The 52,852-nt window shown below is 62.7% G+C and carries 66 protein-coding genes (2 of these 66 running past the window's edge); 34 read left to right on the top strand and 32 right to left on the bottom strand.

Going from position 1 to position 52,852, the window contains the following annotated elements; translation table 11 throughout:
* The 3 genes from rpsD to ACWTU9_RS09530 form a co-directional block, all read left to right on the top strand.
* Positions 1-428, top strand: the 3' portion of a protein-coding gene (rpsD, locus tag ACWTU9_RS09540) for a 30S ribosomal protein S4 (RefSeq protein WP_013895883.1). It extends 190 nt beyond the left edge of the window; 428 of the gene's 618 nt are visible here — the last part of the coding sequence; the start codon falls outside the window, past its left edge; its stop codon occupies positions 426-428.
* Positions 429-552: 124 nt separating this feature from the next.
* A complete protein-coding gene (ttcA, locus tag ACWTU9_RS09535; protein WP_455858070.1) occupies positions 553-1,446 on the top strand; it encodes a tRNA 2-thiocytidine(32) synthetase TtcA in 894 nt (297 codons plus the stop codon).
* On the top strand, positions 1,436-2,263 hold the full coding sequence (locus ACWTU9_RS09530) for an inositol monophosphatase family protein (RefSeq protein WP_455858069.1): 828 nt from the start codon (positions 1,436-1,438) through the stop codon (positions 2,261-2,263). The genes ttcA and ACWTU9_RS09530 overlap by 11 nt, the downstream gene beginning before the upstream one ends.
* A 46-nt stretch (positions 2,264-2,309) precedes the next feature.
* Here ACWTU9_RS09530 and ACWTU9_RS09525 read toward each other — a convergent pair whose 3' ends face one another.
* Both ACWTU9_RS09525 and grxD read right to left on the bottom strand, forming a co-directional pair.
* Positions 2,310-3,578, bottom strand: a complete 1,269-nt coding sequence (locus ACWTU9_RS09525; protein WP_455858068.1) for a multidrug effflux MFS transporter — start codon at positions 3,576-3,578, stop codon at positions 2,310-2,312.
* A 116-nt stretch (positions 3,579-3,694) separates the two neighbouring features.
* Positions 3,695-4,030: a Grx4 family monothiol glutaredoxin gene (gene grxD, locus ACWTU9_RS09520; RefSeq protein ID WP_112561431.1), complete on the bottom strand. Its 336-nt coding sequence runs from the start codon at positions 4,028-4,030 to the stop codon at positions 3,695-3,697.
* 163 nt (positions 4,031-4,193) lie between these two features.
* Between grxD and ACWTU9_RS09515 the strand changes: the two genes are divergently transcribed.
* Positions 4,194-5,024 (top strand): phosphodiester glycosidase family protein, encoded by an 831-nt coding sequence (locus ACWTU9_RS09515; RefSeq protein WP_455858067.1) that lies wholly within the window; start codon positions 4,194-4,196, stop codon positions 5,022-5,024.
* Positions 5,025-5,036: 12 nt separating this feature from the next.
* Here ACWTU9_RS09515 and ACWTU9_RS09510 read toward each other — a convergent pair whose 3' ends face one another.
* The 3 genes from ACWTU9_RS09510 to purL form a co-directional block, all read right to left on the bottom strand.
* Positions 5,037-5,270 (bottom strand): BolA/IbaG family iron-sulfur metabolism protein, encoded by a 234-nt coding sequence (locus tag ACWTU9_RS09510; protein WP_010909092.1) that lies wholly within the window; start codon positions 5,268-5,270, stop codon positions 5,037-5,039.
* A gap of 109 nt (positions 5,271-5,379) precedes the next feature.
* Positions 5,380-5,904 carry a hypothetical protein gene (locus ACWTU9_RS09505; protein WP_455858066.1) on the bottom strand — a complete coding sequence of 175 codons (525 nt, stop codon included), beginning with the start codon at positions 5,902-5,904 and terminating at the stop codon, positions 5,380-5,382.
* Positions 5,901-8,132 carry a phosphoribosylformylglycinamidine synthase subunit PurL gene (purL, locus tag ACWTU9_RS09500; RefSeq protein ID WP_455858065.1) on the bottom strand — a complete coding sequence of 744 codons (2,232 nt, stop codon included), beginning with the start codon at positions 8,130-8,132 and terminating at the stop codon, positions 5,901-5,903. The genes ACWTU9_RS09505 and purL overlap by 4 nt, the downstream gene beginning before the upstream one ends.
* Positions 8,133-8,325: 193 nt before the next feature.
* Here purL and ACWTU9_RS09495 point away from each other — a divergent pair, with 193 nt between their 5' ends.
* A complete protein-coding gene (locus tag ACWTU9_RS09495) occupies positions 8,326-8,490 on the top strand; it encodes a hypothetical protein (RefSeq protein WP_454576162.1) in 165 nt (54 codons plus the stop codon).
* 39 nt (positions 8,491-8,529) lie between these two features.
* Here ACWTU9_RS09495 and ACWTU9_RS09490 read toward each other — a convergent pair whose 3' ends face one another.
* Positions 8,530-9,942, bottom strand: coding sequence for an aminotransferase-like domain-containing protein (locus tag ACWTU9_RS09490; RefSeq protein WP_455858064.1), 1,413 nt, complete (start codon positions 9,940-9,942; stop codon positions 8,530-8,532).
* Between the two features lie 93 nt (positions 9,943-10,035).
* Here ACWTU9_RS09490 and ACWTU9_RS09485 point away from each other — a divergent pair, with 93 nt between their 5' ends.
* The gene (locus tag ACWTU9_RS09485; RefSeq protein WP_455858063.1) at positions 10,036-10,281 is read left to right on the top strand and encodes a DUF1127 domain-containing protein; all 246 of its coding nucleotides are present in this window, start codon (positions 10,036-10,038) and stop codon (positions 10,279-10,281) included.
* Between the two features lie 16 nt (positions 10,282-10,297).
* Here the strand turns inward: ACWTU9_RS09485 and ACWTU9_RS09480 are convergent, their stop codons facing one another.
* From ACWTU9_RS09480 to purC, 6 genes are all read right to left on the bottom strand, one after another.
* Entirely contained in the window at positions 10,298-10,942 is a 645-nt protein-coding gene (locus ACWTU9_RS09480) for a Pr6Pr family membrane protein (protein WP_455858062.1), read from the bottom strand.
* 3 nt (positions 10,943-10,945) lie between these two features.
* Entirely contained in the window at positions 10,946-11,356 is a 411-nt protein-coding gene (locus ACWTU9_RS09475; protein ID WP_455858061.1) for a hypothetical protein, read from the bottom strand.
* 36 nt (positions 11,357-11,392) lie between these two features.
* On the bottom strand, positions 11,393-12,061 hold the full coding sequence (purQ, locus tag ACWTU9_RS09470) for a phosphoribosylformylglycinamidine synthase subunit PurQ (protein WP_455858060.1): 669 nt from the start codon (positions 12,059-12,061) through the stop codon (positions 11,393-11,395).
* Positions 12,058-12,609 (bottom strand): RNA 2'-phosphotransferase, encoded by a 552-nt coding sequence (locus ACWTU9_RS09465; RefSeq protein WP_455858059.1) that lies wholly within the window; start codon positions 12,607-12,609, stop codon positions 12,058-12,060. Before ACWTU9_RS09465 ends, purQ begins: the two co-directional genes overlap by 4 nt.
* Before the next feature lie 40 nt (positions 12,610-12,649).
* Positions 12,650-12,892 carry a phosphoribosylformylglycinamidine synthase subunit PurS gene (gene purS, locus ACWTU9_RS09460; protein ID WP_181057212.1) on the bottom strand — a complete coding sequence of 81 codons (243 nt, stop codon included), beginning with the start codon at positions 12,890-12,892 and terminating at the stop codon, positions 12,650-12,652.
* An 87-nt stretch (positions 12,893-12,979) separates the two neighbouring features.
* The gene (purC, locus tag ACWTU9_RS09455) at positions 12,980-13,774 is read right to left on the bottom strand and encodes a phosphoribosylaminoimidazolesuccinocarboxamide synthase (RefSeq protein WP_455858058.1); all 795 of its coding nucleotides are present in this window, start codon (positions 13,772-13,774) and stop codon (positions 12,980-12,982) included.
* A 275-nt stretch (positions 13,775-14,049) separates the two neighbouring features.
* Between purC and ACWTU9_RS09450 the strand changes: the two genes are divergently transcribed.
* Positions 14,050-14,370, top strand: coding sequence for a DUF1476 domain-containing protein (locus ACWTU9_RS09450; protein ID WP_454576171.1), 321 nt, complete (start codon positions 14,050-14,052; stop codon positions 14,368-14,370).
* Between the two features lie 132 nt (positions 14,371-14,502).
* Entirely contained in the window at positions 14,503-15,276 is a 774-nt protein-coding gene (locus ACWTU9_RS09445) for an HpcH/HpaI aldolase family protein (protein ID WP_455858057.1), read from the top strand.
* Positions 15,277-15,301: 25 nt separating this feature from the next.
* Here ACWTU9_RS09445 and ACWTU9_RS09440 read toward each other — a convergent pair whose 3' ends face one another.
* Positions 15,302-15,856 carry an RBBP9/YdeN family alpha/beta hydrolase gene (locus ACWTU9_RS09440; protein WP_455858276.1) on the bottom strand — a complete coding sequence of 185 codons (555 nt, stop codon included), beginning with the start codon at positions 15,854-15,856 and terminating at the stop codon, positions 15,302-15,304.
* Between the two features lie 182 nt (positions 15,857-16,038).
* On the opposite strand from ACWTU9_RS09440, the gene ACWTU9_RS09435 reads away from it, so the two are divergent.
* Positions 16,039-16,851, top strand: coding sequence for a VOC family protein (locus ACWTU9_RS09435; RefSeq protein ID WP_454587155.1), 813 nt, complete (start codon positions 16,039-16,041; stop codon positions 16,849-16,851).
* 187 nt (positions 16,852-17,038) lie between these two features.
* On the opposite strand, the gene purB is transcribed toward ACWTU9_RS09435, so the two are convergent.
* The 3 genes from purB to ACWTU9_RS09420 are packed head-to-tail and all read right to left on the bottom strand — an operon-like array spanning position 17,039 to position 19,646.
* Positions 17,039-18,340, bottom strand: coding sequence for an adenylosuccinate lyase (purB, locus tag ACWTU9_RS09430; RefSeq protein WP_455858056.1), 1,302 nt, complete (start codon positions 18,338-18,340; stop codon positions 17,039-17,041).
* A 59-nt stretch (positions 18,341-18,399) separates the two neighbouring features.
* Positions 18,400-18,924 carry a hypothetical protein gene (locus tag ACWTU9_RS09425; RefSeq protein WP_455858055.1) on the bottom strand — a complete coding sequence of 175 codons (525 nt, stop codon included), beginning with the start codon at positions 18,922-18,924 and terminating at the stop codon, positions 18,400-18,402.
* Positions 18,921-19,646, bottom strand: coding sequence for a DUF2259 domain-containing protein (locus ACWTU9_RS09420; RefSeq protein WP_455858054.1), 726 nt, complete (start codon positions 19,644-19,646; stop codon positions 18,921-18,923). The genes ACWTU9_RS09425 and ACWTU9_RS09420 overlap by 4 nt, the downstream gene beginning before the upstream one ends.
* A gap of 138 nt (positions 19,647-19,784) precedes the next feature.
* On the opposite strand from ACWTU9_RS09420, the gene ACWTU9_RS09415 reads away from it, so the two are divergent.
* On the top strand, positions 19,785-20,039 hold the full coding sequence (locus ACWTU9_RS09415; protein ID WP_455858053.1) for a DUF2171 domain-containing protein: 255 nt from the start codon (positions 19,785-19,787) through the stop codon (positions 20,037-20,039).
* A 125-nt stretch (positions 20,040-20,164) separates the two neighbouring features.
* Here the strand turns inward: ACWTU9_RS09415 and ACWTU9_RS09410 are convergent, their stop codons facing one another.
* A complete protein-coding gene (locus ACWTU9_RS09410; RefSeq protein ID WP_455858052.1) occupies positions 20,165-21,178 on the bottom strand; it encodes a P1 family peptidase in 1,014 nt (337 codons plus the stop codon).
* Complete coding sequence (locus ACWTU9_RS09405) at positions 21,178-22,248, bottom strand: branched-chain amino acid ABC transporter substrate-binding protein (protein WP_455858051.1); 1,071 nt, start codon at positions 22,246-22,248, stop codon at positions 21,178-21,180. The genes ACWTU9_RS09410 and ACWTU9_RS09405 overlap by 1 nt, the downstream gene beginning before the upstream one ends.
* A gap of 179 nt (positions 22,249-22,427) precedes the next feature.
* Here ACWTU9_RS09405 and ACWTU9_RS09400 point away from each other — a divergent pair, with 179 nt between their 5' ends.
* The 8 genes from ACWTU9_RS09400 to ACWTU9_RS09365 all read left to right on the top strand — a co-directional run bounded on the left by ACWTU9_RS09400 (position 22,428) and on the right by ACWTU9_RS09365 (position 29,642).
* On the top strand, positions 22,428-22,955 hold the full coding sequence (locus ACWTU9_RS09400; protein ID WP_455858050.1) for a flavin reductase: 528 nt from the start codon (positions 22,428-22,430) through the stop codon (positions 22,953-22,955).
* A complete protein-coding gene (locus tag ACWTU9_RS09395) occupies positions 22,952-23,881 on the top strand; it encodes an AAA family ATPase (RefSeq protein ID WP_455858049.1) in 930 nt (309 codons plus the stop codon). Before ACWTU9_RS09400 ends, ACWTU9_RS09395 begins: the two co-directional genes overlap by 4 nt.
* Before the next feature lie 4 nt (positions 23,882-23,885).
* The gene (locus tag ACWTU9_RS09390; protein ID WP_455858048.1) at positions 23,886-25,151 is read left to right on the top strand and encodes a vWA domain-containing protein; all 1,266 of its coding nucleotides are present in this window, start codon (positions 23,886-23,888) and stop codon (positions 25,149-25,151) included.
* A 106-nt stretch (positions 25,152-25,257) separates the two neighbouring features.
* Positions 25,258-25,914 (top strand): imm11 family protein, encoded by a 657-nt coding sequence (locus ACWTU9_RS09385; protein ID WP_455858047.1) that lies wholly within the window; start codon positions 25,258-25,260, stop codon positions 25,912-25,914.
* Positions 25,915-26,061: 147 nt separating this feature from the next.
* Complete coding sequence (locus ACWTU9_RS09380; protein ID WP_454576183.1) at positions 26,062-26,400, top strand: XdhC family protein; 339 nt, start codon at positions 26,062-26,064, stop codon at positions 26,398-26,400.
* Between the two features lies 1 nt (position 26,401).
* On the top strand, positions 26,402-27,106 hold the full coding sequence (locus ACWTU9_RS09375) for an XdhC family protein (protein ID WP_455858046.1): 705 nt from the start codon (positions 26,402-26,404) through the stop codon (positions 27,104-27,106).
* Positions 27,103-28,713, top strand: a complete 1,611-nt coding sequence (locus tag ACWTU9_RS09370) for an NTP transferase domain-containing protein (protein ID WP_455858045.1) — start codon at positions 27,103-27,105, stop codon at positions 28,711-28,713. Before ACWTU9_RS09375 ends, ACWTU9_RS09370 begins: the two co-directional genes overlap by 4 nt.
* A 32-nt stretch (positions 28,714-28,745) precedes the next feature.
* Positions 28,746-29,642 carry an alpha/beta hydrolase gene (locus tag ACWTU9_RS09365; RefSeq protein WP_455858044.1) on the top strand — a complete coding sequence of 299 codons (897 nt, stop codon included), beginning with the start codon at positions 28,746-28,748 and terminating at the stop codon, positions 29,640-29,642.
* A 7-nt stretch (positions 29,643-29,649) separates the two neighbouring features.
* On the opposite strand, the gene ACWTU9_RS09360 is transcribed toward ACWTU9_RS09365, so the two are convergent.
* Positions 29,650-30,696 (bottom strand): DUF1176 domain-containing protein, encoded by a 1,047-nt coding sequence (locus tag ACWTU9_RS09360; RefSeq protein ID WP_455858043.1) that lies wholly within the window; start codon positions 30,694-30,696, stop codon positions 29,650-29,652.
* 138 nt (positions 30,697-30,834) lie between these two features.
* Between ACWTU9_RS09360 and ACWTU9_RS09355 the strand changes: the two genes are divergently transcribed.
* On the top strand, positions 30,835-31,341 hold the full coding sequence (locus ACWTU9_RS09355; RefSeq protein WP_455858042.1) for a DUF1993 domain-containing protein: 507 nt from the start codon (positions 30,835-30,837) through the stop codon (positions 31,339-31,341).
* Between the two features lie 58 nt (positions 31,342-31,399).
* On the opposite strand, the gene ACWTU9_RS09350 is transcribed toward ACWTU9_RS09355, so the two are convergent.
* Positions 31,400-31,564 carry a hypothetical protein gene (locus tag ACWTU9_RS09350; RefSeq protein ID WP_454587138.1) on the bottom strand — a complete coding sequence of 55 codons (165 nt, stop codon included), beginning with the start codon at positions 31,562-31,564 and terminating at the stop codon, positions 31,400-31,402.
* A 74-nt stretch (positions 31,565-31,638) separates the two neighbouring features.
* On the opposite strand from ACWTU9_RS09350, the gene ACWTU9_RS09345 reads away from it, so the two are divergent.
* From ACWTU9_RS09345 to ACWTU9_RS09330, 4 genes are all read left to right on the top strand, one after another.
* Positions 31,639-31,887, top strand: a complete 249-nt coding sequence (locus ACWTU9_RS09345) for a hypothetical protein (RefSeq protein WP_455858041.1) — start codon at positions 31,639-31,641, stop codon at positions 31,885-31,887.
* A gap of 90 nt (positions 31,888-31,977) precedes the next feature.
* Positions 31,978-32,445, top strand: a complete 468-nt coding sequence (locus ACWTU9_RS09340) for a hypothetical protein (protein WP_455858040.1) — start codon at positions 31,978-31,980, stop codon at positions 32,443-32,445.
* Between the two features lie 120 nt (positions 32,446-32,565).
* The gene (locus ACWTU9_RS09335) at positions 32,566-33,633 is read left to right on the top strand and encodes an aldo/keto reductase (protein WP_455858039.1); all 1,068 of its coding nucleotides are present in this window, start codon (positions 32,566-32,568) and stop codon (positions 33,631-33,633) included.
* 49 nt (positions 33,634-33,682) lie between these two features.
* The gene (locus ACWTU9_RS09330; protein WP_455858275.1) at positions 33,683-34,948 is read left to right on the top strand and encodes a cysteine desulfurase-like protein; all 1,266 of its coding nucleotides are present in this window, start codon (positions 33,683-33,685) and stop codon (positions 34,946-34,948) included.
* Positions 34,949-35,055: 107 nt separating this feature from the next.
* On the opposite strand, the gene ACWTU9_RS09325 is transcribed toward ACWTU9_RS09330, so the two are convergent.
* From ACWTU9_RS09325 to ACWTU9_RS09300, 6 genes are read right to left on the bottom strand one after another with little or no spacing between them, the layout of a single operon-like run.
* Positions 35,056-36,084: a histone deacetylase family protein gene (locus ACWTU9_RS09325; RefSeq protein WP_455858038.1), complete on the bottom strand. Its 1,029-nt coding sequence runs from the start codon at positions 36,082-36,084 to the stop codon at positions 35,056-35,058.
* Positions 36,081-36,602: an N-acetyltransferase family protein gene (locus ACWTU9_RS09320; protein ID WP_455858037.1), complete on the bottom strand. Its 522-nt coding sequence runs from the start codon at positions 36,600-36,602 to the stop codon at positions 36,081-36,083. The genes ACWTU9_RS09325 and ACWTU9_RS09320 overlap by 4 nt, the downstream gene beginning before the upstream one ends.
* A gap of 3 nt (positions 36,603-36,605) precedes the next feature.
* Positions 36,606-37,103 (bottom strand): DUF523 domain-containing protein, encoded by a 498-nt coding sequence (locus ACWTU9_RS09315; protein WP_455858036.1) that lies wholly within the window; start codon positions 37,101-37,103, stop codon positions 36,606-36,608.
* 36 nt (positions 37,104-37,139) lie between these two features.
* Complete coding sequence (locus ACWTU9_RS09310) at positions 37,140-38,069, bottom strand: 3-keto-5-aminohexanoate cleavage protein (RefSeq protein WP_455858035.1); 930 nt, start codon at positions 38,067-38,069, stop codon at positions 37,140-37,142.
* 4 nt (positions 38,070-38,073) lie between these two features.
* Positions 38,074-39,447, bottom strand: coding sequence for an aminotransferase family protein (locus tag ACWTU9_RS09305; RefSeq protein WP_455858034.1), 1,374 nt, complete (start codon positions 39,445-39,447; stop codon positions 38,074-38,076).
* 1 nt (position 39,448) lies between these two features.
* Positions 39,449-41,086, bottom strand: a complete 1,638-nt coding sequence (locus ACWTU9_RS09300; RefSeq protein ID WP_455858033.1) for a N,N-dimethylformamidase beta subunit family domain-containing protein — start codon at positions 41,084-41,086, stop codon at positions 39,449-39,451.
* Between the two features lie 154 nt (positions 41,087-41,240).
* On the opposite strand from ACWTU9_RS09300, the gene ACWTU9_RS09295 reads away from it, so the two are divergent.
* From ACWTU9_RS09295 to ACWTU9_RS09285, 3 genes are all read left to right on the top strand, one after another.
* Complete coding sequence (locus ACWTU9_RS09295; RefSeq protein WP_455858032.1) at positions 41,241-41,489, top strand: ParB N-terminal domain-containing protein; 249 nt, start codon at positions 41,241-41,243, stop codon at positions 41,487-41,489.
* Between the two features lie 139 nt (positions 41,490-41,628).
* Positions 41,629-42,114: an SRPBCC family protein gene (locus ACWTU9_RS09290; protein WP_455858031.1), complete on the top strand. Its 486-nt coding sequence runs from the start codon at positions 41,629-41,631 to the stop codon at positions 42,112-42,114.
* 42 nt (positions 42,115-42,156) lie between these two features.
* Positions 42,157-43,113 (top strand): alpha/beta fold hydrolase, encoded by a 957-nt coding sequence (locus ACWTU9_RS09285; RefSeq protein ID WP_455858030.1) that lies wholly within the window; start codon positions 42,157-42,159, stop codon positions 43,111-43,113.
* A gap of 55 nt (positions 43,114-43,168) precedes the next feature.
* Here ACWTU9_RS09285 and ACWTU9_RS09280 read toward each other — a convergent pair whose 3' ends face one another.
* Entirely contained in the window at positions 43,169-44,203 is a 1,035-nt protein-coding gene (locus tag ACWTU9_RS09280; RefSeq protein WP_455858029.1) for an isopenicillin N synthase family dioxygenase, read from the bottom strand.
* 198 nt (positions 44,204-44,401) lie between these two features.
* Between ACWTU9_RS09280 and ACWTU9_RS09275 the strand changes: the two genes are divergently transcribed.
* Both ACWTU9_RS09275 and ACWTU9_RS09270 read left to right on the top strand, forming a co-directional pair.
* The gene (locus ACWTU9_RS09275) at positions 44,402-44,800 is read left to right on the top strand and encodes a GFA family protein (protein WP_455858274.1); all 399 of its coding nucleotides are present in this window, start codon (positions 44,402-44,404) and stop codon (positions 44,798-44,800) included.
* A gap of 118 nt (positions 44,801-44,918) precedes the next feature.
* The gene (locus tag ACWTU9_RS09270; protein ID WP_454576203.1) at positions 44,919-45,116 is read left to right on the top strand and encodes a hypothetical protein; all 198 of its coding nucleotides are present in this window, start codon (positions 44,919-44,921) and stop codon (positions 45,114-45,116) included.
* A gap of 1 nt (position 45,117) precedes the next feature.
* Here the strand turns inward: ACWTU9_RS09270 and ACWTU9_RS09265 are convergent, their stop codons facing one another.
* Positions 45,118-46,032, bottom strand: a complete 915-nt coding sequence (locus ACWTU9_RS09265; RefSeq protein WP_455858028.1) for a hypothetical protein — start codon at positions 46,030-46,032, stop codon at positions 45,118-45,120.
* Between the two features lie 242 nt (positions 46,033-46,274).
* The gene (locus ACWTU9_RS09260) at positions 46,275-46,484 is read right to left on the bottom strand and encodes a hypothetical protein (RefSeq protein ID WP_455858284.1); all 210 of its coding nucleotides are present in this window, start codon (positions 46,482-46,484) and stop codon (positions 46,275-46,277) included.
* On the opposite strand from ACWTU9_RS09260, the gene ACWTU9_RS09255 reads away from it, so the two are divergent.
* Positions 46,387-47,409 (top strand): glycoside hydrolase family 25 protein, encoded by a 1,023-nt coding sequence (locus ACWTU9_RS09255; protein WP_455858273.1) that lies wholly within the window; start codon positions 46,387-46,389, stop codon positions 47,407-47,409. The two genes, ACWTU9_RS09260 and ACWTU9_RS09255, sit on opposite strands and share 98 nt — an antisense overlap.
* A gap of 153 nt (positions 47,410-47,562) precedes the next feature.
* Positions 47,563-48,069, top strand: a complete 507-nt coding sequence (locus ACWTU9_RS09250) for a DUF2314 domain-containing protein (protein WP_455858027.1) — start codon at positions 47,563-47,565, stop codon at positions 48,067-48,069.
* Between the two features lie 4 nt (positions 48,070-48,073).
* Here ACWTU9_RS09250 and ACWTU9_RS09245 read toward each other — a convergent pair whose 3' ends face one another.
* Positions 48,074-49,018, bottom strand: coding sequence for a LysR family transcriptional regulator (locus ACWTU9_RS09245; RefSeq protein WP_455858026.1), 945 nt, complete (start codon positions 49,016-49,018; stop codon positions 48,074-48,076).
* Positions 49,019-49,122: 104 nt separating this feature from the next.
* Here ACWTU9_RS09245 and ACWTU9_RS09240 point away from each other — a divergent pair, with 104 nt between their 5' ends.
* Together ACWTU9_RS09240 and ACWTU9_RS09235 are read left to right on the top strand one after the other, a co-directional pair.
* Positions 49,123-49,296 (top strand): hypothetical protein, encoded by a 174-nt coding sequence (locus ACWTU9_RS09240; RefSeq protein ID WP_455858025.1) that lies wholly within the window; start codon positions 49,123-49,125, stop codon positions 49,294-49,296.
* A 23-nt stretch (positions 49,297-49,319) separates the two neighbouring features.
* Complete coding sequence (locus ACWTU9_RS09235; protein WP_455858024.1) at positions 49,320-49,928, top strand: class I SAM-dependent DNA methyltransferase; 609 nt, start codon at positions 49,320-49,322, stop codon at positions 49,926-49,928.
* Between the two features lie 27 nt (positions 49,929-49,955).
* Here the strand turns inward: ACWTU9_RS09235 and ACWTU9_RS09230 are convergent, their stop codons facing one another.
* On the bottom strand, positions 49,956-50,897 hold the full coding sequence (locus tag ACWTU9_RS09230) for a phosphoribosylaminoimidazolesuccinocarboxamide synthase (RefSeq protein WP_455858272.1): 942 nt from the start codon (positions 50,895-50,897) through the stop codon (positions 49,956-49,958).
* Between the two features lie 161 nt (positions 50,898-51,058).
* On the opposite strand from ACWTU9_RS09230, the gene ACWTU9_RS09225 reads away from it, so the two are divergent.
* Together ACWTU9_RS09225 and ACWTU9_RS09220 are read left to right on the top strand one after the other, a co-directional pair.
* Positions 51,059-51,508 carry a lysozyme inhibitor LprI family protein gene (locus tag ACWTU9_RS09225; RefSeq protein WP_455858023.1) on the top strand — a complete coding sequence of 150 codons (450 nt, stop codon included), beginning with the start codon at positions 51,059-51,061 and terminating at the stop codon, positions 51,506-51,508.
* Positions 51,509-51,529: 21 nt separating this feature from the next.
* The gene (locus ACWTU9_RS09220) at positions 51,530-52,495 is read left to right on the top strand and encodes a DUF3592 domain-containing protein (RefSeq protein ID WP_455858022.1); all 966 of its coding nucleotides are present in this window, start codon (positions 51,530-51,532) and stop codon (positions 52,493-52,495) included.
* Between the two features lie 210 nt (positions 52,496-52,705).
* Here ACWTU9_RS09220 and ACWTU9_RS09215 read toward each other — a convergent pair whose 3' ends face one another.
* Positions 52,706-52,852: the 3' end of a hypothetical protein gene (locus tag ACWTU9_RS09215; RefSeq protein ID WP_455858021.1), read on the bottom strand. 642 nt of this gene lie beyond the right edge of the window; the window shows 147 of its 789 coding nt (coding positions 643-789); its start codon lies off the right edge, out of view; its stop codon occupies positions 52,706-52,708.

The raw sequence follows: 52,852 nt of genomic DNA, 5'->3' as shown, positions 1-52,852 counted from the left end.
ACGTTTCGGAAAAGCAGTTCCGCAAGGTCTACGAAGAGGCCGACCGCCGCAAGGGCGACACCTCGGAGAACCTGATCGGCCTGCTCGAGTCGCGTCTGGATGCGGTCGTCTACCGCGCCAAGTTCGTGCCGACCATTTTCGCCGCCCGCCAGTTCGTCAACCACGGCCACGTCAACGTCAACGGCAAGCGCGTCAACATTGGCTCGTACCGCTGCAAGCCGGGCGATGTCGTCGAAGTGCGCGAAAAGTCGAAGCAGCTGGTCATCGTTCTGGAATCGGTCGGCCTCGCCGAACGCGACGTGCCGGACTACATCGAAGCCGATCACAACAAGATGGTCGCGACCTTCTCGCGCATCCCCGGCCTGGCGGACGTTCCGTTCGCCGTGCAGATGGAACCGAACCTGGTCGTCGAATTCTATTCGCGCTGATCGGCTTCTCTGCCGCAGACATCAAAGGCCGCCCCTCGAGGCGGCCTTTTTCTTGGGCGGCGCGCTTTGCGATTTGCGGCCGATGCGCTAATCCCTGCCTAACAGACATTTGGGCCGACGCGCCATGAACATGCTGCCACACGCCGATCTGCTTGAACCGGTTGCCGATGCCGAAGGCGGCTTTCATTCGCTGTTTGCCGATGTGCCGTCTTCGGTCGAGTTCAACAAGCTGCGCAAGCGGCTGTTGCGGCTGACCCGCCAGGCGATCGAGGATTTCGCCATGATCAGGCCCGGCGACCGCTGGCTGGTTGCGCTGTCCGGCGGCAAGGATTCCTACGGCCTGCTCGCCGTCCTGCTCGACCTCAAATGGCGCGGGCTGCTGCCGGTCGAACTTCTGGCCTGCAATCTCGATCAGGGTCAGCCGAATTTCCCGAAACACATCTTGCCGGATTATCTCGACGCGCACGGCATTGCCCATCGCATCGAGTACCAGGACACCTATTCGGTGGTCACCGACAAGTTGCCCCAGGGCAGCACCTATTGTTCGCTGTGCTCGCGGCTGCGGCGCGGCCATCTCTACCGCATCGCGCGCGAAGAGGGCTGTTCGGCGCTGGTGCTCGGCCACCACCGAGAAGACATCCTCGAAACCTTCTTCATGAACCTGTTCCACGGCGGCCGCCTTGCCGCCATGCCGCCAAAGCTGCTCAACGATGACGGCGACGTCATGGTGCTGAGGCCGTTGAGCTATTGCGCCGAGGCGGATCTGGAAAAATTCGCCGGTGCGATGAAATTCCCGATCATTCCCTGCGATCTTTGCGGCAGCCAGGAAGGCCTGCAGCGCAACGCCACGAAGGCGATGCTGGACGATATGGAAAAGCGTATGCCGGGCCGAAAGGACTCGATGCTGCGCGCGCTGTCCAACACCAGGCCTTCGCATCTGCTGGACAGAAAACTGTTCGACTTTGCCGCGCTCAATGGCAGCCTCATCGCAGGACAAGACATTTCCGATGACATTTGATGATCGTGCGATCGACTGGCTGGCCGAGCTTCTTGCCGATGCTGCCAGAGTTGAAATCATGCCGCGCTTTCGCCGACTGGGCGAGGGCGACGTTCGCCAGAAGACCTCGGCGGCCGATCTGGTCACCGAGGCCGACGTCAACGCCGAGCGGCTGATCACGGCAAGGCTGCGGGAGCGCTATCCCACGGCGGTGATCGTCGGTGAGGAGGCCTGTTCCGACAATCCGGCGTTGCTCAAGGGGCTCGGCGATGCCGACCTCGCCTTCGTCGTCGACCCGGTCGACGGCACCTTCAACTTCGCCTCCGGTGTGCCGCTGTTCGGCGTCATGCTCAGCGTCGTGGTCAAGGGCGAGACCGTGGCCGGCATCATCCATGATCCCGTGGGCAAGGACTGGCTGATCGGCGCCAGGGGCGCGGGCAGCCATATCCGCCACGCGCATGGCACGCTGGAGAAGGTGCATGTCGCTGACGCCGTGCCGATCTCACAGATGACCGGCTCCGTCTCCTGGCAATATCTGGCTGAGCCGCAACGCTCGCTTCTCGCCCGCAACCAGACCAAGACGCTGTCGCAGTTCGGCTATCGCTGTGCGGCGCATGAATACCGGCTGCTGGCCAACGGCCATGCGCATTTCGTCGTCTACAACAAGCTGATGCCGTGGGATCATCTGGTCGGCGTGTTGATCCATGGCGAGGCCGGTGGCTACACGGCGCGGATCGACGGCAGCGCCTATCTGCCCTCGCATATCGATGGCGGCATCCTGGTCGCGCCTGACCGCGAAAGCTGGAAAGAATTGCGCCGGGAACTCTGGGCTGAGTAGTGTCAATTCCTGCCCTGGCGTTAAGCCGCCAGGCTCCAGACCAAAATTAATGCAGGTCGGTGACGTGCCCTGAAACGGGTGGGTTGTGCGGCTGGAACATCTTGCCGCGCTCTGCGATGAGGATCATCAACAGCGCCGCGACCGAGACACTGCAAAAGCCCGCGGCCAGCGGAGTCACCGTGCCGTTGAAGGCCTGGCCGATCAGCGTGCCGAGAATGCCGCCGAGAAACGTCTGCATGAAGCCCAGGATCGACGACGCCGTGCCGGCCAGTTGACCGAGCGGCTCCATTGCGAGTGCGTTGAAATTGGCGCCGAGCGCACCGAATGGCAGCATCGCGCTGGCGAAGAAGGCGATGAACAGCCAGAGCGGCATCTTCATTTCAAGCGAAACGGTGAGCCAGGCAAGGCTGATCACCAGGAACAAAAGCAGTGCGCTCTGTGACAGGCGGCGCATGCCGATGCGGCCGACCAGGCGGGAGTTGAGGTAATTCGAAAAAGCGAGAACGCCTGCGACACCCGCGAAGATGAGCGGAAACAACTCGCCGACATGAAAAATGTCGACATAGATCTGCTGTGCCGAGGCAATGAAGCCGAACATGGCGGCGAAAATGAAGGTACTGGCAAAGGCGTAGCAAAGCGCGATGCGGTTGGTGAGCACGATGCGGAAACCGCCGAGGACCGATGATACCGTCAACGGCCGGCGATATTCCGGATGCAGCGTTTCCGGCAGCCGCAGCAGCGACCAGGCCGACACGATCAGCGCCCCGACCGCCATGGTGACGAAGATCCAGTGCCAGCTTGCGAACAGCATGATGAACTGGCCGATGCCCGGAGCAATCACCGGGATCGCCATGAACACCATGAAGATCAGCGACATCACCTCGGCCATGCGCCGGCCGTCGAACGTGTCGCGCACGATCGAGACGGCGATGACGCGCGTGGCCGCCGCACCGATGCCTTGCACAAGCCGGCACAGGAGCAGGATGGCGAATGACGGGGCGATGGCGGCAGCCGCAGCCGCCACGACGTAGATCGCCAGCCCGACGACCAGCGGCGCGCGGCGCCCGAACCGGTCCGAGATCGGGCCGAAGAAAAGCTGTCCGCCGCCGAAGCCTAAGATGTAGGCGGTAATCACATACTGGCGGTGGTTTTCATTTTCGACGCCGAGCGTGGCGCCAATCTGCTGCAGCGCCGGCAGCATGATGTCGATGGCGAGCGAGTTCAGCGCCATCAGCGCCGCGCACAGCGCAATGAATTCCCAGCGCGGAATAGGCAATTTGCTTGCCTGTTGCGGCGCTTGTGACGGCTGGTCCACGGTGGGTCCAATCTCAAAACGAATATGCGCCGGCATGCCGGCGCATCGGTTCGTCCTCCCCCGGGTGAGGCGGAGGTCATATTGCGGGGATGGGGCCGCCCCGGTCTAAACCAGAATCAGGCGGTGGCTTTGACGCTGACGCCTTTTTCGACGAGGAACGTCTGCAGTTCGCCCGCCTGGAACATTTCGCGGATGATGTCGCAGCCGCCAACGAATTCGCCCTTGACGTAGAGCTGCGGAATCGTCGGCCAGTTCGAATATTCCTTGATGCCCTGGCGCAGTTCGGCCGAGGTCAACACGTCGACGCCCTTATAGTCGGCGCCGATGTAATCGAGGATCTGCACCACCTGGCCGGAAAACCCGCACTGCGGAAAGCCGGGCGTGCCCTTCATGAAAAGGACGACGTCGTTGCCCTTCACTTCGCTGTCGATGTAGTCGTTGATGCCGCTCATGGAATATCCTTTCACGCCTGTGGGAGTCAGGCTCGAAGCATAGCCATCAGATAAACCCATAGATGGGCCGAAACAAGATGTTTGCGCCGCCGCCGCGGAAATGGCGCAAAGGATCGCCTGATTTGGGCCAAGCCTCCGTACCGATTGCAGCCTCCGGGACATGATGAAAAAACGATATGGCGCCGCCTTTCTGATCGCCATCCTGGTGGTGGCGAATGCCTTCATCTGGTGGCCAAAACGCCCGGAGCCGCCGCCTTTGGTCATTGGCGGTGACCTGCCGGCACCTTGCCGGAATGTCGCCTTCGAGGCGGTGACCTATGTCGTGTGCGAGATCGATCTTCGGGCCGACAGCATCGGTGTTTTCCATGCCGCTGCCGACGGCAAGCCCTACGGCTCGCTTGAAACTTTCGACAAAGCGGTTGCCGCCGAGGGTAGGCCGGTGCTGCTGTCCATGAATGGCGGCATGTATCATGAAGATCTGTCGCCGGTCGGCCTGCTGGTCGAGGACGGCAGCGAAAAGTCGCCGCTCAACCTTGCCGATGCCGAAGGCAACTTCTTCCTGAAGCCGAACGGCGTTTTCTTGCTGGGCAAGGACGGCAAGGCCGCGGTCATGGAGAGCAGCGCCTATGCCGCCGCCAGGCCTGACGTCGCTTTCGCCACGCAGTCCGGTCCGATGCTGGTGATCGGTGGCGCGCTTCATCCGCGCTTTGAGACCAATGGCAGCTCTCGCTACATCCGCAATGGCGTCGGCGTGCGTGACGAAAACACGGTCGTGCTGGCGATCTCGCGTTCGGAAGTGAGTTTTGGCAGCTTCGCGCGGCTGTTTCGCGACGCACTTGGCTGCCGCAACGCGTTGTTCCTCGACGGCGCGGTCTCGGCATTGTCGAATGGAACGAGAATGATTGTCGGCGGCAAGTATCCGGCAGGGCCGATCATTTCAGTGTCGGTGAAGCCGATCACGTCCGTTTCGGCCAGGCAGCCGCTGACACAGTAGGTCAGCCTGGTTTCAGTCCGGCACGCTGGTCTGCAGGGCCAGTGCGTGCAGTACGCCGCCCATATTGCCCTTCAGCGCGTCATAGACCATCTGGTGCTGCTGAACTCGGCTCTTTCCCCGGAAGCTCTCGGCCACCACTTCGGCCGCATAGTGGTCGCCGTCGCCGGCAAGGTCGCGGATCGTCACCTTGGCGTCGGGAATGCCGTCCTTGATGAGTTTTTCGATGTCGTGGGCATCCATTGCCATGGCAAAATCCTGTTCTGGGCGGCTAGGCAGCTTTTACGAGGGTGACTCAGGGGGTAAGCCTAAAGCCTTTCTGGTTCGGGTTGAAGCCGTTCTGTCCGTGACGCAGTGTCTAAGGGCAATCCTGCCGCGGGTGCACCACACCATCCTCGGTGATGTCGTCGCGGGTCGAGAACCCCCGGCCAAGACTGAAGGTCAGGACATAGAGCGGAATGTTGATCACCAGGCCGACGATGGGGAGATAGCTGGTCATCTGCCATAGTGCCGAAAAGAATGGCTGGCCATAGCCGTCGCAGGCCAGCGACGAGCCGTATTCCCACAGCGCCCCTATGACGGCCGCGACAATAAAAAGCTTGATGCAGGTGACGACATGCCTTGCTCGTGCCGGTTCCGGCGAAAGCCGGATCCAAAGCACCAGGCAGATGATCGGAACCGCATAGATGAGGGTCTGCAGGACCAGCATCGGAAGCGTGCCGTTGGCCGCCTCAAGGAACTGCTCACGCCTTTCCAGCAGCGGACAGACCTCGCTCGAGGTCGTCGACAGCAGGAAGAAGACGAATGGGCCGAGGACCCAGAAGAAGAACAGCGACGGCCAGAAGACGACTGCGATCAGCGTCCGGGCAGCCAGTCGGGTCAACTGGCCTTATCCATGAAGCGCGGGAACCAGCCTTCGTGGGCGCTCACGAGGTCGCTCACCGGTATTGCCCTGGCGTCGCCCAGTTTCAGCTCGCTTCCGCCGGTCGAGCCGATCCATGGCGCGAAGATGCCGAGCTTGCTCTGCTCCTCGCGGATGGCGTCCCATTCCTTGCTCTGCGGATCGACCGACAGCGTCAGGAGGTAGCGGCCCTGGTCCTCGCCGAACCATACGGGGATCGGGTCGGTGCCGGCAAGACCGGGAAGGGTGGCGCCGATGCCGGATGCCATCGCCATTTCGGCCAGCGCTATCGCTAGGCCGCCATCGGAAAGGTCATGCGCGGCCGTCACCACGCCCGATGCGATCAGCCCGCGCACATGGTCGCCGACGCGCTTTTCATGCGCGAGGTCCACCGGGGGCGGCGGCCCGTCGGTACGGCCATGGATGTCCCTGAAATAGGCGGACTGGCCGAGATGGCTGCCCCAGGTCGCGGGTGCGCCGACCAGCAGGATCATCTGGCCCTCGGCGGCAAAGCCGATGCGCGTCATCTTCGACCAGTCGGCGATCAGCCCGACGCCGCCAATGGTCGGCGTCGGCAGGATGCCCTGGCCGTTGGTCTCGTTGTAGAGCGAGACATTGCCCGACACGATCGGGAAGCCGAGCGCCCGGCAGGCATCGCCAATGCCTTTCACCGCGCCAACCAGCTGGCCCATGATTTCCGGCCGCTCCGGATTGCCGAAATTGAGGTTGTCGGTCGCCGCCAGCGGCAGCGCGCCGGTGGCGGTCAGGTTGCGCCAGCATTCCGCTACCGCCTGCTTGCCGCCCTCATAGGGGTCGGCCTCGCAATAGCGCGGTGTGACGTCGGAGGAGAAGGCGAGCGCCTTGGTCGGATGGCCCTCGACGCGCACCACGCCTGCGTCGCCGCCCGGCAGCTGCAGCGAATTGCCCTGGATCAGCGTGTCATACTGCTCCCACACCCAGCGGCGCGAAGACAAATCCGGCCCGCCGAGCAGCTTCAGCAGCGCGTCGGCGACATCGGCCTTTGGTGCATCGCCAGCCGCCAGTGCCGCCGGCTTCGTCGGCTCGACCCAGGGGCGGTCATATTCCGGCGCCTTGTCGCCAAGGTCCTTGATCGGCAGATTGGCGACCTCGTCGCCCTGGTGGATGACGCGGAAACGCAGATCGTCGGTGGTCTTGCCGACGATGGCGAAGTCGAGGCCCCATTTGTGGAAGATCGCCTCGGCTTCCTTTTCCTTCTCGGGGCGCAGCACCATCAGCATGCGCTCCTGGCTTTCCGACAGCATCATCTCATAGGCGCTCATGCGCTCTTCGCGCACCGGCACCTGATCGAGGTGAAGCTCGATGCCGAGGTCGCCCTTGGCGCCCATCTCGACCGCCGAGCAGGTGAGGCCGGCCGCCCCCATGTCCTGGATGGCGATGACCGCGCCCGAGGCCATCAGTTCAAGGCAGGCCTCCAACAGGCATTTTTCGGTGAAGGGATCGCCGACCTGCACGGTCGGCCGCTTCTCGTCGATCTTGTCGTCGAACTCGGCTGACGCCATGGTGGCGCCGCCGACACCGTCGCGGCCGGTCTTGGCGCCGAGATAGACGACCGGCAGGCCGACGCCCTTGGCTTCCGACAGGAAGATCGCATCGGTCTTGGCAAGACCGGCGGCAAAGGCGTTGACCAGGATGTTGCCATTGTAGCGGGCGTCGAAATTGACCTCGCCGCCGACCGTCGGCACACCGAAGGCGTTGCCATAGCCGCCGACGCCGGACACGACGCCGGAGACGAGGTGCCTGGTCTTGGGATGGTCCGGCGCGCCGAAGCGCAGCGCGTTCATCGCCGCGATCGGCCGCGCGCCCATGGTGAAGACGTCGCGCAATATGCCGCCGACGCCGGTTGCCGCACCCTGATAGGGCTCGATGTAGGAAGGGTGGTTGTGGCTCTCCATTTTGAAGACGACGCAGTCGCCATCGCCGATATCGACCACGCCGGCATTTTCGCCCGGGCCCTGAATGACCTGCGGCCCGGTGGTGGGTAGCGTGCGCAACCATTTCTTCGAGGATTTGTAGGAGCAGTGCTCGTTCCACATTGCCGAGAAGATGCCGAGCTCGGTGAAGCTCGGCTCGCGCCCGACCAGATCGAGGATGCGCTGGTATTCGTCGGGCTTCAGCCCGTGCGCGGCAATGAGTTCGGGAGTGATCGGCACGGAATTGGAAATGGTCATGGGCAGCGATTGGTATCCGTGGGAGAGGGGGATTTTCTGAGTCCCCTCTTATCGCAAGCTTTGGCGCGATACACCCCATCCGCCGACGAAAAAACGCCGGAAAGCCACAAGGTGGCGATAGTACCGAGGGAGCGGTCGCGGAACGCTATCGCGCCCCGGCCGTTAGGTCTGCAACCAATCAGGAGATTTCGACATGGCCACCAAGCAAGGCAAGAAAGACAATCGCCTCTCGGACAAGGAAGCTATGCATCTTGCGGAGATCACCGACGTTTCGCCGCAGCAGGCCAAGGACCTTGCCGAGGAGCACGGCAAGGACAAGGGCGCGAAGGAAGCCAAAAACTTCAAGGCGGAGGGCTGACCGAGATCGGGGCCGCCAGAACCCGTAAGCGTCAATGGGTCAGGACGACCTGTCGTAGCCGGCGCGGCCTTCCTCCAGCAGCCGACGGATCACCGCGATGCCGCTGGCGATCTCCTCGCGCCGCATAGGCTGCGAGACTCCGAAACGAACGCCGTGAAAAACCTGCTCGGAGCGCCCGGCTTTGAATTCGTCCTCATCGTCGAGCAGCACGCCGTTTTCGAGGCATGCACTGCGGAAGGTGCCGGACAGCCAGGGATCGGGCAGGGTCAGCCAGACGAAGGGCACGCTGTCGTTTGACTTGAATGCGAAGCCGGCCAATGTCTCGCGCACGATGGCAATGCGGGCGGCGATTTCGGCGATGCTGCGCCGGCGGATATCGCCAGCCTGTCCGGACAGCACCAGACGCGCATTCACTTCCGCCAGCAGGAACGGCATGCCGCCGGTCATCATCTTGTGAGCGACGCGGATGCGGTGGCGATAAGCGGGCGGGCAGGAGAGCCAGCCGCCGCGAACGCCGGCGGCGACCGACTTCGACAGGCCGCCGGCAACGATGGTGCGCTCGGGCGCATATTCGGCGATGAGCGGTGTCGGGTCCGAGGTCAGGCCGCCATAGAGATCGTCCTCGATGAGGATGACATTGTACTCCCGCGCGACCCGCGCGATCGCCTCGCGGCGCGAAACCGACAGGATCGCCAGCGTCGGGTTCTGCACCGTCGGCATCAGGAAAATCATTTTCGGGTGCTTTTGCGCGCAGACGCGCTCGAAATCCCCGGGGTCGAGGCCGTCCTCATCCGATGCGACCAGTGCAATGCGCCGCCCGACAAGCCCGGCGCTGCGGGCGATCTGCGAATAGGTGAGGTGTTCGAAGGCGACGTAATCTCCCGGCGTGGTCAGCGCCGCGATCGCCGCCATCACAGCGGCATGGGTGCCGAGCGTGGGAACGATGGTCTCTGCGGCAGGGCGGAACGAATTGCGCGACAGCCAGCGGGCGCCGGCTTCGAACCAGCGGTCCGGGAAGTCCCTGGTGTAGCTGGAAATCTCATGCGGATGGTCCTGCACCGTGCGCGACAGCATGTCGGCGACAATGGCGCCCTGGCCGATATCGGGCGCGGCCGTGCTGTCGAAGCGCAGTTTGCCGGGCGGCGCATCGACATAGCGCGTGCCTTGCACGGCAGGCTCGGCGAATTCCGGTGACGCCGCTTTCGATTGCTGGGCCAGCACATAGGTCCCGCGCCCGACCTCGCCGCTCACTAGCCCGCGCTCGCGCAGCAACTGGTAGGCCCGGCCGATCGTGCCGACGGTAGTGCCGATGTCATAGGCGAGATCGCGCTGCGGCGGCAGTTTTGCCCCAGCGTCGATGACGCCCTTGTCGATGTCGGACTCGATGCTGTCGGCAAGGCGCTGGTAAAGCGGGCCGGAGCCGGTGGTGAGATCGGGAAGCCAATTTGTCATGGTGACAATTTTGTATATTGCACCGGATTGAGAGTCAATACATATCAAGCTCGTACCGAAAAGGGTACAATTTGCAACCTTGGCAGAAAGACAATGAGCACAATCGAGACAATCCGCTATACCGGAACTGAACTGGTCGGGCCACGCTCGTCGGGCCGGCGCGGCTTTGTCAGCCGCATCGTGCATGTGGTCAGGTCACTCACTCATCAGATCGGCGCGTTGCTCGAGCGCCGCCGCGGCCGCCTGGCCTTGCTGGAAATGACCGACGAGCAGCTCAGGGACATCGGTGTGTCGCGTGGCGACGCTCACCGTGAAGGTATCCGGCGCTTCTGGGACTGACCTGGAGCCGTTCCGGTCAGCGACGGCCGCCCGGTGCCCTGAGGCGTGCGATGCCCTTGTCGACAAGCACGGCGAGGATGCACAGCACCAGAAAAACACCGGTGACGGCCAGCGCCGAAAGCGCGACGCTGGCCGCGCCGTTCTTGGCGGCGTCGAGGAAGGGGTAGGGCACTTCGCCTGCGATCGGCGCCCGTGCCAGCGCATAAGCGAGATAGGCGATCGGATAGGCCATCCACCACGAGATGTCGCTCCACCGCGTCCTGCCGTCGGCGCCCGCCACCAGCCACCACAGAACGAACAGCACCGGCGTCACGTAGTGCAGCAGCACGTCGCAGAGCAAGAACAGGCCCTGCGGCTGCCAGAGCTGCGCCAGAACCGTGGCATAGACGATGAAGACCAGCGCGATCGAAACAGCGACGCCTGCGCGCATTCGCGATCCGGCGAAGGCAGGCAGCCAGGCATAGCCTGAAGGCGACAGCAGCGACACGTGGACCAGAACCGCGCCGATGTTGGTCAGGATGGTGAAGAAGCTGAACAGAAAGACGATGGAGCCGACAAAACTGCGGCCGGCTTCCATCGACGCCGGGATGGTGATGCAAAATTGCAGGACAAGCCCGGACAGACCGACGATCAATCCCGCAATCTGCAGGAAGCGGCTCATGCGTCAGGCGGCCGCGTTACAGGAGGGATTGCCCGTCTGCCAGCGCGCAATATCGGAGCCGACGCGCGCGCCGAGCGGATCGTCCATCAGCGGGCCGAACACGTCGATGCGGCTGGAATTGCCTTGCGCCTGGACGACCAGCAACGGCTTGCCGCCATAATGCTTGGCCGGCACCAGCAGGAAGCGCGGCGTGCCGCTGAACGAATTCAGCTCATTGGCCATCTGATACGACTTGAAGGCGGGATCCTTGCTGGCGATCCAGCATTTGTGGGCTGATATCGCCACCTGTTCCATGGCAAGCAGCGAAGCGCTTTTGCCTGCGGGCACCGGCGCGCTCTTCGGGCTGGACTGGCAGGACGCCAGCGCAAAGCCGGCGGCAGTCAGGAAAGCCATCCGGGCAATCGTCAGTTTCATGGTCAGCCGCCCCCGCGTTGAAGATTTCGAGAAATATCAGGCGGCAATGCCGAGTGCGCCTTCGAACAGCGCGCGGCCGTCGCTGCCGCCATGCGCTGCCTCGATCAGGTTTTCCGGATGCGGCATCAGGCCGAGCACATTGCCCTTCTCGCTGATGATACCGGCAATGTCGTTGATCGAGCCGTTGGGATTGGTGCCCTCGGCATAGCGGAACACCACCTGACCTTCGCCTTCGAGGCGGGCAAGCGTGTCGGCATCGGCAAAATAATTGCCGTCATGATGCGCCACCGGGGTGCGGATGATCTGGCCCGGCTGGTAGCGGCGGGTGAACATGGTGTTGGCGTTGGCGATTTCGAGCTTCACCTGCCGGCAGACGAATTTCAGCGAGGAATTGCGCATCAGCGCGCCGGGCAACAGGCCGGCCTCAACCAGGATCTGGAACCCGTTACAGACGCCGATGACCATGACGCCCTTGGCTGCCTTCTCGGCGACGGCCCGCATCACCGGCATTCGCGCCGCAATTGCGCCGCAGCGCAGGTAATCGCCAAAGGAGAAGCCGCCGGGAATGGCGATCAAGTCGACATCGGGAATTTCGGTATCGGTCTGCCAGACGGTGACCGGCGCCTTGCCGGAAATCTTGGTCAGCGCCGCGATCATGTCGCGGTCGCGGTTGAGGCCAGGGAGAAGAACGACGGCTGATTTCATGGCAATTCCTGTTCGCGGATCTCAAGCAGATACCGGGGCGCAACGTGATTGGTCAACCAGACGCCGTTGTCGGAGAGAAAGAATATCGCTCCGTCTCCGGCCATGGCCGCCGAGTCGACGCGCAAGATAACATCTTTTCCCTTGCGGCGCCGGGCCACGATCAGCGCCGTTTCCGTGTCTTTCGACAAATGAACATGCTGGCGCGACTGGCTTGTCAGCCCTTCGCGCAGGATGCTGGGGAGGAATTCTTCCTTGGTGCCGTGGTAGAGGAGAGCGGGCGGGACGGATGGCGGCAGGCCGAGATCGACATCGACGCTGTGGCCCTGCACGGCACGGATACGATTGCCATCGATGGCAAAGCGCTTTTTCGGATTTTCCGCGACAATGCGCGAAACGTCGCCAGCCGAAGCCCCGAACTTCGCCTGGATCACCGCGCAGAGTTTATCGAAATTAGCCCAGCCGTTTTCCTCGAGCGACAATCCCGCCTCTTGAGGGGCGTGTCGCAGGACCAGGCTCATGAATTTGGAGATTTGCGTGTCGTTCGGCATGGTAAAGGTGGCTCTGTTACGCATGCCAAGCGGTACAACCTCAGGTAAGCGTCACACTGTAATTCTCAATCACCGTGTTGGCCAGCAGCTTGTCGCACATGGCTTTCAGGTCGGCCTCGGCCTTGGCTTTGTCGGTTTCCGAAAGCTCCAGGTCGAACACCTTGCCTTGCCGCACCTGACCGACGCCCCCGAAACCCAGTCCCGACAGAGCGTGCTCTATGGCTTTTCCCTGGGGGTCGAGCACGCCGTTCTTGAGGGTGACGGTGATGCGGGCCTTGATCATGCTGGACATATTCCTGTTCGAAGACTTAGCAATTCCCGGAAAAGTGTGAAGCGGTTTTCCGTCCGGAATTGCGTCAAAAAAGAAGATTTAGTGCGGCTTGCCTTTGAGGCCTTCGGTCGAGGCGACAAGCACCGGTCCGGTCGGGCGCGGCGGCTCGTTCTCGTTCATGATGCCGAGGCGTCGGGCGACTTCCTGATAGGCTTCGACGAGGCCGCCCATGTCGCGGCGGAAACGGTCCTTGTCGAGCTTGTCCTGCGTGGCCACGTCCCACAGCCGGCATGAATCCGGCGAGATCTCGTCGGCAACGACGATGCGCATCATGTCGCCTTCGAACAGCCGTCCGCATTCGATCTTGAAGTCGACGAGCTGGATGCCGACACCCAGGAACAGGCCGGAAAGGAAGTCGTTGACGCGGATGGCCAGCGCCATGACGTCGTCGATCTCCTGCGGGGAAGCCCAGCCGAACGCGGTGATGTGCTCTTCCGACACCATCGGATCGTCGAGCGCGTCGGCCTTGTAATAGAATTCGATGATCGAGCGCGGCAGAACGGTGCCTTCCTCGATGCCGAGGCGCTTGGACAGCGAACCGGCGGCGACATTGCGCACAACCACTTCGAGCGGAATGATCTCGACTTCCTTGATCAGCTGCTCGCGCATGTTGAGCCGGCGGATAAAGTGGGTCGGAATGCCCATGCGGTTCAGATGATTGAAGATGTACTCGGAAATGCGGTTGTTGAGCACACCCTTCCCGTCAATGACCTCATGCTTCTTCTTGTTGAACGCGGTCGCATCATCCTTGAAGAACTGGATCAGCGTGCCCGGTTCTGGTCCTTCATAGAGGATCTTGGCCTTGCCTTCATAAATGCGGCGGCGATTTTTCATCTTATTTTTTCTCTGGATTGGGGGCAGGCGGCAAGCGACCAGTTCCTGTCCGTCTGCCTGAATTAGTGCGGCGACGGGTGGGGTTCAATGCCGGGTCTATCCCAATCACAGCGTTTGCTCAATCGGCAAATCCTTTCGATCGACCGGTTTCAGGAATGAAATGCCGCAGCGCAGCAAGTGATGTAGCATATTGACCGACCCGCGCCCTTTTGGTTTGTGCTGCGGCAACACACATATCCACCGCCAACGCGAATCGATTTCACCGGAGGGAAGCCATGAGCAGCATGAAAGACCGCGAAGAGGGTTTTGAGCGCAAATTCGCCTTCGACGAAGAACTTCGCTTCAAGGCTTCGGCGCGCCGCAACAAGGCGCTTGGCCTGTGGGCCGCCGAAAAGTTGGGCAAGTCCGGCGCTGATGCCGACGCCTATGCCAAGGAAGTGGTTGTCTCCGACATCGAGGAAGCCGGCGATCACGACGTGTTCCGCAAGATCCGTGGAGATTTCGACGCTGCTGGCGTCGACCAGTCGGACCATCAGATCCGCCGCACCATGGACGAGCTGATGGCGCAGGCGATCGAGCAGATCAAGAATACCTGATCCCAGCCATTTCTGGACCAATCGACCGCCCGGCCCAGCCGGGCGGTTTTTCTTTGCCTTTTCAGTCTTTTCCGGCTGAAACTGTGCGTAGGCCTGTTAGAAAAGGTCCTGGCCAACAAGGAAAAGCCCCCGATGTCCCTGAAATCACGCCTGGCGGCGGATGAAACGCTGTTCACCGCCTGGTCCGGCGTTCCGGACGCTTTGACGGTCGAAATCATCGCCAAGCAGGGTTTCGACGCCGTCACGCTCGATATGCAGCACGGCGGGCACCATGAAGACTCGGTCCTGCGCGGCCTGGCTCCGGTACTCGCAGCCAACAAGCCGGCGCTTGTGCGCATTCCGGTCGGCCGCTTCGACATGGCCAGTCGCGCTCTCGATTTCGGGGCCGAAGCGGTGATCGCGCCGATGGTGAATTCGGTGGCCGATGCAAAACTGTTTGCCGCCGCGATGAAATACCCGCCGCTTGGCGAGCGCTCCTGGGGCCCGACCTATGCCTTTCCGCGCCATGGCAAGGGCGACCATGCCGAATGGCTGCGCGACACCAATGCGCGCACAATGGCGTTTGCGATGGTCGAAACGCGCGCCGCGCTCGATGCGCTGGACGGCATTCTCGACACGCCCGGCATCGATGGCATCTTCCTCGGTCCATCGGATTTCTCGATCGCCTGGTCGAACGGCGCCACCATCAATTCGACGCTGGAAAGCATGATGGAGACCGTCGCGTCGATCGCCGAACGCACGCGCAAGGCCGGCAAGCATGCCGCGATCTATGTCATCGAGCCGGCGATTGCCGGCCGCGTGGTGGCGATGGGCTATCGGCTGCTGGCAATGGGTTCAGACCATGCGCTGATTTCGCTCGGCGCAAAGACGCTGATCAAGAGCATGAACGATTCGATCAAGGGCTGAGGCACGGGGCTTTGCCCGGGAGCGGTCAGGCCTTGAGATCGGTCAGGAACTTGGCGAAGGTCATCGATCCCTCCGGCCACGGGCCGAAGCCAGCGTCCTCGTTGAGGTGGCCGGTTTCGCCGGCATCGATGAACAGCGAGCCCCAGGCAGCGGCAATGTCCTCGGCGACGTCGAAAGCGCAGAAAGGATCATTGCGGCTGGCGATCACGATGGACGGAAAGGGCAGCGGCCTGCGCGAATAGGGGCCGAAGGTCATCAGGTGCCTCGGCCTGATCTCCGGATTGGCAACATCGGGTGGCGCTACGAAAAAGGCGCCAGCGACCGGCTTCTGAAACTGCGGAATGGCTTGCACCGCCGCCGCAACGCCAAGCGAATGCGCGACGATGACCACAGGCCTCTCGGACTCGTTGACCGCTTTGGCCACGCTCGCTGTCCAATCCTCGCGCACCGGCTTCGACCATTCGGCCTGCTCGACCCGGCGCGCCGTCGACAGTTTCGACTGCCAGCGTGTCTGCCAGTGTTCGGGACCGGAATTGGTGTAGCCCGGCACAATCAGAATATCTGCGTCTTTGACTTTCATGGCGCTGAGATAGCGAGCGGCTCCGTCTCGTGCAACCATGCCGTTGGATGCGACCTATCACAATTGTTGAACAACCTGTTCGATTCTTTCCATCTTGTGTGAACGATCGCGATGAATGATTTGAGATGTCAGATCCGGACAGACGCCGGCGCAGCCTTGCATCGCGCCGAATGGAGAGTTTTATGAGCGAACTGCCTTTTGCCGCGACCACCCCTGTCAGTGTCTCACGCGTTGGCCTGAAGGCGCGCGACGCCGAGAGCCTCGCGGCCTATTACCGTGCCGTTGTCGGCCTGCAGGAATTGAGCCGCGCCGACGGCGCGATCACGTTGGGCGCCGCCGGGCGCCCGCTGCTGGTCATCGAGGCGGATAAGGCCGCAAAGCCCGACGATCCGCGCAGCGCCGGTCTGTTCCACACTGCTTTTCTGCTGCCCAGCCGCGCCGATCTCGGCCGCTGGATCAACCACGCTGCCGCCAACCAGATCCGCATCGAGGGTGCTTCCGACCATCTGGTCAGCGAGGCCCTCTATCTGACCGACCCAGAAGGCAATGGCATTGAAATCTATCGAGATCGCCTGCCGCAGGAGTGGAAGTGGAACGGCGACAAGATTGCCATGGCGACCGAACGCCTGAACCTGCCCGGCGTTGTGGCGAGCATACCTGCCGGCGACGCCGGCTGGCAGGGCGCGCCGGAGAATAGCATTGTCGGCCACGTCCATCTGCGCGTCGGGAGGCCTGAAGACGCCGAGGCCTGGTGGCACCAGGAGTTCGGCTTCGATACGGTGGCAAAATATGGCGGCCAGGCGGTGTTCCTGTCGTCTGGCGGCTACCACCACCATATCGGCGCCAATGCCTGGCACAGTTCCGGCGCCGGGCGCCGCGATCCGTCTCGCTCGGGCCTGGCGTGGGTTGAGATGCGGTCGGACAATGTGAAGGCTGAGACCACGCGGGAAGATCCGTGGGGCACGGTGATCAGGACCGTTCCGGGCAAGGCTTGAGCGGACGTTGGCGAAGGCATCTTTCTCCCCGTCCCTATACGGGGAGAAATGCCCGGCAGGGCAATGAGGGGCAGGGCCGACGTTGGCAAATTTTGTTTCTGGGATGAGGCTTTGGCTATCGCCGAGGTCAGCGCCGCCCCTCATCCGCCTGCTGGCACCTTCTCCCCGTAAACGGGGAGAAGGCAGCTCATCCAAACACTCGCTTGAAGATCGTGTCGACATGCTTGGTGTGATAGCCGAGGTCGAATTTCTCGCGGATCTCGGCTTCGGGGAGCGCCGCGGTGACCTCCTTGTCGGCCAACAATTCCTCAAGGAAATCAGCGCCGTGTTCCCATACCTTCATGGCGTTGCGCTGCACCAGGCGATAGGCGTCCTCGCGGCTGACGCCGGCCTGCGTCAGCGCCAGAAGCACGCGCTGCGAATGCACAAGGCCGCGAAACTTGTTCATGTTCTTCAGCATGTTGTCGGGATAGACCAACAATTTGTCGACGACGCCGGTCAGCCGCGACAGCGCGAAATCCAGCGTCACCGTGGCGTCAGGACCGATCATGCGCTCGACCGAGGAGTGCGAGATATCGCGCTCGTGCCAGAGCGCCACATTCTCCATTGCCGGCAGCGCCATGGACCGCACCATGCGGGCAAGGCCGGTGAGGTTTTCGGTCAGCACCGGGTTGCGCTTGTGTGGCATGGCTGAGGAGCCTTTTTGCCCCGGCGAAAAATACTCTTCCGCTTCCAGTACCTCGGTGCGCTGCAGATGGCGGATTTCGGTCGCCAGCCGCTCGACCGACGAGGCGATGACACCGAGCGTGGCAAAGAACATGGCGTGGCGGTCGCGCGGAATGACTTGCGTCGACACCGGCTCCGGCTTCAGCCCGAGCTTTTTCGCCACATGCTCCTCGACATAGGGGTCGATGTTGGCGAAGGTGCCGATCGCACCGGAGATCGCGCAAGTAGCAATATCCTCCCGCGCATGCACCAGCCGCTCGCGGCAGCGCGAGAATTCGGCATAGGCCTGCGCCAGCTTGACGCCGAAGGTGGTTGGCTCGGCGTGGATGCCATGGCTGCGCCCGATGGTGACGGTGTCCTTGTGCTCGAAGGCACGGCGCTTGAGTGCGGCGAGCAAGCCGTCGAGGTCGGCGAGCAAGATGTCGCTGGCGCGGCTGAGCTGCACCGCAAGACAAGTGTCGAGCACATCGGACGATGTCATGCCCTGGTGAATGAAACGGGCATCCGGTCCGACGAATTCGGCGAGGTGGGTGAGGAAGGCGATGACGTCATGCTTGGTGACGGCCTCGATCTCGTCGATCTTGCCAACATCGAACCGGGCCGCATTGCCCTTTTCCCAGATGGTGTTGGCAGCTTCCTTGGGGATGACGCCGAGCTCGGCCAGCGCATCGCAGGCATGGGCTTCGATTTCGAACCAGATGCGGAAGCGGGTTTCCGGCGACCAGATGGCGACCATTTCCGGCCGGGAATAGCGAGGGATCATCCGTCAGTCCTGATGTGTCGGTGGTTAAGTCCGCGTCCTAACAGAGGCGGACCGAATGCTCAACGCTGATGGCGCGCAAACCACACGCTGGCAATGGCAAGTGCGATGAATCCGAGCGGGAAATAGAGCCGCACGCCCAGCACCACGAATTGGTAGAGCGCTGTCAGCGAGGTGAACACCAGTTCGAACGCCCAACGGAGGGTGAAAGCCTCGGCGTGCCATTCAGCGTAGTAAGAGCGGTATTGCAGGGCGAACAGGCCGCCGGTGAAGGCAAGTGTCGCGGCAAGCAGACAGACGAAGGCGGCGGCGAACGCCACTTCCCAATGCCGGTCGAGCGAGACCAGCCGCGCCGCGAACAAGCCGACCGGAAAGGCAAGTGCTGCACCCATGGCAAAGAGCAGGACGACGAAGCGGATCTTTTCAGGCGATTCCCAATTGTCGAGCCAGAGACAGAGCAGCGCACTGGCGCCCATGGCAACGGACCACAGCAAGGCGCCGACAAGCGCCGTGCGCGTCGATGGTACAGCGCGGCTGACGCGGTTGCCGGCGCGCTTGCGCCAACCGGATTGATCGAGCGATGTCACAGGCGGCCGGTCACGGCGATCCAGCGGAAATCCGGCCCCTCAAAGCCGTATTGGCGCACCGCGATCAGGACCGCATAGGCGCTGATGCTGTCCATCGAAAATGTCTGCACCGCGCCGATCCGGTAGCCATTCGGGCAGCCGCGGCTTTTCGGGATCGATTTGTCCTCATGCAAAAGGTGCGTCTGGCCGCCATCCCTGGCTTCGATGCGCAGCAGCCGAAAGCCGTTGATCTCGCCCTGGCTCTGGCAGTCCTCTGTGTCGTTCATGCCGATCTCGTCGAGCCGGAATTCCAGTGGCGGGTCGACCGGTGTAAAGATCGGCCGCGGGTTGACCACCATGCGGAACGGGTCGGCCGACAGTTCGGTCACAGGATTGAGGCCGGCGGTGATGCCACGGTTTGCGGTAAGCTCGGCCTGGGCAACGATCGCTTCGCCCTTTTGCCTTGCCTGGAGGCGGGCCGTATCGAGCGAGGCGGTCTCGTCCTCCAGCCGGACCCGGATCGGCGTGCCCTTCAGGAAGGTGTCGTCTGATGTGTCGATGTAATAGCGGTTGGCATAGGGAAAGCCTGATCCGTCCGCGACGCCGTATTCCTCGAAGGCGAACACGCCACCATCTCTGGTGAAACCGAGGATCTCGAGCTCGGCGACATCGCCCGCCCGGGCCGCGATGCCGGAGGCCAGTTGGACCAGCAGGCAAACGCCAATCAGGACGAGATTTCGCATCGGCGTCTCCGCTCCGGCTGCCATGGTTCGATCGTTCCCTATCATGAGACAGTCAAAACATCGTGCTGTCCAAAAGCCGATGCATCCAATTGCGCGCCTGTTTGTTATCGTCGATCGTCTTCAAAAGGAGAACACCCCATGACCGAGGCCAGCAAGATTCGCGAACATATGGAAGTGGTCGGCGCCGATGGCGTTCACATCGGTACTGTCGACAAAGTCGATGGCGACCGGATCAAGCTGACCAAGGCAGACAGCGGCATGGGTGGGCACAAAGGCCATCACCACTACATTCCCCTGAGCCTGCTTGCGGAGGTCGATGGCCAGAAGGTCTGGCTGTCGGCAAATTCCGATGTCGCGGTCAGCTTCGAGGAAGAAAAGTGCTCCCCGACCTGATCGGGTTGCAGAGCAATTCCAGGTGTGAAGCGGTTTTCCCGGAAAAGCGCGGAGCGCTTTCCCTTGGGAATTGCGTCAAAGAAGGATTTAGAACGGGTCACCGTTTCATGAAACGGTGAATTGTTCTAGCGCGACGACCACACCGGAAATAGGTCGCCATCGGCCGGCGTCGCTGCATGGATGCCGCGGCTGATGGCGCGCGCCATGGTGGCGCCGGCGGCGGCAAATAAATCGACGGCATCGTCGGCGCTGAGTTCGATGCCGCTCTTGCCGGTCGCCAGCGCAAACACCAGATCGCCGTCGGCCGGCGTGTGCACCGGCCAGATGGCGCGCACAAAGCCATCATGCGCTGAAATGGCCAGGCGCTTGGCCGCCGCCTTGGTCAGCACGGCGTCGGTGGCGATGAGGGCGATGGTGGTGTTGCCGCCGCCCGTCCCACCCACACGCTTGTCGCGGTATTTCAGAAGGATCCGCCTTGCATCGTCCGGCATCGGTGAGGGATAGCCAAGCCCGCCAAACTCATCGCCGATCTCGAAGGGCGCTGCCCAGAAATACCGGGTCCGGGCAATCGTTACCGAGCCGGTCGGGTTGGCGGCGGCGAGCGCGCCGATGGTGACGCCGCTGTCGAGCACCGTCGAGGCCGAGCCGAGGCCGCCTTTCAGCCCGGAGGTGAGCGCGCCGGTACCGGCGCCGATTGTGCCGAGCGGAAAGTCGACTGTTGCAGCCTGTGCCGCTTCGTAGCCGAGGTCGCGGTAAGGGGGATAACGGCCCCAATCCTTGTCGCCGCCATTGCGCAGGTCGAACAGGATCGCCGCCGGCACGATCGGCACACGAAAGCCGCCGACATCGATGCCAATGCCCTTTTCGCGCAACGCCGCCTGCACGCCGGAGGCGGCGTCGAGGCCGAAGGCCGAGCCGCCCGATAGCACCACGGCATGGACCGCTTCGATGGAATTGTGCGGTTCAAGCACGTCAGTCTCGCGTGTGCCCGGCGCGCCGCCCAGGATCTGCACGCCACCGATCGCCGGTTCGTCGCACAGCACGGCCGTTACCCCGGATTTCAGCCTTGCGTCCGATGCGTTGCCGACGCGCAAGCCCGCGACATCGGTGATCAAATTGCGCGGCCCGGTGCGGAACATCAATTCGCCTCCGCCGGTACGAAACGCGTTCCATCGAAGCGGAAGGCGCGGTAGAGGCTCTGGCTCAAATCGCCTTTGTCGTCAAAACGAAGTTGGCCGATTGCAGTTGCGAAATCATTCCCGGTGAGCGCGTCAGCCAGCGGCTTGCCGGAGGTCTCGGCTGCCGCCAAGGCCGCTTTGGCGATCTCCACCGCCGCGTAGGCTGGTAGCGTATAGCCGTCGGGCGCAAGGTTTTTGGCGGCAAAGGCGGCCAGCACCTTGGGATCGGCAACATCGGCCCATTCGGGCGGCGCGATCATCAGCGTGCCCACGGCGTAGGGCACATCGCCGGGCGGTGTGCGCAAATTCTCGCCCCCGGCAAAAATAATGCCGGCCTCGAGCTGGCCGGCGTCGCGGCCCATGATGGCGATGTCGTCGCCGTCGCCGCCGGCAAAGACATGGCTGGCGCCCGCCTTCTTCAGCCGGCCGATCAGTCCGATCTGGTTGTCGAGTTGCGGCCGGAACGTGTCGGTGAAGACCGGCTTCAGCGCCGCCTGTTCGGCTGCGGCGCGCAGCGTCTCGGCGATTTCGCGCCCATAGATGGTGCCGTCATCGACGATGGCGAACAGTTCGCTCTGCCACAGCCGGGTAAGGATGGCAGCCACCGCATTGCGCTCGTCGTCGCCGCGTGGACCCAGTCGATAGACCGGCCAGCCGGTTTTGGCGCGGCGATCGGTCAGGCTTTCGGTGCGAACACCGACCGTGATGACGGGTATGTCGGCATCCTTGAGGATCGGCATCGCCGCCTGGATCGCCTCGGTGCAGAGGAAGCCAATGACGACATTGACCTTCGCAGCGGCGAATTCCCTGGCGGCGGCAGCCCCGCCATCGGCGGTGCAGGCATCGTCGAACGTCTTGATCTCCACGCCGTTGGCTTCAGCCGCGAGGGCAGCGCCGGCCTCGATCTGCTTGCCGAGGATCGCCGATGGACCGGACAGGGGCGCGGCGACGCCGACAAGCAGCGTCTGAGCGCCGGCGCTTGCCGGCAACAGCCAGAGCAGTGCCGCTATTACAGCCGTTAGGGGTCGCATTCTGACGAGAATTCCTCCGTGCCGGTCGCATGCTTCCGGCGTCTCTTGCGTCAAGACCTAAAGGCTGCCTGCGCCCTGCGCAACACGCGAATTTGCGGATTGGCGTCAAGCACTTCGCTTGTGGCCTATTGTGTGCCGCCATATATAACGCTTGGGTTCCTGCTTATGGAAAATCATCAGTGTTGAAGTTGAACGACATAGGGCCGCAGGCCTACCGCGACGCGATGGCGCATTTTGCCGGCCACGTCCATGTGGTGACCACCGACGGTTCCGCCGGCAAGCGCGGCACGACGGTGATCGCCGCCTGTTCGGTGTCGGACACGCCGCCGACCGTGCTCGTCTGTCTCAACCGCGAGAATCCCAGGAACGAGCTGTTTGTGCAAAACGGCCGGTTTGCGCTGAACACGTTGGCATCGCACCAGCAGCCGCTATCGGTGGCGTTTTCAGGCCTGAGCAGCCTGTCGTCCGATGAGCGTTTTGCGCTCGGCGAGTGGGACGTCGTATCGACAGGCGCTCCGACCTTGAAAGGCGCGCTCGCCGTTTTCGACTGCGAATTGATCGACACCAAGGATCTGGCCACCCATCGTGTGCTTTTTGGCAAGGTGACAGGCCTGCGCATGGGCGATAATTTGCGGCCGCTGATCTATCACGCTCGCGACTACCACGTGCTGGAAAGCGGAGCAGAGGCGTCAACGGAGAAGGAATGACCGAGCTGAAACCGCGCCCCGCGCCGCGGACGATCGACGAGACGCTCGATCTCCTGACCGGCGCGGACTATGTCGCGGACCGCTCGCTGGCAACGGTGCTGTTCCTGTCGCTGCGCATGCAGCGGCCGCTCTTCCTCGAAGGTGAGGCCGGCGTCGGCAAGACCGAGATCGCCAAGGTGCTGGCGCAGGCGCTCGGCCGCCGGCTGATCCGGCTGCAATGCTATGAAGGCCTCGACGTTTCCTCCGCTGTCTATGAATGGAACTACGCCGCGCAGATGATCGAGATCCGCATGGAGGAGGCGGCAGGCTCGGTCGACCGCTCCGACATGGAACGCAATGTGTTCTCCGAAAAATACCTGATCCGCCGCCCGGTGCTCGACGCGCTGACCGGCAAGGCGGGTGCCGCCCCGGTGTTCCTGATCGACGAGCTCGACCGCACCGACGAGGCGTTCGAGGCGTTCCTGCTCGAAATCCTGTCCGACTTCCAGGTGACGGTGCCGGAACTCGGCACGATCAAGGCCGAGGAGCCGCCGATCGTCATCATCACCACCAACCGCACCCGCGAAATCCACGACGCGCTGAAGCGGCGCTGCCTCTATCACTGGGTCGACTATCCCAATGCCGAGCGTGAGCTGGAGATCGTGCGCCGCAAGGTGCCGCAGGCCAACAGCCGGCTTTCGGCCGAGGTGGTGTCGTTCATTCAGAAATTGCGCCAGGTCGAGCTGTTCAAGGCGCCGGGCGTTGCCGAGACCATCGACTGGGCCGGCGCGCTGACCGAACTCGACAAGGTGGCGCTCGATCCCGAGACGGTGTCCGACACCATCGGCGTGCTGCTGAAATACCAGGACGACATTGCCCGCATCGGTGCGGGCGAGGGCCGGCGCATCCTCGACGAGGTCAAGGCCGAGCTTGCGCCGGCGGAGTAAAACAGTGAAGGCGCCGGGTGCCCACCCCAAAGAGGCCGACCCCAAAGAGGCGGCGGAGGATGGCCGCATCGCCGACAACATCGTCTATTTCGCCCGCACCTTGCGCAAGGCGGGCATGCGGGTCGGGCCGGCCTCTGTCAAGGATGCGATCGAGGCGGTGCTTGCCGCCGGCATCGGCTCGCGCGACGATTTCTATTGGACGCTGCATGCGGTGCTGGTGCCCAGGCACGAGGATCATCCTATCTTTGACGAAGCCTTCCGGCTGTTCTGGAAATCGCGCGAGCTGATCGAAAAGCTGCTGGCGATGTTTTCGCCGGTGGCGCCGGACGTCAGGGAAAGGCAGAAGCCGCGCGCGGCTGAAAACCGCGTCAGCCAGGCGATGTTCGAGGGTCATCAGAAAAACCAGCCGGCAAAGGAAATACCGGAGATCGAGGTCGATGCGCGCTTCACCTTCTCCGGCAACGAGGTACTGCGCGGCAAGGACTTTGCCCAGATGAACGCCGCCGAGATGGCCGACGCCAAGAAGGCTATTGCCGAGCTGCGGCTGCCCTTCGACATGGTTCGGACAAGGCGCTTCAAGGCGGATCCGCATGGCCGCCGCATCGATCCGCGGGCCATGATGCGCTCTGCCGCGCGCACCGGCGGCGAGCTGATCGTGCCGAAATTCCGCTCGGCCCGCGAAGTCCATCCGCCGCTGGTGGTGCTTGCCGATATTTCCGGCTCGATGAGCCAGTACACGCGCATCTTCCTGCATTTCCTGCATGCGCTGACCGAAAAACGCCGGCGCGTACACACCTTCGTCTTCGGCACGCGGCTGACCAATCTGACGCGGCAGATGCGCCACCGCGACCCCGATGCCGCCCTTGCCGACTGCTCGGCGGTGGTGAAGGATTGGTCGGGCGGCACCCGTATCGGCGACACGCTGGCCGAATTCAACCTGACATGGTCGCGCCGCGTGCTCGGGCAGGGCGCGGTGGTGCTGTTGATTACCGACGGGCTCGAGCGTGACGACGTCACCGGCCTGTCGGAGGAGATGGAGCGCCTGCACAAGTCCTGCCGGCGGCTGATCTGGCTGAACCCTTTGCTACGCTTCGGCGGCTTCGAGGCGCGCGCCCGTGGCGTCAAGGCGATGCTGCCGCATGTCGATGAGTTCCGCTCGGTGCACAATCTCGACGCGCTTGCCGATCTATGCGCCTCGTTGGACAAGAAATCGGCCGCTGCGGTCGATCCGCGCCGCTGGCTGGACGCTGGCGCAAGGCGCGCCGCATAGCCATATTGATGGCACCGCAACCACGCCTGAGATACAACGAATTTCAGCCGCAACTGCAATGACAACATTGGGTAGTTTTGCTCACGGACACACAGGGACGTCTTCTATGCAGGCCGCCGAAAACACAAGAACAGCCTCTCCCTACCAGGTTGGTAAATCCCGCAAATTCTTCGAATTCGACTCCAGCCTTCGAGGCGGTAAAGGCCACGGTGTGCGCATCGCAAACGAGGATGCATTGATAACGCCGGGCCTCATCGTCTTCGCGCCGCCGCCAGAGAAAGGCTACGGCTTCGCAGAACTGCCGGAAAAACCTCAGCTTGTTCACTACCGCAAAGAAGGCAAGATGCCGCGCGATCTGGAGGTATTGCACGGTTATCTGATCGTTTCCGAACGCCTGAAACGAGTTTTCGAGGATATCGACGCAGCCGGTTTCGAGTTTGTCGACTGCGATTTTACTTTGGCTGACGGCTCGCAAGGGCCGAAATATTACTTAGATGACGTTATACGAGTCCTGGACGCTATAGATGAAGCGGCGTCGAAAATAAGGATCGACTATGAACGTGATTACAGAACAAATGAGGACGTGAAAATTTACAGTTTTCTTGGTCCGACCAGCCTCGTATTCCGTGATCAGGTGGTCGCCGATGCCCATATATTTCGCACGCCGTATGCTAACAGCGTCTTCTGCGACGAGGTTTTGAAATCCGCCTGCAAGGTCGCCGGTGTGACCGGTCCCCACTTCATCAATGTCGAGAAGATGTGAGGTTGAACCATGGCTGACATTGAAGCGTTTTATGAGCACCACGTCATGACACAGGACCTGGCTTCCAAGGGGCCTCCTTGCTGGGTCTTTTAGCTGAGAACAACCGACTTAATCTCAACGGAAAAACAGACTCTAGGACAAGCGATCATGGACAACAGCATCTATCTCGATGAAGCCCGCGATCCCCTGATCATCGCGGAAGGCTGGATGAAGGACGGCAAGGATGTCGCGATTGCCACCGTGGTCGAGACCTGGGGTTCGGCGCCGAGGCCGGTGGGCAGCCATCTGGTCATCGATGCCGAAGGCAATTTCCACGGCTCGGTCTCGGGCGGCTGTGTCGAGGGGGCGGTGGTGAGCGAGGCGATCGACGTCATCGATACCGGCAAAGCCAAGATGCTGGAGTTCGGCGTTGCCGACGAAACCGCCTGGCAGGTCGGTCTGTCCTGCGGCGGGCGCATCAAGGTCTATGTGGAGCGGCTCGGTTAGTATGGACCCGTACGCCCTCAAAACGCTCAATGCCGAACGCCGCGCCCGCCGCGCGGCAATCCTGGTCACCGATCTCGGCGATGGCCGCGACCGCATCGTGCGCGAGGGCGATTCTGTCGCCGGCGAACTCGGGCAAGCAATCGCCAGGGCGTTTCGCTCAGGCAGTTCCGGTTCAGTCGAGGCCGAGGGGCGGACTTTCTTCCTCAACGCGCATCTGCCGCAGCCGCGCCTGGTGGTGATCGGCGCCGTCCATATCAGCCAGGCGCTGGCGCCGATGGCCAAGATCGCCGGTTATCCGCTGGAGATCGTCGATCCGCGCACCGCCTTCGCCACGCCGGACCGCTTTCCCGATGTGGCGCTGCATGCCGAATGGCCTGAGGATGTGCTGAAACGCCAGCCTCTTGACAGCTACACCGCGCTCGCCGCCGTAACTCATGATCCGAAGATCGACGATTTCGCGCTGAAGGCGGCGCTCGACGCCAACTGCTTCTATGTCGGCGCACTCGGCAGCCGCAAAACCCACGCCAAACGTGTCGAGCGCCTGCTTGCGCTGGGCGCCAGCGCCGACCAGATCGCCCGCATCCACGCGCCGATCGGCCTCGACATCGGTGCGGCGAGCCCGGCGGAGATCGCCGTCGCCGTCCTGGCGCAGACCATCCACGCCTTTCGGTCGCGCGGGCTGGAAATGAAAGGCGCTGCGGCGTGAAATTCGGGCCGGTTCCGATCGACCAGGCCGAAGGCGCGGTGCTCGCCCATGCCACCACGGCCGGCGAGCGACGCTTCCGCAAGGCGCACAGGCTGAGCGCTGAAGACATAGCTGTGCTGAAGGCGGTCGGCATTGCCGAAATCGTCGCCGCGGTGCTTGCGACCGATGATCTGAGCGAAGATACGGCGGCTGAAAAGATCGCCGCAAGCATGGCCCACCGCGACATCGAGGCAAAGCCCGCCGCGACCGGCCGCGTCAACCTTCACGCCAAAGCGGCTGGCGTCTTTACGGTCGACGCGGCAATGATCGACGCCATCAATGCCGTCGACCCGACCATCACCATCGCCACACTGGCTCAGCACGCGCCGGTGGAGAAGGGCCAGATGGTGGCGACGGTGAAGATCATACCGTTCGCCGTCGCCTCGGCCTTGGTCGACAAGGTGACAAAGATTTGCGCCGGCGGCGAGATCTTTGCCGTCAACGCCTACCAGCCGGTGCGCATCGGCGTCATCCAGACCGTGCTGCCGGGCATCAAGGCAAGGCTACTGGACAAGACGCTGCGCGTCACCGAGGCGCGGCTGGCGCGCTCCGGCGCCCGGTTGACCGTCGAGCGCCGCACGCCGCACGAAGTCGCGCCTGTGGCCGAGGCCGCTGCCGCGCTGGCGCGCGACAATGACATGGTGGTGGTCTTCGGCGCCTCGGCGATGAGCGATTTCGCAGACGTCATCCCAGCAGCGATCGAGAAGGCTGGCGGTACCGTCATCCGCGCGGGCATGCCGGTCGATCCCGGCAATCTGCTGGTCCTGGGCACGCTTGACGGCAAACGCGTCATCGGCGCGCCGGGTTGCGCCCGCAGCCCCAAGGAGAACGGCTTCGACTGGGTGCTCGACCGGCTGATCGCCGGGCTTGAGGTGACCGCCAAGGATATTGCCGGCATGGGTGTCGGTGGGCTGTTGATGGAAATCCCGACCCGGCCGCAGCCGCGCGAGCCGCTGCCAGCCAGAGCCGGGCTGAAGGTCGACATCGTGCTTCTCGCTGCCGGCCGTTCCAGCCGCATGGGCGGGCCGAACAAGCTCTTGGCGCTGTTCGACGGCAAGCCGCTGGTGCGCCTAACCGCTGGACGCGCGCTAGGCTCGAAGGCCTCGGCCACCGTAGTCGTCACCGGCCATCAGCGCGAGCGGGTACATCACGCCTTGTCGGACCTCAATGTGATCTTCGCCGACAATCCCGATTTTGCCGAAGGCCTGTCCTCGTCGCTGAAAGCCGGCATGGCCAAAGTCGGAGCCGAGGCCGCCGGCGCGATGATTGTCCTCGGCGACATGCCGGGCATCTCCGCGGCCGATCTCGACAGGTTGATCGACGCCTTCCGTAGGGACGGCGGCCATTCAGTGGTGCGCGCCACGCATGATGGCCGCCGCGGCAATCCGGTGCTTTTGCCCCGCGCGCTGTTTCCGGCCATCGCCCATCTCGAAGGCGACACCGGCGCCCGCCATCTGGTCGAGGCCGAGGGGCTCGATGTCATCGACGTCGAAATTGGCGACGGTGCATCGATCGATGTCGACACCCGCGAAGCGCTCGAAGACGCCGGCGGCGTGCTGCAGGATTGACAAACCGAAGCTGAAAAACGCATGGCTGAAGGATGGCTCTTCGCTTCCCATTCTCCCGTGCGCTGCTCACCGCAATCGTTCTTTCGCTGTCCGCCGTCCGCGCGGAGGCACTTGAACTAAAACCCTTCAAAGACGATCTCTTCGCCTATCCGGCGACGCTGTCGTCGTCCGACAACGGCGCGCACACCGTCATCGACTACCAGGAAATGCGCGACATCAACGCCCGCGACCAGGTGCCGGAAAAGCGCGTGCACGCGCAGTATACTGACACCAGCGTGCGCAAGGTTCAGCAGGATCTGATGCTGAAAACCGATGCCGGCGATGTCAGGCATATCGCCGTTGGTAAAACCGAGGGCGCCGGCATCATCGTGCTTTACCTGCACGGGCAGGGCGGCAGCCGCAAGCAGGGCGTCGACGACTTCACATTCGGCGGCAATTTCAACCGCATCAAGAACCTGATGGCCGGCAATGGCGGCCTCTATCTCTCACCCGATTTCACCGATTTCGGTGACAAAGGCGCAGCCCAGGTCGCAGCATTGATCGGCCACTATGCCGAGGCCTCGCCCGATGCGAAAATCTTCGTCGCCTGCGGCTCGATGGGCGGTTCGCTGTGCTGGAAGCTGGCCGGCCGCAACGATACCGGACGACGCATCAATGGGCTCTTGCTGCTCGGTTCGTTATGGGATGACAGCTTTTTGGCAAGCCCCGCCTACAGGCGCCATGTGCCGGTATTCTTCGGCCAGGGCAGCAAGGATCCGGTCTTTCCCGTGGAGAAGCAGGAAGCCTTCTTCCGCTCCATCATTGCGAACTCGAAAGCCTATCCCTATCCGACGCACTTCGTCCGTTTCGAGACCGGGACCCACGGCACGCCGATCCGCATGGTCGACTGGCGCGAGACGCTGAACTGGATGCTGTCGAAAGCCCCCTGAGCCGGCCTCAAGGTGCGGTGTTGTAGTCGACCATCGTCTGCGGGTTTTCCTCGCCGTCGTAAGACGCATCGACGTCGTACTGCACCAGCGAAAAATCACCGTTGCGAAACAGGTAGGTGCCGCTGTCAGAGGCATCGCCGACGCCGCGCCATTTGTTGAACGTGCGAATCGTCCTGGTCTCTTCGTCATATTCGGGATTGGTTGCCCAGCCGGTCGTGTGGAAACCAGTGACGGTCACGCCCAGCAGTTTGCCGTCGCTGTCATTGTTCTCGTAGCGTATGTCCAGTTCCGGTTCGGCGAACTGCAACTGGAGCACTTCACCAAGCGCATCCGTCATGTAGTAGACCGAAGCGGTATTATAGGCTGCGGCGGAACAGTAGAATTCGAAAAGCCGCGTCTCCTTTTCAGGGTCGCCAGGCTGTGCGTCCTTGTCCTTGTATTTGATCGAGAAAGCATTCGGCTCCTCGCCGACAAACTGCTTGTCGCACTGACTGCCATAGGTCGCCAGGAACGCCTTCTTGGCCTTCTCGAGCGCGGTATCCTTCTTCGGCGGCGGCGGACCGTCGCCGCAATTTGCCGGAACCGCCTCCTCGAAATCGGCGCTGGAGGGTTTTAGCGCGCCCTTTTCGATATGGATGGGATCGAAGGGAGGCGCAGCCTGGGCCTGCGCGTTCAGTTGCCGCAGAGTGTAGCAGCCGGCGAAGACCTTCTCATCCCCATCCTTGTCGGTGGCCTTGATGGCGACGGGAACGCTGTAATAGATGCTGCCGGCCGCGCCGTCGCTGGAAATGGCTCCCGTTTCGACCTCGACCTTGTCGGTGCCGTCATAGCCCTTGACAAAGGCGTCAAAATCCTTTGCCGGCTTCGTATCGCCGTAGTAGCCCCAGGCACGGGCGAATTCGTGCCGGTTGATGGCGCTGTAGAGCGACTGGACGACCGCCTCGGCGCTCGACCGGTCGTCGACATAAGGGGCTTCGGGCGTATCGTCGTCCGCCATCGCCGACTGGCCGATCGCAGCAAGGAGTGCAGTTGCTGCGAGAAAGATGCGCTTCATCGGGAATCTCCGCACGGTAACGAAGATTCTACCACATGGATTGCGGCGGCGGGGTGACGCATCGCTGCCGTTGCTTGAAGAATCGCCGGTAAAGGCGCTACGTCCCCGTCGGCGCTTCAGCCGCAATGGAGATGTGACGTGACACTATCGATGTATGAGGCCTCCGTGCCGGTGTTTTCGGCCAGGCTGAAGGCGCTGTCCGGCATTCTGACGGCTGCCGAACAGAATGCGCTTGAGCGCAAGATCGACCCGCAGGTGTTTTTGACCGCAAGGCTGGCGCCCGACATGTACGCGCTGACCAGGCAGGTGCAGGTCGCCACCGACCACGCCAAGGGCGCGCCGTCGCGCCTGGCCCGCCGCGAAGTGCCGAAATACGAGGACAATGAAGCGACCTTCGCCGAGCTTCAGGCGCGCCTGACCAAGACGCTGGAATTGTTGGCGTCGTTCTCGGCCGCCGAGTTCGATGGTTCGGACGACAGGGTGGTCGAATTGAAGTTTGGCCCGCGCGAGGTCTCGATGCCCGGCCTGCAGTACCTGCTGCATGTCGCCATGCCCAACTTCTATTTCCACGTGACGACGGCCTACGACATCCTGCGCCACAATGGCGTGCCGTTGACGAAAGGTGCCTATCTCGGCAATCGTTGAGGAATTCGGCGTTCCGAGGTTTCCCGGCAGCGGCCGGGAAACCTCGTCATACGCTGGCTTACCGCGCGGACATTTCGCGCGCGATGCGCGGGAAATCGGCCGGCTTGATGCCGATGTCGGCACGGTCGGCATTACTCATCGAATGCAACAGCGCCAAGGCGGAACGATAACGCTGATGCTCCTGCGGACGCGGACGAGCAAACATTTCAGTGAAGAACCCCATGATTCGGCCCCTAGTTCATCCTCCACGTCACCGAATATAGGAAAAATGTGAAGATTGTGCAGTGCAGCATTTGCATGGCAGCCATGCTATGCAAATTTTTTTCGGCACAATTGGCTCATGCGCTGAAACTTTTGGTTGGCGCCGACCGTACGCATAGACGCTGGCACATGGCCGGCTTTTCCTCGCCACTCCTGGCGAAATTTCCGGACTGCATGCAAATGCAGTCCGGCTTTTTGTTGAGCTTGCGTCAGCAGCCGGCAAAATCGGCAGCGCCAGCCTGGCGAACGCCTAAACTGGTTAAGATCAGTGGCATTCATTTTTAACGAGCCGGTTCTATGGTGCGACCGTCTCAAACGCATTCGCGTGGTCACAAGGGGGAGGCTGTCATCGGCGCCAAGCGGGATTTCGCTTCCTTGCTGGACGATCTCTTCGTGGCCTCGGACAAAGACGAGGCGAACGACGAGACAGGCGCGCGGCCGTCGATCCCGTTCGACTATCTGTCCGTGGCCGACGAGCTTCATTCCGGCCGCATCAAGGTCTCCGGCGAAACCTTCACTGCCGAGTATCGCGAAGCGGGGTCCGATCTTGCCGCCGAATTCGCAGCCCTTCTCGACCAGGCCAAGCTGGCGCTGGCCGGCGAGGAAGCAAAGCCCGAGGAACGACTGCCGCCGATCGATCCTGAAGCGATCGCCGTCGAACTCGGCCTCGATCATCCCGTCAAGACTGCCGATCTCGGCCGCATGCGCCGCAGCTTCGCCTTCGCCAACCATCCCGATCGTGTCGCGCCACATCTGCGCCAGCGCGCCATGATCCGCATGCAGGTGGCCAACATGCTGATCGACGAAGCCAAGCGGCGCGCGCTGGCCGGCGCCCGGCGCTGACTTTGCCAAGCTTCACATAAAACTCGGTCAGCCAAGGGTTGGAGAGCAGCCCGGCTTTGCTATAGGATACCGCTTCCTTCCCGCGCTGCCGCGCCAGCTTTCCCTCCGGAGCAGAAATCCATGCACAAACGCCGTCTCGGTCGGACCGATCTTCTTGTTACCCAGATCTGCCTGGGGTCGATGACATGGGGCCAGCAGAACACCGAGGCCGAAGGCCATGCGCAGATGGATCTGGCTTTTGAGCGCGGCGTGAATTTCATCGATACTGCCGAGCTCTATCCGATCCCGCCCAAGGAGGAGACTCAAGGACGGACGGAGAAGTTCATCGGCAGCTGGATGAAGGCCAAGGGCAATCGCGACAAGGTCATCCTGGCCTCGAAAGTGGTCGGCCGCACCGCCAACCGCTGGTTTCGTGGCGATCGTCCCTCGAAGCTGGTGCGCGCCGACATTTTCGATGCCATCGACAAATCGCTGGCCAAGCTCGGCACAGACTATCTCGATGTCTACCAGATCCACTGGCCGGAGCGCGACATTCCGTGGGGCGCCAACCCGACTCGTGTCGGCGCCACGCCGCGCCGTGCCGACGCCGTTGGCGCACCGACAGGCGAGACGCCGATCGCCGAGACGCTTGCCGTCTTCGACGAACTGGTGAATGCCGGGAAAATCCGCCATCTCGGCCTGTCGAACGAAAGCTCCTGGGGCGTCATGCGCTTCATCGCCGAGGCCGACAAGGGCGTCGGCCCGCGTGTCGTTTCGCTGCAGAACGCCTACAACCTCGTCAACCGCACCTTCGAGGTGAACCTGGCCGAAGTCTGTGAGCGAGAAGAGGTCGGCTTTCTCGCCTATTCGCCGCTGGCGCAAGGCTATCTCACCGGCAAATACGACCATGGCGCGCGGCCGCAAGGCTCGCGCTCGCAGCTGTTCAACCGCGGCCAGCGCTACGAGACGCCGAACGCAGCGGAAGCGCAGCTCGAGTACAATGAGCTGGCGCGCTCCTTTGGCCTCGAACCGGCGCTGTTTGCCAACGCCTATGTCGCCAGCCGTCCATTTGTTACTTCCAGCATCATCGGCGCGACGACGATTGCCCAGCTTGAGATGGCGTTGTCCTCGGCCGACGTGACCTGGACCGACGAGATGCAGAAGGGCGTGGATGCGATCCACCAGCGCGTCGGCAATCCGTGCCCATAGGCAAGCCGTTCGAACGGAATTGCCGAGCAAAGACAAGGGGAAGGGGACAATATTGGATTTTCCGATCGAGACTGTCAGGGGGAAGTTCCCGGCGCTGGACCTGACCGACAAGGGCCGCCGGCGCATCTATCTCGACAATCCGGCCGGCACGCAGGTGCCGCAAGCGGTTGCCGATGCGGTGGCGCGCTGTCTGTTGACGACCAACGCCAATCTCGGCGGCTATTTCGAAACCACGCTTGCCGCGCAAAAGGTGGTTGACGACGCCCATGCGGCTACGGCCGATTTCCTCGGCGCGGCGAGCGCCGAGGAAATCATCATCGGCGCCAACATGACGACGCTGACCTATCACATGTCGCGCACGCTTGGCCGCGATTTCAAGCCGGGCGACGAGATCATCGTCACCCGCATGGATCACGAGGGAAATGTCTCGCCCTGGCTGCAGCTGGCCGAAGACCTTGGCCTCGTCGTGCGCTTCCTGTCTTTCGACGAGAAGAGCTGGCAGGTCGAAGAGGCGGGGCTCAGCGCTCTGCTCACCGACAAGACGCGGCTCGTTGCGCTGAACTACGCCTCGAACCTCACCGGATCGATCAACCGGGTCAAGGCGCTGACGGCAATCGCCAAACAGGCCGGCGCCCTGGTCTATGTCGATGCCGTACAGTTCGCCCCGCACGGGCTGGTCGATGTGCAGGACCTCGGCTGCGATTTCCTGGTCTGCTCGGCCTACAAATTCTTCGGTCCGCACATGGGCATCCTTTGGGGCCGTCGTGATGTCATCGATGCGCTGAAACCCTACAAATGCCGCTGCTCGTCCAATGGCTTGCCTGAGCGGTTCGAACTCGGCACGCCACAGGTCGAACTGATGGCCGGCCTCACGGCGGCGGTCGATTACTTCGCGGAACTGGGTGCCGCAGCCGGCGAGGGCGGTTCACGGAGACGCAGGATTGCCAAGGCATTCCAGGTCTCGATCGCCTACGAAAACCCGTTGGCGCTAAGGCTGATCGAAGGGTTGTCGGACATTGAGGGCCTGACCATCCGCGGCATCACCGATCCCAAACGGGTCAGCGAGCGTGTGCCGACGGTTTCGTTCACGGTCGAAGGCATCGTGCCGGAGACGATCGTGCGGCAGATGAACGCCGAAAACATCTTCCTGTGGTCGGGCCACAACTACGCCTGGGAGATCGTCCACCAGCTCGGCATTCCTGCCGAGCAAGGCGTCGTGCGCATCGGTATTGCCCACTACAACACGGCGGCCGAAATCGACGAGACGCTGGAGAGCGTGCACCGGGTCATCGCCATGCTGAGGCAACAGCGCTAGAGCAATTCCAGGAAAAGTGTGGGCGGGTTTTCCGTCCGGAATTGCGTAAAAAACAAAGACATAGAGCGGTTCGCCGTTTCCGTGAAACGGTGAAACGCTCTAGCCAGCTATCGCTGTTTGTCGCCGAAGCCGGTGAGGAAGGCGGTGAGGTTGTCGGCGAGTGCGTCACAGAGATAGCCGCCTTCCTGCACGATCACGGTCGGCAGGCCGAGCCTTGCGATCGCCTCGCCGATGCGCGAGAAACCGGGCGTGGTCACCGAAAGCCCGCCGAACGGGTCGCCCTCGAACGCATCGAGACCGAGCGCCACAACCAGCGCCTCCGGCGCGAAGGCCTGGATGCGCTGGACCGCCGCTTGAAGCGCTTCGAGAAACGCCGCATCGGCTGACTTGCGCGGCAAGGGCAGGTTAAGATTATAGCCGAGGCCCGGCCCTTCGCCTCGCTCGTCGGCATGGCCCCAGAAGAACGGATAGAAGCGCACCGGATCGGCATGCAGCGAGACGGTGAGCACGTCGGATCGCCCGTAAAAGATGCCCTGCGTGCCGTTGCCGTGATGCAGGTCGACATCGAGGATCGCCACCCGCGCCGCCTGCTTGCGCAACACTTGCGCCGCGACCGCCGAATTGTTGATGAAGCAGAAGCCGCCGGCGACATCGGCGAAGGCATGGTGGCCGGGCGGCCGGCAGAGCGCGTATGCGGCGGGCGCGCCGGCCCTGACGGTTTCGGCGGCCTCGACCGCGCTCCAGGCGCTCCACAGCGCGCTCTGCCAGGTCTCGGCCGAGATAGGGCAGGCTGTGTCGGCCATGTGGTAACCGGCCTGGCCGACCGCCGAGGCCGGGTAGGCGCCGCCGCGGGCGAGCGGATGGATGTTGGGGATGACTTCCGCCGAGGCGCCCTCAATGCGCCGCCAGCGCGCAAAAATGTGTTCGAGGAACGCGAGATACTCTGGCGTATGCACTGCCGCGACCGGGCCAAGGCCATGATCCCTGGGCCGCTCGATGGTCAATCCGGCAGATTTTGCGCCGGCTAACAATCGCTCCGTGCGCTCCGGCTGTTCGGGGTTGGGTTGCGGCGCGCCACTGGACAGAAAAGCCTTCGGGTCGTGGCGTTTCTGTTCCTCGGCAAAGAAGGCTTTCATTCCGTTTCCCCATCCTGCATTGCGTCGGCGAAGGCGAAAAAGGCCTCGCCGACGATCTTCTGCGCCTGCTCGTAATGCGCCCAGCCGATGCCCAGCTTCTCATAAAAGGCCTTGGCACCGTCATTGTCGGTATCGACCGACAGCCTGAGATAGGCGCCGCCATCCCTGCGGCAGTCGCGCGCGACCCGGCGTAGCAGCTTTTCGCCGACCTTGCGGCCGCGAAACCGATCCTCGACGTAGAGGTCCTGGATATAGACGCCGGGCCGCCCCATCCAGGTCGAGAAGATCGGAAAGTGCAGGCAGAGCCCGGCAAACTCGCCGCCGACTTCGGCGATCAGGGTGGAGAAGGCCGGCTTTTCGCCAAAGCCGTAGTGGCGCAGATCCTCGGCGGTGGACGTAATCTCCTGATGCGCGCCGATATGGCTGCCAAGCTTGAGCAGCGCGCCGTAGATGGTGTCGACGTCGCGGATGGTGCCGAGGCGGATAACGGTATCGCTGGAGTGGATCTTTCCTGCCATGGATCAGGCCGCGGTTCCGGCTGAACCGTTCAGGAGGTCGTCGAGTTCGCCGATATCGTCTTCCGAAAAGACACGAATGCCGTTGGCCTCGAGCAGCGCGGTGGTCGTGCCGCGGCCGGCTACGCGCTTGCCCGAAAAACTGCCGTCATAGACGAAGCTTGAGCCACAGGACGGGCTGCCATCGGTGAGAACCGCATAGCGACATCCGGTTTCCCGGGCCAGATCGAGGGCAAGCTGGCCAGCTTCGAGATAGAGAGCGGTCACGTCGTTTCCCGTCTGCTCGATCACCCGGCCTTGGCCGTGAAGCACAGCGTCCCCTGTGCCCAGAATTTCTGCCGGAGGACGCGGCGTGGAGAAGCCTGCGGCAACCTCGGGGCAGATCTGCACGACCCGCCCTTCCGCCTGCCATCGCGTCAATACGGGATGGTTGTCGAGCCGGTAGGAGCCGTTATAGCGGACGTGGCTGCCAAGCAGGCAGGCTGAGACCAGAATCCTTTCCATGTCAGCCCTCCTTTTACCATGCGATCCGGTGCGCCTCTAGAAGGCTACCCGGTCACCGCCCTTCAGCGCCAGCATGTCGCGCGCCTCCGACGGCGTCGCGACCTCAAGCGACAGGCCGTCGAGTATGGCGCGGATGCGGCGCACCTGATCGGCGTTGGATTTGGCCAGCTGACGACCGTCATAGAGGCTGTCCTCCAGCCCGACGCGGACATTGCCGCCCATCGCCGCCGCAATCGAGATCAGCGGCATCTGGTTGCGGCCGGCGGCGAGCACCGAGAACTGATAGCTGTCGCCGAACAGTTTGTCGGCAATGCGCTTCATATGGATGAGATTGTCGGGATCGGCGCCGATGCCGCCCAGAATGCCAAGCACGAACTGGATGAACAGGGGCCCCGACACCAGGCCACGGTCGCGAAAATGCGCCAGCGAATAGAGATGGCCGACATCGTAGCATTCGAACTCGAATCGCGTACCGCAGCCCTTGCCGAGTTTGTCCAGAACGCCTTCCATATCGGCAAAGGTGTTCTTGAAGATGGTGTCGCGCGTGGCTTCGAGCAGCTTTGGTTCCCACTCGTGCTGCCATTCCCTTGGCTTGTCGAGCATCGGGAACAGCGCGAAATTCATAGAGCCCATGTTGAGCGAGCACATTTCGGGCTCGGCCCTGAGCGGTGCTGCCAGCCGCTGGTCCAGAGTCATCAGTGACGAACCGCCGGTGGTGATGTTGATGACGGCATCGGTCGCCTGCTTGATGCGCGGGAGGAATTGCATGAACACCTCAGGATCGGCGGTCGGCCGACCGTCCCTGGGGTCGCGGGCATGGAGATGTAGGATCGAGGCGCCGGCATCGGCTGCCGCGATGGCGTCCGTCGCGATCTGGTCCGGCGTCAGCGGCAGATAGGGCGACATGGACGGCGTGTGCACCGAGCCGGTGACCGCACAGGTGATGATGACTTTCCGCGGCGCCATGCTTTTAACCTTCGACGGGCAGGTCGAGCTCGGCCGCCAGAACTTCCAGCGAGTCGCCGATGATGGAAAGGATCTCGCCGACCTGTTCAGCCGTGACGATCATCGGCGGGGCGACCATGAAATTATCACCGTCGACGCCGCCCTTGACCCTGCGGCCGTAGATGATCAGCCCGCGTTCATAGGCGAGGTCGAGCAGACGCTGGGTGGCTTTCTTGCCCTGGTCGATCGGCCGCAGCGTCTCGGGATCGGCAACCATCTCGGCGCCGGTGAGCAGGCCCTTGCCACGCACGTCGGCGATGAATGGAAAGCGCTTGGCCAGCCCCTTCAGCCCGTCCATCAGAACGTCGCCCATGGCGGCGGCGTTGGTGATCAGGTCGAGCCGGTCCATTTCGCCGAGCACCGCAAGCCCGGCGGCGCAGGCGAGCGGATTGCCGGCATAGGTGTGGCCATGCTGGAAGCCGCCCGAGGCCAGCAGCGGCTCGACCAGCCGCATCGGCGCGGCAAGCGCGCCGAGCGGCGCATAGCCCGAGCCTAGTCCCTTCGACAGCGCGACGATGTCAGGCTTGCAGTTCCAATGGTCGCCGCCAAGGAATTTGCCTGTGCGGCCGGCGCCGCTCATCACTTCGTCATGGATGAGCAGGATGCCATAGCGGTCGCAGATTTCGCGGATGCGCGGATAATAGCTGTCGGGCGCCACCAAGGCGGAAGTCGCAGCACCGCCGACCGGCTCCATGATGAAGGCGAGCACGCTGTCCGGCTCTTCTGCCTGGATTTTCTCCTCCAGCATGTCAGCATAGCGGATGCCGCGCTGTTCCATCGACAGGTTGTCGCGGTCGCGCCATGCGGTCGGCGCCGGCACGGCCGGCATCACCCGCATCATCGGCGTGAAGGTCTCGGCCAGCGCATCGTCGCCGGTAATCGACAACGACCCCAGCGTGCCGCCATGATAGGAGGGAAAACGCGTGATCACCTTCCAGCGCTTGGGCTGGCCTGTGGCAACGGCCCATTGCCGCGCCAGCTTGATGCAGGATTCCGTCGCTTCCGAGCCACCGGAGACGAAGAAGATGCGGTCCATGCCCTCAGGCAGTTTTCCCGCGAGTTTCCGCGCCAGCTCTTCCGCCGGCTCGTTTTCGAAATGCAGCCGGTAGGCGAACGTGGCGCGATCCATCTGCCGCTTCATGGCGTCTAGCACGTTGCGGTTGGAATGGCCGATATTGGCAACCATCGGCCCGCTCGATCCATCGATGAAGCGGCGACCGTCCTGCGTCCACATATAGATGCCTTCGGCGCGGTCGATGAGCGGCCGGCGCAGGCTGGAGAGATAGAACAGATGCGAGGGGGCGCGCGCTTCTGAACCAGCGGATGAGGGCTTCTGCATGTCAGGACTTTCCGAGATAGCGATCGATTACATTCTTGGTCACGCGCTCGACCATCGGGTCCTGCCTTGAGAGGCCGGCGACCCATTCGCAGCTTCCAGCGTGAAAGACCTCGCCCTTGCCGCGCGGGAAATTGACGATCATGCCATTGCCGCGTTTGACTTTTTCCAGATTGGCGTCGCTTGGCTCCCCAAACAGCGTCTCGGCGGTGAAGCGGCCGTCCTCGTCAGCCAAAAACTGGTCCTCGATCGGGATGTCGGCGCTTTCCTCGACCTGGCTTGCCATGCCGACCGCCAGCACCTGCAAGCCGTCGGGCGCGCCGCTGTTCGGTGTTGGATAGGGCAGGCCGCCGCGGATCTCGAAATCGAGCCCGTCGACCTCATAGCCATAGACATGGCTGTCGGCGCCGAGCAGGTCGCCATAGTAGATGCCGGTGCCGGCAAAGGCCCAGTGCTCGGGCCTGTAGACCGGAAAGCCGCGCACGCCGCGCGGCGCGCAGCCGCCCCAGCCGGCATAGACGCCGCGTGTCGCGTTGAGGCCGAAGGTCATTGCGCCGGGGCGACCAATCTCCGGCGCCTCCCAGGAATTGGTCGCGCGCGTTACGTCACTGCTGTAGGCCGGATCCTCGGCCCGAGCGCGGTATTTGTAGCAGACCTGCCGGCGGCCTTCGTCTTCCAGCCTGGTCTGCCACATGAAATTGCCGGCAAAGCGCGCCGCATGGCCGCCGCGTTCAACGTAGTTGTCGACCGCATCGCGCATTTCCCAGGTCCAGTATTCGTCATGGCCGACGAAGACGACGCAATCATACCCGTCGAGGATTTCGGGCGAAAAGTGCAGATCGTGCTGGCTGGCGAGATCGACGTGATAGCCGGCGCGCTCGGCAAAGCGGAAGAAGTGGCTGTCGTAGCTAGCCCAGCCGGACGACGCGTATTTCTTCGAATGCCCGGTGGCATAAGCCCATTCCATATGGGGATAGCGCGGCACCATCTTCGGCGGCACCGCGACCTCCAGCGGCACCCGCGGCGCATCCTTGGGCAGCACCACGAAACCGCGGCACCAGGGCCGCTGCGTCGACACCATGCGCGCATACTGGTCGCGGCCCGGCCCGGTGATGCCCTGATAGGCATTGGAGCCGCCCCAGGTGTTGTAGGACAACCAGGTTCCCGTCGCCGCCACCTGCAACACGCGGCCGGGTTTTCTGCCGGGCAGAGGAGCGACGATGATGAGATGGTGGCAATGGACCGGCTTGCCGTCCTGGCCATCCGCCGTCAGCGTGAGGCGATAGGCGCCGGAGGGCCAGTCGTCGCCGATGCGAAATTCGAAAGACGCTTCCCAGCCGCAACCTTCAACCGAGCACTGGTCAGGCGTGTCCTGCCAGCGCGCCGACAGACCCGTTTGCCCGAAGATTTTTGTCTCGCTACCGCCGTCGCGGACAATGGTGATGTTGAAGCGCGGCGCCGTCGAGCTGACATGAAGCGTCACGGTCTCACCAGCTCGGTAGGAGAAGCGGTCCGAGTAGCACCAGATCTCGCCGCGCTCGCCATCCATCCCCGGCCATTCGTAATAATAGCCGCGCACAGCCTCGCGGCGCTGCTCGGGCGTCAGTCCGAAATCGGGGAATTCGGTCGGCAGTTGGGTCATGGATACCGGAAAGGATCGAAGGCCGCCATTTCGGCCATCTCCCGGGCAAGCGTCAAATGGAAACGATCGGGCCAGCAATTGCTTAGCCGCTCTTGGCCGCTCCCGCCAAAGCGACTATCTCAGCAAGGCGGCATTTTCCGCCTTGGGAGCCAGCATGCTGAGAGTGCAGAAGGTCAAGGTCGACGACATCTACGTGCCGACGGCGCGCAAGAAGACGCTGCATCCCGAAACGGTCCGGCATCTGGCCGAAGACATTCTGGAAAACGGCATGAAGACGCCGATCCAGGTCCGCCATGACGGCAAGCGCCATATCCTGGTCGAAGGCCTGCACCGGCTGGAAGCCGCCAAATGGCTCGGCGAGACTGAGATCAACGCCTATCTGGTTCAGGCCAAGCGTCACTGAGGCGCACTCCTCCACAGTCTCCCAACAACCGGCCGATCATCGTTTCGCAGATTTTTTCGCGGGACCGTGTCGGCATGCGCCGTACTCACCCGTCCTTGAGGCAGAACCCAAATCCAACCCAAGAGAACGAGGAGATCCCATGACCACCAAGCTCGACATCGCCCCGACTAACGACCGCGAACTGGTGCTTGGCCGCATCCTCGATGCGCCGCGCCAGAGCGTCTATCGCTGCTGGACCGAGCCGAAGCTGGTGACGCAGTGGTTTTCACCCAAGCCATGGACGACGCCGCGCGCCGAAATGGATGTGCGCAGCGGCGGCTCCAGCCTGGTCGTCATGGCCGGCCCCGACGGCAACGAATTTCCCAATCCCGGCGTCTTCCTCGACGTCGTGCCCGGCGAAAAGATCGTCTTCACCGATGCCTACACCAGCGCCTGGGAGCCGTCTGAAAAGCCGTTCATGACTGTCGTGCTGACCTTCGAGGACGAAGGCAACGGCAAGACCCGCTACATCGCCCGGGTCAGGCACTGGAGCGTTGCCGACCGCGAGCAGCACGAGAAGATGGGTTTTCACGAGGGCTGGGGCCAGTGCACCGAGCAGCTCGAAGAACTCGCCAAGACCCTTTGAATCCGCGACCCCTTTCTGACCCCGACACCGGAGGAGGCTGACATGTCCAGAGCGACCCTTTTCGCCATTCTTGCCTCGGTTGCAGCCTTGTTCGCAGCACCCGGCCTTACCAATGCAGAGGAGACAAAGCCCGCCATGACCACTGAAGCCACAGCCATGCCGAAGCCGGAAAAGTCCGGCCTGCTGCCGATCGGCGGCCTGAACTACTACTATGCCGTCTACGGCAAGGGCGAGCCGCTGCTTCTGCTGCATGGCGGTCTCGGCACATCCGACATGTTCGCGCCGCTATTGCCGAAACTGGCGGAGAACCGCACCATCATTGCCGTCGACCTGCAGGGCCACGGCCGCACCGCGCTCGGCGAGCGTCCCTTCACGCTGGAAGCGATGGGCGACGATATGGCGGCAATCGTCAAGGCGCTCGGCTACGACAAGGTCGACGTGCTCGGCTATTCCCTGGGCGGCGGCGTCGCCTTTCGCCTGGCCGTCCAGCATCCGGAAGTGGTGCGTCGGCTGGTGCTGGTTTCCACCGGCTTTTCTCCCGATGGCTTCTATGACGAAATGCGTCCGCAGCAGGCGCAGGTAAGCGCAGCGGCGGCCGAGTTCATGAAGGACACGCCGATGTACAAATCCTACGTCGCGGTGGCGCCGCGTCCTGACGATTTCCCGAAACTGCTCGACGCGCTCGGCAATTTCATGCGCAAGGACTACGACTATTCGGCCGATGTCGCGAAGCTGAAGATGCCGGTGATGCTGGCCTATGGCGACAGCGACATGTACAAGCCCGAGCACGAGATCAAGTTCTACCAGATGCTCGGCGGCGGGCTGAAGGACGCCGGCTGGATGCGCGAAAACCTGTCGCAGAACCGGTTGGCCATCATCCCCAACCGCACCCACTACGACGTCTTCTTTGCCCCGGAACTGACGGCTGCCGCGCTGCCGTTCCTCAATGGCGAGACCAAGGTGAAGACCTGGGACGAGGTCGTCAGCGAAAACAAATAGTTTTAACCGAGAATTGAAGCCGGCCGTCTCCAACGAGACGGCCGGTTTTCTGCACCTACGAAGCCTTGGGCCGGCGCGGCGCGCGCAAATGCTTGATGCCGCTCATCTCGACGAAGTTCGTGGCGGAGTCCCAGAGATAATCGCCATAGAGGAACGGCTCGAAGGGTGCCGCATCTGCCAGCGGGAGCGGCGCGATCTCCGCATCGACCCGCGGCTCATAGAAGAACGGAATCGAGTAGCGCGCCGTCTTCGGCGCAATCACCCGGTGCCGCGTCGCCCGCACACGACCGCCGGTCCAACGCTCGAGCAACTGCCCGAAATTGACCGCCAGCGTGCCGTCGGCGGGCGGCACATCGATCCATTCGCCGGCAGGGTTTTTGGCTTGCAGCCCCTCGACGCCGTCTTGCGCCAGCAAGGTGACGAAGCCGGAATCGGCATGTTCGCGGCCGATGATGGTGCGCGTCTCGCCCTTGTGGACGACGGAAAACTCCGGCGCGCTCAGATCGACACCGCTGTTGGCGTCGCGCAAGGGATAGCGGATCAGCCGCAACGTCGAGATGCCGCCGTCGAAATCCGCATCGAAGATGGTTTCCGGCAGATCGAGCCCGCGCGCGATCGAGCGCATCAGCGCGTTGCCCAGCGCTTCCATCGCCTGGTAATACTGTGCGGCAGAAGCGCGCCAGCCAGGCAGTGCCGCTTCGGACGGCAATGGAGTCGGCTCGCGCAGCGGGTCGCCCGCATCGTCGGCGGCGTTGGTGGGCGCATGCGCAATGTCCGGGCCTATATCGATGCCTTCCTTGTAGGAGACGGCCGTCGGCTGCAGTGGGAACCACCCGCGATAGACGTTCTTCTTCGTGCGATCGAAATTCCAGCGAAGCAGCTTTGCCTTCTCCGCATCGGGCAGGGTGAAGATATTGAGCAGCAGCAATCGCTTGTCCCGTGTCAGCCAGTGATCGCCAGGAAAATCCCGGATCGCCATGAAACCGATGCCGGAGGCAGCAGCCATGATCCGCGCATCGGTTTGGTCGCGGCCGGGCGAGGGCGGTCCGAACAGATCCGCGACCGCAATGGTTTCGATGTCCTGCGCCATGATTTCCTCCCGGTCGGCCCTGCGATAAAACAGGCGCGGCCGCCGGCTGGCTGTCAATGCTTCGCCGCTCCCTGCGTTGGGCCAGCAACAGCCCTTCGGTCGTATCAGCGCAATCGATAGCGCCATCAGGGCTTTTCAATTGACCGAAAGCTGCCAGTCGATACTTTCCAGGGATCTCCAGCGCGACGGGTTCAGATGATGGCGAAATATGAGGGTGGGTGCCTGTGCGGGGCGGTGCGTTATGGTGCTGAGGCGCCGCCGGTCAATCAGCGCGTCTGCCATTGCCGGCGCTGCCAGAAGGTCATCGGCGCGGCCTTTAACGCGCGTCTGCTGTTTCGCATCGATGACGTCACCGTCGAGGGCCAGGTGGCGACGGTCAACACCTCACCGGACCTCAAGCGCGGCTTTTGCGCCGCTTGCGGCACGACGCTGTTTTCCCGGCGCGATTCCGCCGGCATCGTCGGCATCACCACCGGCTCGCTCGACGATCCCTCGCTGTTCAAGCCCGAAATGCATATGTGGACGGCCTCGAAGCAGCCCTGGCTGCGGCTCGATGACGGGCTGCCGCAACATGAAGGTGCGCCGCCTCCCAACTGACGCAGGCCTTATCGGAAATTAATCCCGAAAACACGACATAGCCGGCAAAGCGTCATTGGCGGGCCATGATTGCCTGCCTATCTATCGGCTGCGGGCCCGGTATTCGAGGAGACGACCGATGAGCGACAGAATCAACACCCTGGACGAGCTTTTGAGCGATCCGATGGTCCTGCTTGTGATGGAGCGTGATCGCGTGCGTCCCGAACAGGTGCGCCTCCTGCTCGAACGCCACCGCCGCCCCGCCGCCGACGAGCCGTCGGTGCCGCCGGCGCATGTGGTGGCCAAGACCTGCCTTCGGGAATGGCTGGGCAGGTAGGTCAGCCCGAACTTGCCGGCAAATAGCTGTAATGGCTGCGAAAATAGGCCAGCTTGAAACCGAGCCGCGCATAGTTGCGATAGGCCGGGCCGTCGCGGTCGGGGTGCGGCGCCTCGATGTCGGCGACAAACAGTTTCGCGCCGGCCGCAAGGCCGTCGCGCACCATGGCTTCGCCGAGCATGGCATCGAGATCGAAGCTTGGCGCCATGATGCCGGGTACCGGCGCGTCGATGCCGCTCCAGGCCGTGCCGTCAGCGCCGATGAACAGCGAGCGCACCGCGGCCGCGACGCCGTCCCGCCGCGCAATGTAATGATTCCAGCCCTGTCGGCCGACCAGCGCCTTAAGCCATGGTGAGGTCGGCAGCCGGTACTGGCTGTCGATGAAGCCTGCCCATTCGCTTGCCGTTGCCCGCGTCACCCGCTCGACCGAAACGCCCTCGATCGGGAAAAGCGGTTCAGCCGCCAGAGGTGCTGCCTCGCGAAAAATCCGTTCCCAACCGCTCAGGCGCTGCAGGCCGCGCGCCTCGAGCCAGCATCTGAGCGCAGAAGGCTCGGCGTGCGGATTGTCATAGAACCACGGCCTCGCAATGCCGGCGGCGCGGTAATGCGCCAACAGCGCGTCAAGCTGGTTCTCGCTGGCCGGGCCATCGACGCCGATATTCTTGACGCAGTTGAAATGGATGAACGGGATTGCCGTGCATGTGGTCCAGACCAGATCGCCGTCTTCGGCAACCGCCAGTCCGAGCCGCGCGGCAAAGTCGGCCGGTACGGCGCGATAGAGATCGAGCCAGGCATTGACCTCGGCGCGTTCGATGACGCGGCTGAAATCGCGGGAGACGTCCTCCATTGCGATGGCGGGTTGATGCGGTTCTGGCAGGGCAACTGGCTGCAATTCGGACAGAGCGGCGGACGACATGGTTTCCTCCCGGTTCGTAACCTTACAATGTAAGGTTAGCGCAGGGTAATATTAACGCGGGACTTGTCAAGCGGGATGGTGAGCTGGAGCCGAGACATTTTCTGACGCCATCACTCCGTCTCGGCTCTGAAGCGTCGCCCGGAGCCAGTCAGCCGCTGCGCTCTCCCTTCGGGCTCGACAAGGGAGAAGGAAGATCTGGCTTATGGCTAATATTCGATTCAAACTTTATTGGCAATTTATCGTTAGTAATCGAAGCCGGTTTGTCCGGCGGCGTCTGTTTGCCATCGGTCTGTTGTGTTTTGCGTACAGGTCCAGATGCGGATTTCAGGCGTCGTCAGTTTTATGGTGGCATCGCTGTGCCTTGCCGGCTGCTCGTCCACAGCGGGCGTCGATGCCTTGCAGCCGTCGAACGAGACGACCAGTTCGGTCGTGCGGCCAAGAGCGCCGGTCACAGCGGCTCCGGCGGTGGCCGAACTAGCACCAATGCGGTCCGACATGGTGGCCGACAACGCTGTGGCCGACAATGCGCCGCCCTTTTCCATGGTCGAGGAAGAAGAGGCCATCGTCGCCGACACACCTCAGGAAAACGCCCAGCCGCCGGTCGAGCCGGTTGCCTTGATGTCTCCGCCGAAGCGGCTGACCCGCGCGGCGCCTGCCATGCTGGCTGCGCCCGTCACCCGCTACGGCTTTCGCGATGCCAAGCCGATCAATTTCGGCAAGGCGTCGCCGCGCTATCTTGCCGTGCACGGCGTCGACGTTTCGCGCTGGCAGGGCAACGTCAACTGGAGCAAGCTGCGCGCTCAGGGCGCCAACTTCGCCTACATCAAGGCGACCGATGGCGGCGACCATCTCGATCCGATGTTCATGAAGAACTGGCGCAATGCCGATGCTGCCGGCCTGAAACGTGGCGCCTATCATTTCTTCTACTGGTGCCGCACCGCCGGCGAGCAGGCCGATTGGTTCATTCGCAATGTGCCGAAGATGGACGGCGCGCTGCCGCCGGTGATCGATGTCGAATGGAACGGCGAATCCTCCTGCAAGCGGCGGCCTTCGCGCGCGACGGTGCTGGAGAAGATGCAGGTGTTCATGGACAAGCTCGAGCGCCATTACGGCCAGCGGCCCATCATCTACACCAGCCCCGATTTCTATCGCGACAACCTCAAGGGCGCTTTTCTCGACTATCCGTTCTGGCTGCGCGCGGTGGCGCGGCACCCGTCCAAGGTCTATCCGGGCCGCAAGTGGCTGTTCTGGCAGTATTCCGGCTCCGGCCTGTCGCATGGCGTGACCGGCCGCATCGACCTCAACGTCTTCCACGGCGACGAGCGCGCCTGGCGGGCATGGGCAGGTGGGCAGACGACCATGGCCGACGCCAACTGAGGGCTCGCGCGAGCTATCGCCGGCAGCACCGCGGCCGTCTGGGTGCCTTGGCTTGAATTTTTCGCTTTTCGCTAACGATCCGCTCACCCTGTCCTTTAGCTGTATCGCAACAGCCCTCCGGTAACGTGCCCGTGATCGGGTTCGGAGGGGTTCATGCGCAATCCAATTGTGGCCATCGCTGTTGTCGCCGCCGTCGGCTACGGATTTTTCAATGCGCTCGGGCATATGCCGGGCGGCAGTGGCGCTTCGCTGGCGGAGTCGAAGCAAAACGTCGTTTCCTATTCCACCGAGGACGAGGCGATGCAGGCTGCCAAGAACAGCGGCCGCTCTACCCTCAAGCGCTTTCACGAATTGATGGCTGCCGGCACGCCCGGCACCTACACGGTGAAATTCCCGCTGACCCAGAACGGCGCCACCGAGCATATCTGGCTGCAGCTGGTCGGCTACAGCGACGGCTCCTATATCGGCCTGCTCGCCGACGTGCCGGTCAACGGCAACAAGTACCAGATGGGCGACAGGATGACGGTGGCTGAAGCCGACGTCGAGGACTGGATGATCAAGAACGGCAAGGTGATCTACGGCGGCTACACAACCCGCCAGGCGCTTGCGGACATGCCGAAGGAGCAGGTTGCAAAATACGGGCTGACCTTCAAGGATTGAGGACCTAGGCGCGGGCGAGCTCCATCGCCGCGCTTTGAGGGACATCACGCCGTTCGTGCTCCCGTATCTCTGCCGTCTGCGCCAGCACCCAGTCGCGGAACACCTTGATTTTGGGGGTGTTGCGGCGGGTCTCCAGGTGCACCAGCCAATAGCCGTCGCCATCCGATCCAAGCACGTCGAATGGCTGTATCAACTGGCCCTTTGCCAAAAGCTCGCTGTAAAGGTTCTTGGTGAGGATCGCGGCGCCCCGGTCGGTCAGCGCCGCCATCGCATCATAGGCCTGCGTACCCAGCTTCGGGCCGGCCATGATGCGATCGGGCTCGAACGGCACGCCTGCCGCTTTGAACCAGATTTCCCACCACGGATCGTCGGCACAGCAGAGCGGCACCTTGTAGAGATCCTCGGGGCGGTGGATGCCGCCGACGCTCTCGGCGAGCTTGGGGCTGAGCATCGGCGTGTAGTCCGCCTTGAACAGATAATGCGCCGTCAGGCCGGGCCATTTTCCACTGCCGGTGCGAATGCCGACATCCATGTCGCCGCGCGTGAAATCGACCAGCCCATGCGACGTATTCACCTTCACGGCAAGGTCGGGATGCATCAGCTGGAATGTTCCAAGCCATACGGCCAGCCAGTTCGATGCGAATGTTTCCATGGTTGTCACGGACAGCACGCCGGTCGCCCCGCCCTTGGTTGCGACCCATGCATCGGCCAAGGCCGAGAACGCGCCGGATGCGAGCGGCGCCAGCTGTTGTCCTGCCTCGGTCAGGGCAATCTGCCTTGTTTTTCTTATGAAAAGCGGCGTTCCGGCGCGTTCTTCCAGCACCTTGATCTGATAGCTGGCGGCGGACTGGGTCATGCCGAGCTCTTCGGCAGCCTTGGTGAAACTGCCCAGTCGCGCGGCGGCTTCAAAGACCCTGATGGCTCCTAATGGTGGTAGCTCCCAGCTCATGACGCATCAATCCTCCTGATGCATACTACGCGACGTTCGATTGGAAACCAAGACCGGAAAACGGCATGTTGTGTTCATCAAATCGAACCCTGGAGGAAACGGCAATGACCACCACCATCGCTCCCTACAACACGCTTCGCCGCCCGGTGCTCGACCTCTTCACCGCTCCGTTCAGACCCCGCAAGCGCGGCCTGCTCGACCACCGCTCGCTGTCGGATCATTTCCTCAGGGATATCGGTATGCTTGACGGACGCGTGCCTCCCGGCACCATTCGCTAAGCAAGCTCCCAAGGAAGGGAAAGATGACTGTGTTGTCCGAGGACTTGGCCAAGAGCCGCCAGACGATCAACGCCTATGAAGACTATGCCGAACGCTACGACGCGCTGGTGCGGCATGTTCCGAACCAAAGAGAACAGAAATGGCTGAAGCGCCTGGTGAAAATTGCCGGCAAAGGCGGCCGGATTCTGGAAGTCGGGTCGGGACCTGGATATGATGCGGACTTCGTCGAGGGGCTCGGCGTCAAGGTCCGACGCACCGATGCGACAAGGCGCTTTCTGGAGCTGCAGTCCGCACGAGGCAAGCACGGTGAGTTTCTCGATCTCATCACCGACGATCTCGGTGGCCCCTACGACGCAGTCCTGGCGCTCTGCGTCCTGATCCATGTGCCGCGCGAGCAGACCGACCAGGTGCTTGCCAAGATAGCCGGATCGCTGCGGCCGGGCGGCGCCTTCCTCGTCTCGATGCGCATTGGCGATGGCGAGACAAGCGGCGAATATCATACGGTCTACTGGCGCAGGGACGATTTCGTCGACCGCCTCGAAGCCTCCGGTCTGGTCCTTGTCGGCGACGAATTCAACATTGGCCGCGATCGCGACGAGTGGACCACCTTCCTGGCAGTGAGGCCGACATGACGCGTCGTGGGCTGCTGCCGCCAGCGGTCAGAAGTAAGGCTTCAAATTCTCGCGAATGCGGTCGAGCACCGTCTTGCCAGACAGATCGGGGACGAAGGTTTTGCCGGTGATGGTTTCATATGCCTGCGTATAGACCCGTGACGTCTGCTCGATCAGCTCGGCCGGGATTTTCGGGATACGATCCGTGTAGGGATCGCAGCGCGCCGTGACCCAGGCGCGGATAAAGTCCTTGTCGAAACTCTGCGGCCGCTCGCCAGCCTTGAAACGTCGCTCGTAGCTTTCGGCGAGCCAGTAACGGCTTGAGTCGGGCGTGTGGATTTCATCGGCAAGGATGATGGTGCCATCCCTGTTCGTGCCGAACTCATATTTTGTATCGACCAGGATCAGGCCGCGTTCAGCGGCCAGCGTCTTGCCGCGCGCAAACAGCGCCAGTGCATAGCGCGAGACGGTGTCCCATTGCTCTTCCGACAACAGGCCGCGCGTCAGGATATCGTCCCGCGTCAACGGCTCGTCATGACCGCCATCGAGCGCCTTGCTGGTCGGCGTGATGATGGCCTGAGGCAGCTTCTCATTGTCGCGCAGTCCGTCCGGCAGCCGGATGCCGTACATATCGCGCTCACCGTTCTTGTATTTCGTCAGCACTGAAGTGCTGGTGGTGCCGGCGAGGTAGTCGCGAACGACGATTTCCACCGGCAATATGTCGAGCCGGGTGCCGACGACGACATTGGGGTCGGGATAATCGAGCACATGGTTCGGGCAGATATCTGCGGTTTCCTCGAACCAGTAGCGCGCCGTCTGCGTCAGCAACTCTCCCTTGAGCGGGATCGCCGTCAGGATCACATCGAAAGCGCTCAGCCGGTCGGTGGCGATGATGATGCGGCGGCCATCCGGCAGATCATAATTCTCGCGGACCTTGCCTTTGTAGTGATTCGGCAGTTCCGGGATGAAGGCATCGGAGAGAACGCGCAGTGCTGTCATTCGGTGTCGTGGCTCCCAACGACGTGAGGTTTCGGGGACTATTAACAAAGTCGGTGGCGCTTCGATACCCGAGCAAGAGGCGCCGCGTAACGTGCTGTGTGGACAGGCGTCGATGGCTTCTCATAATAGCGCAATCATGCTTCGGAGGCGAAATGCGGATAGCGGAACGCGGACCCAAACGTCTTGCCATCACGGCAGCGCTGGTGCTGGCAATCTCGTCGTCAGCAGCCGCTGCGGCCTCGACTGATCGAGACCCGACAGCTGACACTCTCGACCGCTGCCTCAACGATCCGGCCCACGGGTCGACTGCTGGCCAGACCGATTGTGAGGCGGCGGCATCGGCTGACTATGATCGGCGGATGAATGCCGCCTATGCGACGCTGATGCACAAGCTGCCGCATGAGGCTGCTCGACAGCTTCAGAAAACGCAGCGCGCGTGGCTGGCCTTTCGCGACACCGAGACCAAGGCCCGAGACGCGCTCTACGAAACCAGGGAAGGCACCATGTTTGTGCCGATGCAGGCCGCCGACGCCACGAACGTCATCCGCGATCGGGCGCTTCAGCTGGAGGGATATGTCGCGGTTATGGCCTTAGGGGATTGATCGAGAGGCAAGGGGGGTGGGGTGGAACTGCAGTTTCTGATCGTCGGGTTTGTCTGCGTGGTGGCAGTCGTGCTGTCGCTTATCACCTTCGTCAAATGGCGCGAGGTGCAGGCGATGAGCCACTGGCTGCCGACGCCGGGAAAGATCATTTCGTCGCGCGTCGAGGCGCGCAAAGTTAAGGTGTCGGGCGTTGGGCCGGACAGCGAAAAGGTCACTGAAGTCAGGAATTTTCCGGCGATCACCTTCGAATACAAGGTGGGGACCAAGAAATTTCGCGGTTCGCGCTACAGCGTGAAGGAGAATCTGGGGAACTTCGAAGTCGAAGAAACGCTGGCGCAGTTTCCTACCGGCGCCGCGGTGACCGTGTTCTACAATCCGGCCGATCCGAGCAAGGCCGTGATCGAGCGCAGCTTGCCTGAGGGCGCCTTCAAATTCATGGTCAAGCTGTCAGCCGGCCTGGTGATCGGCGCTGTGCTGCTGGTGTTTTCGCTCAGTGGCGTTCTGGAGGCGATCCGGTCGCATCTGCCCAAGCCGGAAAACCTCGGCATCGCAGTGTTTCTCATGTTCATCGGGCTGTTCGCCCTGCTCATGGGCATCGCCCATAAGGTGCTGGCAAAACGAGCAACGAAATGGCCGGTGACTGCCGGCCGCATCGATGCGTCGGGTCTTGAGACGGTCCGGATCGACAACGGCTACCGGCGCTGGCGCCCCGTCTTCCGCTCCCGCATCGTCTACAGCTACGAGGTCGCCGGCCGGCGCTACACCGCCGCCCGCGTCACTTTCGGCGCCTACGTGCTGGCCTCGATACCGGCCCTCGTCAGCGGCCAGGCGCAACGCTACGCCGAAGGCAGCAAGGTCGACGTGCACTATGACCCCGCCAACCCCTCCTCGGCCGTGCTCGAATGCCGGGTGCGCGGGCTGTGGGTGCTATGGGTCTGTTCAGCAGGATTTCTCGGCGGCGCGACCTGGCTGGTCGGGTTGGTCTAGGGGAAACTCAATCAGCCGACTGCCGCCGACGGCCGAGACGGGTGGAGGTAGCCATTCGGCTCATCTCCCAGAACGAGCACGTTGCGCTTGAACCTGACCTCCGGCCCGATCCCATCAACTGAGGTGAATCGAGATCCGGAAGAGCCGGTCGAGAAGCGGCGCGGAAGGACTGAGCAGATAGCCCATCGAATCGTAGCGTTACGCCGGAGTTCAGTCCGCCGGGAACTCTGCCTCTCTTTCTCGTATCTTTACCAGGAAATCAGCGCGTTCCTCGTCTGTAAGCGGGCTAGTGCTTCCCAAATTTATATGTTGTGCGTCCGCGACCCAAGAGGCACCTGTTCCTCCCTCTGGATGTAT

Source organism: Mesorhizobium sp. 128a (assembly GCF_053848025.1).
The sequence above is the reverse complement of the archived record's forward strand: the minus strand, read 5'-3'. Positions and strand labels throughout refer to the sequence as shown.

Bases quoted from the DNA above. Each gene is read 5' to 3' on its own strand.
- ttcA (WP_455858070.1), top strand. From the start codon at position 553: ATGAACATGCTGCCACACGCCGATCTGCTTGAACCGGTTGCCGATGCC.
- ACWTU9_RS09530 (WP_455858069.1), top strand. From the start codon at position 1,436: ATGACATTTGATGATCGTGCGATCGACTGGCTGGCCGAGCTTCTTGCC.
- grxD (WP_112561431.1), bottom strand. From the start codon at position 4,030: ATGAGCGGCATCAACGACTACATCGACAGCGAAGTGAAGGGCAACGAC.
- ACWTU9_RS09515 (WP_455858067.1), top strand. From the start codon at position 4,194: ATGAAAAAACGATATGGCGCCGCCTTTCTGATCGCCATCCTGGTGGTG.
- ACWTU9_RS09510 (WP_010909092.1), bottom strand. From the start codon at position 5,270: ATGGCAATGGATGCCCACGACATCGAAAAACTCATCAAGGACGGCATT.
- purL (WP_455858065.1), bottom strand. From the start codon at position 8,132: ATGACCATTTCCAATTCCGTGCCGATCACTCCCGAACTCATTGCCGCG.
- ACWTU9_RS09495 (WP_454576162.1), top strand. From the start codon at position 8,326: ATGGCCACCAAGCAAGGCAAGAAAGACAATCGCCTCTCGGACAAGGAA.
- ACWTU9_RS09490 (WP_455858064.1), bottom strand. From the start codon at position 9,942: ATGACAAATTGGCTTCCCGATCTCACCACCGGCTCCGGCCCGCTTTAC.
- ACWTU9_RS09485 (WP_455858063.1), top strand. From the start codon at position 10,036: ATGAGCACAATCGAGACAATCCGCTATACCGGAACTGAACTGGTCGGG.
- ACWTU9_RS09480 (WP_455858062.1), bottom strand. From the start codon at position 10,942: ATGAGCCGCTTCCTGCAGATTGCGGGATTGATCGTCGGTCTGTCCGGG.
- ACWTU9_RS09475 (WP_455858061.1), bottom strand. From the start codon at position 11,356: ATGAAACTGACGATTGCCCGGATGGCTTTCCTGACTGCCGCCGGCTTT.
- purQ (WP_455858060.1), bottom strand. From the start codon at position 12,061: ATGAAATCAGCCGTCGTTCTTCTCCCTGGCCTCAACCGCGACCGCGAC.
- ACWTU9_RS09465 (WP_455858059.1), bottom strand. From the start codon at position 12,609: ATGCCGAACGACACGCAAATCTCCAAATTCATGAGCCTGGTCCTGCGA.
- purS (WP_181057212.1), bottom strand. From the start codon at position 12,892: ATGATCAAGGCCCGCATCACCGTCACCCTCAAGAACGGCGTGCTCGAC.
- purC (WP_455858058.1), bottom strand. From the start codon at position 13,774: ATGAAAAATCGCCGCCGCATTTATGAAGGCAAGGCCAAGATCCTCTAT.
- ACWTU9_RS09450 (WP_454576171.1), top strand. From the start codon at position 14,050: ATGAGCAGCATGAAAGACCGCGAAGAGGGTTTTGAGCGCAAATTCGCC.
- ACWTU9_RS09445 (WP_455858057.1), top strand. From the start codon at position 14,503: ATGTCCCTGAAATCACGCCTGGCGGCGGATGAAACGCTGTTCACCGCC.
- ACWTU9_RS09440 (WP_455858276.1), bottom strand. From the start codon at position 15,856: ATGAAAGTCAAAGACGCAGATATTCTGATTGTGCCGGGCTACACCAAT.
- ACWTU9_RS09435 (WP_454587155.1), top strand. From the start codon at position 16,039: ATGAGCGAACTGCCTTTTGCCGCGACCACCCCTGTCAGTGTCTCACGC.
- purB (WP_455858056.1), bottom strand. From the start codon at position 18,340: ATGATCCCTCGCTATTCCCGGCCGGAAATGGTCGCCATCTGGTCGCCG.
- ACWTU9_RS09420 (WP_455858054.1), bottom strand. From the start codon at position 19,646: ATGCGAAATCTCGTCCTGATTGGCGTTTGCCTGCTGGTCCAACTGGCC.
- ACWTU9_RS09415 (WP_455858053.1), top strand. From the start codon at position 19,785: ATGACCGAGGCCAGCAAGATTCGCGAACATATGGAAGTGGTCGGCGCC.
- ACWTU9_RS09410 (WP_455858052.1), bottom strand. From the start codon at position 21,178: ATGTTCCGCACCGGGCCGCGCAATTTGATCACCGATGTCGCGGGCTTG.
- ACWTU9_RS09405 (WP_455858051.1), bottom strand. From the start codon at position 22,248: ATGCGACCCCTAACGGCTGTAATAGCGGCACTGCTCTGGCTGTTGCCG.
- ACWTU9_RS09395 (WP_455858049.1), top strand. From the start codon at position 22,952: ATGACCGAGCTGAAACCGCGCCCCGCGCCGCGGACGATCGACGAGACG.
- ACWTU9_RS09385 (WP_455858047.1), top strand. From the start codon at position 25,258: ATGCAGGCCGCCGAAAACACAAGAACAGCCTCTCCCTACCAGGTTGGT.
- ACWTU9_RS09380 (WP_454576183.1), top strand. From the start codon at position 26,062: ATGGACAACAGCATCTATCTCGATGAAGCCCGCGATCCCCTGATCATC.
- ACWTU9_RS09375 (WP_455858046.1), top strand. From the start codon at position 26,402: ATGGACCCGTACGCCCTCAAAACGCTCAATGCCGAACGCCGCGCCCGC.
- ACWTU9_RS09365 (WP_455858044.1), top strand. From the start codon at position 28,746: ATGGCTCTTCGCTTCCCATTCTCCCGTGCGCTGCTCACCGCAATCGTT.
- ACWTU9_RS09360 (WP_455858043.1), bottom strand. From the start codon at position 30,696: ATGAAGCGCATCTTTCTCGCAGCAACTGCACTCCTTGCTGCGATCGGC.
- ACWTU9_RS09350 (WP_454587138.1), bottom strand. From the start codon at position 31,564: ATGGGGTTCTTCACTGAAATGTTTGCTCGTCCGCGTCCGCAGGAGCAT.
- ACWTU9_RS09345 (WP_455858041.1), top strand. From the start codon at position 31,639: ATGGCAGCCATGCTATGCAAATTTTTTTCGGCACAATTGGCTCATGCG.
- ACWTU9_RS09335 (WP_455858039.1), top strand. From the start codon at position 32,566: ATGCACAAACGCCGTCTCGGTCGGACCGATCTTCTTGTTACCCAGATC.
- ACWTU9_RS09325 (WP_455858038.1), bottom strand. From the start codon at position 36,084: ATGAAAGCCTTCTTTGCCGAGGAACAGAAACGCCACGACCCGAAGGCT.
- ACWTU9_RS09320 (WP_455858037.1), bottom strand. From the start codon at position 36,602: ATGGCAGGAAAGATCCACTCCAGCGATACCGTTATCCGCCTCGGCACC.
- ACWTU9_RS09315 (WP_455858036.1), bottom strand. From the start codon at position 37,103: ATGGAAAGGATTCTGGTCTCAGCCTGCCTGCTTGGCAGCCACGTCCGC.
- ACWTU9_RS09310 (WP_455858035.1), bottom strand. From the start codon at position 38,069: ATGGCGCCGCGGAAAGTCATCATCACCTGTGCGGTCACCGGCTCGGTG.
- ACWTU9_RS09305 (WP_455858034.1), bottom strand. From the start codon at position 39,447: ATGCAGAAGCCCTCATCCGCTGGTTCAGAAGCGCGCGCCCCCTCGCAT.
- ACWTU9_RS09300 (WP_455858033.1), bottom strand. From the start codon at position 41,086: ATGACCCAACTGCCGACCGAATTCCCCGATTTCGGACTGACGCCCGAG.
- ACWTU9_RS09295 (WP_455858032.1), top strand. From the start codon at position 41,241: ATGCTGAGAGTGCAGAAGGTCAAGGTCGACGACATCTACGTGCCGACG.
- ACWTU9_RS09290 (WP_455858031.1), top strand. From the start codon at position 41,629: ATGACCACCAAGCTCGACATCGCCCCGACTAACGACCGCGAACTGGTG.
- ACWTU9_RS09285 (WP_455858030.1), top strand. From the start codon at position 42,157: ATGTCCAGAGCGACCCTTTTCGCCATTCTTGCCTCGGTTGCAGCCTTG.
- ACWTU9_RS09280 (WP_455858029.1), bottom strand. From the start codon at position 44,203: ATGGCGCAGGACATCGAAACCATTGCGGTCGCGGATCTGTTCGGACCG.
- ACWTU9_RS09275 (WP_455858274.1), top strand. From the start codon at position 44,402: ATGGCGAAATATGAGGGTGGGTGCCTGTGCGGGGCGGTGCGTTATGGT.
- ACWTU9_RS09270 (WP_454576203.1), top strand. From the start codon at position 44,919: ATGAGCGACAGAATCAACACCCTGGACGAGCTTTTGAGCGATCCGATG.
- ACWTU9_RS09265 (WP_455858028.1), bottom strand. From the start codon at position 46,032: ATGTCGTCCGCCGCTCTGTCCGAATTGCAGCCAGTTGCCCTGCCAGAA.
- ACWTU9_RS09250 (WP_455858027.1), top strand. From the start codon at position 47,563: ATGCGCAATCCAATTGTGGCCATCGCTGTTGTCGCCGCCGTCGGCTAC.
- ACWTU9_RS09245 (WP_455858026.1), bottom strand. From the start codon at position 49,018: ATGAGCTGGGAGCTACCACCATTAGGAGCCATCAGGGTCTTTGAAGCC.
- ACWTU9_RS09240 (WP_455858025.1), top strand. From the start codon at position 49,123: ATGACCACCACCATCGCTCCCTACAACACGCTTCGCCGCCCGGTGCTC.
- ACWTU9_RS09235 (WP_455858024.1), top strand. From the start codon at position 49,320: ATGACTGTGTTGTCCGAGGACTTGGCCAAGAGCCGCCAGACGATCAAC.
- ACWTU9_RS09225 (WP_455858023.1), top strand. From the start codon at position 51,059: ATGCGGATAGCGGAACGCGGACCCAAACGTCTTGCCATCACGGCAGCG.